This window comes from Streptomyces sp. NPDC001700 (assembly GCF_053596435.1).
This window is the reverse complement of sequence record NZ_JBSFGE010000004.1, coordinates 230,687-286,682: the sequence shown is the minus strand read 5'-3', so window position 1 is coordinate 286,682 and position 55,996 is coordinate 230,687. Positions and strand designations below refer to the sequence as shown.

Below are 55,996 nucleotides of genomic sequence, written 5' to 3'. Positions count from 1 at the left end.
GGCCAACCCCCTGCTGGCCGAAGCCCTGCGCCCCGAGCACATCAAGCCGCGGCTGCTCGGCCACTGGGGCACCTCACCCGGGCTGAACCTCGTCCACACCCACCTCGGCCGGGTCATCAAGGCCCGCGACCTGGACGCGATCTGCGTCTGGGGCCCGGGCCACGGCGGGCCCGCGGTGCTCGCCGGATCCTGGCTGGACGGCAGCTACGCCGACGTCTACCCGGATGTGAGCCGGGACGCGGCGGGCATGGCCCGGCTCTTCCGGCAGTTCTCCTTCCCCGGCGGGGTGCCCAGCCATGTCGCCCCGGAGACCCCCGGCTCCCTCCACGAGGGCGGTGAGCTGGGCTATTCCCTGGCCCAGGCGTACGGCGCGGCGCTCGACAACCCCGGTCTGCTGGCCGTCTGCGTCATCGGCGACGGGGAGGCGGAGACCGGGCCGCTGGCCGCCTCCTGGCACGCCAACAAGTTCCTCGACCCGGTGCACGACGGCGCCGTGCTGCCGATCCTCCACCTCAACGGCTACAAGATCGCCAACCCGGCGGTGCTGGCCCGGCTCCCCGGCCCCGAGCTGGACGATCTGCTGCGCGGATACGGCCACGAGCCGATCCACGTCGCCGCGCGCCCCGGGGACGATCCCCTCCAGACGCACCGGGCGCTGGCCCACGCCATGGACCAGGCGCTCGACCGGATCGCCCTCCTCCAGCGCACCGCCCGCGAGGAGGACGCCGTCGAGCGCCCGCGCTGGCCGGTGATCGTACTCCGTACGCCCAAGGGCTGGACCGGACCGGTCGAGGTCGACGGCGTGCCCGTCGAGGACACCTGGCGCGCCCACCAGGTGCCGCTGCCCGCCGTCCGGGAGAACCCGGAGCATCTGCGGCAGTTGGAGCGGTGGCTGCGCTCGTACCGCCCCGAGGAGCTGTTCGACGGCCAGGGGCGCCCGCTCCCGCACGTCCTGGCCTGCGTGCCCGAGGGCGACCGGCGGCTCGGCGCCAATCCGCACGCCAACGGCGGACTGCTGCTGCGCGATCTGCCCATGCCCGACCTCGCGCGGTACGCGGTGCCCGTCGACAAGCCCGGCGTCACCCTGCACGAGCCGACCCGGGTCCTCGGCGGGCTGCTGGAGCAGATCATGGAGGACACCGCCGACCGCCGCGACTTCCGCCTCGTCGGCCCCGACGAGACGTCCTCCAACCGGCTCGACGCCGTCTACCGGGCCACCGGCAAGGCGTGGCAGGAGGACGTCCTCCCCACCGACGAGCATCTGAACCGGCACGGCCGGGTCATGGAGGTCCTCTCCGAACACCTCTGCCAGGGCTGGCTGGAGGGCTATCTGCTCACCGGACGGCACGGCCTGTTCTCCTGCTACGAGGCGTTCGTGCACATCGTGGACTCCATGGTCAATCAGCACATCAAGTGGCTGAAGGTGGCCCGCGACCTGCCCTGGCGGCGCCCCATCGCCTCCCTCAACTACCTGCTGACCTCCCATGTGTGGCGGCAGGACCACAACGGCTTCTCGCACCAGGACCCCGGCTTCGTGGACCATGTGCTCAACAAGAGCCCCCAGGTCGTACGGGTGTATCTGCCGCCGGACGCGAACACTCTGCTGTGCGTGGCCGACCACGTCCTGCGCAGCCGCGACTACGTGAACGTCGTCGTCGCGGGCAAACAGCCCTGCTTCGACTGGCTCGACCTCGACCAGGCCCGGGTCCACTGCGCCCGTGGCGCCGGAAGCTGGGACTGGGCGGGTACGGAGTCCGGCGCGGGCGAGCCCGATGTGGTGCTGGCCGCCGCGGGCGACGTGCCCACCCAGGAGGTGCTGGCGGCCGCCGGGATCCTCCGCCGCCATCTGCCCGATGTGGCCGTGCGCGTGGTCAACGTGGTCGACATGACCCGGCTGCTGCCACGGGACGCGCATCCGCACGGGATGCCGGACGCCGAGTTCGACGCCCTGTTCACTCGCGACCGGCCGGTCATCTTCGCCTACCACGGCTACCCGTGGCTGGTGCACCGGCTGGCCTACCGGCGCGCCGTCCACCCGCAGCTGCATGTGCGCGGCTACCAGGAGTCAGGCACCACCACCACACCGTTCGACATGGTGGTCCGCAACAACCTGGACCGCTACCGCCTGGTCATGGACGTCATCGACCGCACCCCGGGACTCGCGGTGCGCGCCGTGTCCGTACGCCAGCGAATGCAGGACGCCCGCGCCCGCCACCACCAGTGGATCCGCGACCACGGCACCGATATGCCCGAGGTCGCGGAGTGGTCCTGGACCGGCTAGCGGGCAGTTCACCGGTTACCGGGTGGCGCGCCAAGAGTCCGCCGGGAAGTAGCCGTCCAGGAAGGCGTTGCGGAACTTCCCCGCGGGGTCGTGGTCGGCCAGCAGGCGTCCGAAGTCGGCGGCCCGCTCGTACGAGGCGACGATCCGCTCCGGCGAGGCCGCCGTGAGCTTGCCCCAGTGCGGCCGCGCTCCCAGTGGCAGCAGCAATTCCTCCATCGCGGCCACCACCTCGATGACCGCGGCGTGGTCCGGCACCCAGGTGAAGTGGAGGGCCACACAGTCGCGGCCGTACGCGGGGCTCAGCCACAGCTCGTCCGCCGCCACCGTGCGCACCTCGGAGACCTGGACCAGGGGCGCGATGCGGTCCCCGAGGCCGCGCAGCGCCGCGAAGGCCTCGGTGGCGGCGGTGCGCGGCAGGATCAGCTCCGACTGCAGCTCGTCGCCGTTGCTCGGGGTGAAGTTCGGCCGGAAGTGCGGCAGCCGCTCATGCCACGGCCCGGGCGAGCCCAGCTGCTCGGTGCAGTGCAGCGGTGGCATCGCGGGCACCGGGTGGTGGTGGCGGTCGGCCGGGTGGCCGCCCAGCCACGGCTGGCCCGGCTCCGGCGGGCCCGGCAGATCCGTACGGCACTTCAGCCACACCACGCCCTCGTCCGCGTGCCAGTCGGTGAAGACACTGACGCTGTACGCGGCGGCGAAGATCTCGTCGAAGCTGTCGCCGAGCCGGTCCAGCGGCAGCCCGGTCCACACCCACTGCGCCACCTCGTACGCGGGCTCGATGTCCAGCGTCATCGAGGTGACGACGCCGAGGCCGCCGAGCCCGACCACCGCGCCGGAGAGCCGGTCGGTTCCGGCGTCCCGGCGCAGCTCGGACACATCGCCCTCCGGGCCCACGATCTCCAGGCCCGCCACCGACGCGGCCAGACAGCGCTGTACGTTGCCGGAGCCGTGGGTGGCGGTGGCGCAGGCGCCCGCGACCGTGATGTGCGGCAGCGAGGCGAGGTTCGCCAGGGCGTAGCCCGCCAGGTGCAGTTCCTCGGCCACCTGGGCGTAGCGCATGCCCGCGGCGATGGTGGCGCTCGCGCCGCCGGGGTCGATCTCGACCCGTTGTGGCATCCGTTCCAGGGACACCAGATCGCCGTCGGTGTCGGCGATGCGGTTGAAGGAGTGGCCGGTGCCCAGCACCCGGACCCGGTCGGCCGAGCCGACGATCCGCCGCAGTTCGCCGAGCGAGGCCGGGCGGTGCACCCGGGCCGCGCCGAAGGTGATGTTCCGTGCCCAGTTGGTCGTGGCTCCGGTGGTCAGCATCCGCGCTCCTGCTTCTCGCTGGGGGCCGGGCCCGCTCCGGGCCTGGGGGGACGTGGCAAGGACCTTGGTACAGGCCCGCCCCCTGATCCGTACAGACCGCCGTGCTCACCGCCCGATGTGACCCGTACGGAGCAGCAGGACGGGCCACCGGACCGGGGCCGCGCACACGATGGTGCGAACGCGATCGGTACCGCCGCTCGCACACCGCTGGAGAGGGGCGGCCATGGCGGAGGAGAAGAACGCGGGGGAGAAGAACACCGGCACCCGTGGCGGCATGCTCGGCGAACTCTGCGCCGAGTTCGCCGGAACCATGATTCTGATCCTCTTCGGCTGCGGTGTGGTGGCCCAGGTGGTGGCGGGCGGGGCGCTCACCAAGCCGGTCGGCGCGCTCGGCGACCACGACTCCATCGCCTGGGCCTGGGGGCTCGGTGTCACCCTCGGCGTGTACGTGGCGGCGCGGCTCAGCGGCGCCCACATCAACCCGGCGGTCACGGTCTCCCTGGCGGCGTTCAAGGGCTTCCCGTGGCGCAAGGTGGGCCCGTACGTGGTGGCGCAGACGCTCGGCGCGTTCGTCGCGGCGCTGCTGGTGCGCTGGAACTACACCGAGGTGCTGGGCCACGCCGACCCCGGACACACCTTCAAGACCCAGTTCGTGTTCTCCACCCTCCCCGGCAACGGCTCGCTGCCGGTCAGCGAGTGGGGCGCGCTGCGCGACCAGATCATCGGCACCGCGATCCTGGTACTGCTGATCTTCGCCGTCACCGATCTGCTGAACCAGCCCCCGAAGGCCAACCTGGCGCCGTTCATCATCGGCCTGATCGTGGTCGCGATCGGCATGGCGTGGGGCGCCGACGCGGGATACGCCATCAACCCGGCCCGTGACTTCGGCCCCCGGCTCGCCAGCTTCCTCACCGGCTACCACAGCGCTTGGCGGGACCAGTACGGAAACCTCTACTTCTGGGTGCCCATCGTCGGCCCGCTGATCGGCGGCCTGGTCGGCGCCGCCCTCTACAAGTTCCTGATCAGCCGGTTCCTCCCGGCGGCCGGACCGCAGGAGGTGGGCCGCACCCCGGCCCCCGAGGGCCCCGAGAGCTGAAGGAGTGGGCATGCCGGACTTCGTCGGTGCCGTGGACCAGGGGACCACCAGCAGCCGCTTCATGATCTTCAACCACGACGGCGGCGAGGTGGCGAGGTACCAGCTCGAACACCATCAGCTGCTGCCCCGCGCGGGCTGGGTCGAGCACGATCCGGTGGAGATCTGGGAGCGCACCAACTCCGTCATGCAGAACGCGCTGCGCGCCGGTGGCCTCTCAGCCGCCGACCTGGCCGCGATCGGCATCACCAACCAGCGCGAGACGACCGTCATCTGGGACCCGCGCAACGGGCAGCCGTACTACAACGCCATCGTGTGGCAGGACACCCGCACCGACACCATCGCCTCCGCCCTCGAACGCGACGGCCACGGCGAGACGATCCGCCGCAAGGCGGGGCTGCCGCCCGCCACCTACTTCTCCGGCGGCAAGATCAAGTGGATTCTGGAGAACGTCGACGGGGTCCGGGAGGCCGCCGAAGCGGGCCACGCCCTCTTCGGGAACACCGACGCCTGGGTGCTGTGGAACCTCACCGGCGGGCCCTCCGGCGGCATCCACGCCACCGATGTCACCAACGCCAGCCGCACCATGCTGATGAACCTGGAGACCCTGGACTGGGACGACGAGCTGCTGGACATCTTCGGCATTCCGCGCGCCATGCTCCCCGTCATCAACCCCTCCTCCCACCCCGAGGCGTACGGCCAGGCCCGCACCTCCCGCCCGCTGCGTAACCCCACCCCCATCACCGGTGTCCTCGGCGACCAGCAGGCGGCCACCGTCGGGCAGGTGTGCTTCGCCCCCGGCGAGGCCAAGAACACCTACGGCACCGGAAACTTCCTGCTCCTGAACACCGGCTCCGAGCTGGTCCGCTCCACCAGCGGGCTGCTCACCACCGTGGCGTACCAGTTCGGCGACAGCCCCGCCGTGTACGCCCTGGAGGGCTCGATGGCCGTCACCGGCTCGGCCGTCCAGTGGCTGCGGGACCAGATGAAGGTCATCGACGACGCCCCGGGCAGCGAACGGCTCGCCCGCACCGTCGAGGACAACGGCGGGGTGTACTTCGTCCCCGCCTTCTCCGGCCTCTTCGCCCCGTACTGGCGCTCCGACGCCCGTGGCGCCATCGTCGGGCTCACCCGCTACAACACCAACGGCCATCTGGCGCGCGCCACCCTGGAGGCCATCTGCTACCAGAGCCGGGACGTCGTGGAGGCCATGGAGCGCGACTCCGGTATCCACCTCGACGTCCTCCGCGTGGACGGCGGTGTCACCGACAACGAGCTGTGCATGCAGATCCAGGCCGATGTCCTCGGCGTCCCGGTCAGCCGCCCCGTCATCGCCGAGACCACCGCCCTGGGCGCCGCCTACGCCGCGGGCCTGGCCACCGGCTTCTGGCGGGACACCGATGAGCTGCGCTCGCACTGGAGCGAATCGCGGCGCTGGGAGCCGCAGTGGAGCGAGGACCAGCGCGCGGAGGGCTACGCGGGCTGGAAGAAGGCCGTGGAGCGCACCCTGAACTGGGTCCCGGTCGACTGACGCCGGACTCCGGCCCCGGTGGATTGCCCCGGTGGATTCACCCCACCCCTTCCCGAAACTGGGGGACACCCCCAGCCCCCGGGCCCGCCGCGGGGCGGAGCCGCGTATTCGGACACGAGAACCTCGGCGTCATCGAGGAGGTCGGCCCCGGTGTCGCCACGCTCACCAAGGGTGACCGGGTGAACTGCCGCTGGACCAGGCGCCGCGGGCCTCCCGCATCCCCTGATGGCCGAATGGGTGAAATGCACCATAATTGGAAAATGAGCCCATATGGGCGTATCGCTTCCATGGCGAGAGGAGGAGCGATCATGAAGGGCAGCCAGGCGGCACTCGCCTTCACCGGCGGCTATCTCTTCGGGCGCGGCCACAAGGTGGGCTTGGCGCTCACCCTCGCCGGGATGGCGGCGGGCCGACGCCTCGCGTCCGGACACCTCCCGGGCGGCATGCAGGAGCTGGCGTCCTCCGAGATCGGGCGGCTGCGCGGCCAGCTGGTGTCCGCTGGGCGGTCGGCCGCGCTGTCGGCGGCCAGCCACCGCATGGACGCGCTGAGCGACCGGCTGGAGCAGCGCGCCACGTCACTGCGCCCGAACGGCCACGGTCCTGACGGGCACAAGGCCGACGACGAGCAGAAGCACGACGAGCGGCGCGGGGGCGGCGGCCGGGCACGCGGTGAGTCCTCGCGAGGAGACCGTACGCGCCCCTCGGGCGACCGCCCGGACCGGCCCCGGAAGCGGACCGCGTCCGAGGGAGGCCGCGGCGGCGAGACCAGAAGCAGCAGGGGCGACAAGGGCGACAAGGGTGATCGGTGATGGCTGAGGGACCGGACGACGGGCGCACGGGCGCCCTCGGCACGCTCGCCAAGGAGCTGCCCACCGAGCGGCTGATGAAGGAAGCGCAGAACCTGGTCACCGCACTCGGCGAGAAGGCCCTGACCACGGTGACCCATCTCGGCGACGGAGGCCCAGGGCTCCCGGTGAAGCCGCTGGTCAAGGCCGGACTGCACCAGCTCAAAGAACAGACCGTGGACAAGGCCAAGGAAGCCATCCCGGGCCTCGGCGGGGGCGAGAACGGCGGCAAGGGCGGCGACAAGGACAAGAAGCTCAAGGTCACCAACATCGTCGAGGAGATCGACGTCGGCGCCCCGATCGACCTCACCTACGACCTGTGGACCCAGTTCGAGGACTTCCCCACCTTCATGAAGAAGGTCGAGGACGTCCAGCAGGAGTCCGAGACCGAGATGGAGTGGAAGGCCCAGGTCTTCTGGTCGCACCGCAAGTGGCGCGCCGAGATCGTCGAGCAGGTGCCCGAGAAGCGGATCGTCTGGACGTCGCGTGCCGAGAAGGGGCATGTCAACGGCGCGATCACCTTCCATGAGCTGGCTCCCGAGCTGACCCGGATCATGGTCGTCCTCCAGTACTACCCCCAGGGCTTCTTCGAACGGACCGGGAACATCTGGCGCGCCCAGGGCCGCCGGGTGCGCCTGGAGCTGAAGCACTTCCGCCGCCATCTGATGGCCGAGGTGCTGCTGCACCCCGACGAGATCGAGGGCTGGCGCGGGGAGATCCGCGAAGGCGAGGTCGTGGAAGGCGAAGCGGCCGAAGAGGAAGAGGAAGAGCCCGGAGAAGAGGGACCCGAGGACGAATACAGCGACGAGGACGCCTACGAGGAGGAGTACGAGGAGGACGAGGAGCGGGCGCGGCCTTCGCGGCGCTGACGGGTCCCGTCCCCGGAACAGGTGAGCGTGGTGACCGTAGCAAGCCAGCAGAGCCAGTATCTCGACCGGGCCAGTTCGAGCGCCCTGGTCGACGTGGTCGACCTGATCCTGGACAAGGGACTGGTCATCGACGTGTACGTCCGGGTCTCCCTGGTGGGCATCGAGATCCTGACCATCGACGCCCGCATCGTCGTCGCCAGCGTCGACACCTATCTGCGGTTCGCCGAGGCGACGAACCGGCTCGACCTCGCCCGCAGCGGCACCGAGACCAAGGGGCTGCCCGGCCTCATGGACGAGATCCAGGAGAGCGGCGGGCGGAAGAAGACCAAGGGCGCGCTGGAAGGCGTCAAGGACACCGTCTCCGATCTGCTCCAAGGCGACGACCAGGCCGACCAGGCCGACGAGGCCGACGGGAGCGACGAGTTCGAGGACGAGGCGGCGGAGCGCGAGGAAGCGCCACGGCGGGAATCCGGTGACCGGCCCCGGCACCGGCGGAGTTCGAGCAGGGAGCGCGAGCGGTGATGGCCGAGGACGGACGTGCCTGCTACGTATACGGGGTCGTCCCGGGCGACCGGAGCGACGACGCCGTCAAAGACCTGGGCGCCGTGGGCGATCCGGACGCCGCGGTGACCCTGGTGCGCCACGGCGGCCAGGCCGCCGTGGTCAGCGAGGTGCCCGTGGACAAGCCGCTGGGCACCCCCGAGGATCTGCGCGCCCACGCCCGGGTGCTGGACTCCCTGGCGGCCAGGTCCTCGCCGGTGCTGCCGTTCCGCTTCGGCACGGTGGTGCGCGACACCACCGCGGTCACCGGTGAACTGCTCCCCGAGGGGCACGAGGACTTCGAGCGCGCCCTCGACCGGCTGCGCGGCCGCTCCCAGTTCACCCTGCGCGCCCGCTACGTCCAGGACGCGGTGCTGCGCGAGGTGCTGACCGAGCAGCCCGAGGCCGTACGGCTCCGCGAGGAGCTTCAGGGGCTGCCCGAGGAGGCCGGGTACGACCAGCGCATCCAGCTGGGCCAGCTGGTCATGGACGCCATCGCCGCCAAGCGCGCGGTGGACGTGCTGGAGGTGGACCGCAGGCTGGGCCCGTGCGTGCTCGCCTCGAGAGTTACGGAACCGTCCTCCGCCGAGGGGCTGGTGAACGCGTCCTTCCTGGTCGAGGACGACCGCCGGACGGCCTTCGAACAGGCCGCCGAGGAGCTGGCCAAGCACTGGGACGGCCGGGTCAGGATCCGGCTGCTCGGGCCCCTGGCCCCGTATGACTTCGTGGCCGACGCGATGAGCCCGGCCAAGGAACCGGCCGAGGAAACGGCCGAGGAAGGCGCATAGCCATGGGACTGTTCAGCGGACTGGTCACCTGGCCGCTGGCCCCGGTGCGCGGCGTTGTCTGGATCGCCGAGCAGCTCCACGACGAGGCCCACCGGCAGCTGTACGACCCCGGGGTGATCCAGCAGCGCCTGGAAGAGGTCGCGGAGCAGCGGGACTCCGGGGAGCTGACCGAGGAGGAGGCGGCCCGGCAGGAGGACGAACTCGTCCGGCGGCTGATGGCGGGCGGCCCGCCCGGCGGGGGCCTGGAGGTGTGAGCCGTGGTCCCTGAGGAACGGGACGGACGCGACCACGGCGAGGAGCGGGAGCGGCCCCGCCGCGCCCGCCGCCCAGCGCCCGAATCCCGCCGCCCAGCGCCCGAATCCCGCCGCCCAGCGCCCGAATCCAAGCGCCCCGCGCCCGCGAACCGGCGCGCCCCCGCCGAGACGCGCCGCCCCGCGACCACGGCCAGGACCGCCGCCCGCAGCGCCGCCCGCCAGCTGCGGGACCTGACCGGACACGACCCGGAGAGCGTCACCTCGGTGGAGCGCCAGAGGGACGGCGGCTGGCTCATCGGCGTCGAAGTGCTGGAGACCCACCGCATCCCGGACTCCACCGACATCCTCGCCGAGTACCGGGTCGAGGTGGACGACGAGGGCGAACTCGTCTCGTACCGCCGCGCCCGGCGCTACTACCGCGGCAGGTCGGAGGAGCGGACATGAGCCAGGGCGCCGACTGGAACGTGCCGAGCAGGCGCATGGGCGGCCCGCCGGAACCGGCCCGCCGGGAGTCGTCGAGCCTCGCCGACATCCTGGAGCGGGTGCTCGACAAGGGCATCGTCATCGCCGGGGACATCCAGATCAACCTGCTGGACATCGAGCTGCTGACCATCAAGATCCGGCTGCTGGTCGCCTCCGTCGACCGGGCCAAGGAGATGGGCATCGACTGGTGGGAGCACGACCCCACGCTCTCCTCCGGCGCCCGCGACGTCCTGGACGAGAACGAGCGGCTGCGGCGGCGCGTCGGCGAGCTGGAGTCCGGCCACGACGCGGACCGCCGCGCCGGTGAGCGCGGACAGGAGGACGGACCGTGACCGAGGAGGCCCGTGCGACCTGGCTGTACGCGGTGACCACCGCGACCCGCGACGCGAGCGGCGGCGCCCCGTCCGGGCTCACCGGAGTGGCCGACGAACCGGTGCGCCTGGTCGAGAACGCCGGACTGGCCGCCGTCGTCGGCTCCGTACCGCTGGCCGACTTCGGCGAGGAGCCGCTCCGTGCCCACCTGGAGGATCTGCCGTGGCTGGAGCGGGCGGCCAGGGCCCACCACCGGGTCATCGGCCGGGCGGCCGGATACGGCCAGGTCATTCCGCTGCGCTTCGCCACGATCTACCACGACGACGGCCGGGTCCGCACGATGCTCCGGGAGCGGCGCGACGACCTCACGGACACGCTGGCGCGGGTGGCAGGACGGACCGAGTGGGGCGTCAAGGCGTACGTCGATCCGCGCGCCTTCCTGCCCGACCCGGGCGACGAGGAGGGCTCCGGCGGCGACACCCCCGGCACCGCGTACCTGCTGCGCCGCCGCGCCCAGCGGGACGACAAGGAGACCGCCCATCTGCGGGCCACCGAGCGGGCGGAGGAGATCCACACCGCCCTCACCGCGCTGGCCGCCGCGTCCGCCGCCCATCCGCCGCAGGACGCGCGGCTGGCCGCGTACGAGGGCTGGATGGTGCTGAACAACTCCTATCTGGTGCCGGACGACCGGACGGAGGAGTTCACCGCCGAGGTGACCGAGCTGGGGGAGCGGTACCCGGACGTCGACCTGGAGCTGAGCGGGCCGTGGCCGCCGTACTCCTTCACCGCGCCGCCCGAGCGTGAGGAGGCGTCGTGACCCACGCGATCGAACGGCGCGAAGTGGCCCTGGTCGATCTGCTCGACCGGGTGCTGGCCGGGGGCGTGGTGATCGCCGGGGAGATCACGCTGAGCATCGCCGACATCGATCTGGTGCGCATATCCCTACGCGCGCTGATCGCTTCTGTACGAGTAGACGACATGGAAGACGCAGATGAGCATCGAGCGGCGCCCTGACGACCATCCGCCTGGCCAGCACCGTCGACTCGAAGTGGACGAGGAGTCGGTCCGCAAGAGCCTGGCCGGTCTGGTGCTGACCATCGTGGAGCTGCTGCGCCAGCTCATGGAGCGGCAGGCGCTGCGCCGCGTCGACCAGGGCGGGGTCAGCGACGAGCAGATCGAGAAGCTCGGGCTCACGCTGATGGCGCTGGAGAAGAACATGGAGGAGCTGCGGGAACACTTCGGGCTCACCGAGGACGACCTGAACCTCGACCTCGGCCCGCTCGGCCCCCTCCTTCCCCGCGACTGATCCCCCGGCCCGCGTCCGGCGGTACGCTGCGCGGGTGGGGATCACGCTCAACCTCCGGTCAGCGCGAGCGGCCGACGTCCACGTCGGGCGCTCGCCGCTCGCCGAGCTCATGTCGGTGCTGCACATCCTGGCCGAGCCCGACCACCACCCCGAGGCCCAGCGCTGGACGCGCCGCCTGGGCACGACCTTCGACGTGCCGCTCACCCAGGAGATGAGCGCCCTGTCGCCGCTGTGGGCGCGGCTGCGCTGCCGCCTGCTGTTCCCGCTGGCGCTGCCGCTGGACCAGTCCTTCGAGGACGAGCTGCGGCTGCTGGAGAAGCTGCCGCTGGAGGAGTTCACGGAGCTGTGCGCACAGGGTGTGCTGGGCTTCCGGGAGCGGGTGCCCGACGCGCACAGCCTGCGACACGACCCGGAGGCCGCCTGCCGCTTCATCACCCAGTGCGAGCGGCGTTCGTTCCGGCGCGGTGAGCTGGCGCATGAGCTGATGGCCTCGCCGGAGGGGATGCGGGCCCGGCTGATCGACTTCCTGGAGCGCTGCGGTACCGCGTTCTTCGCGGCCGAGTGGCGTGCGGTGCACGACCGGCTGGAGGCGGCGGTGGTGCGGTTCCGTACCGACATCCGCAGAAGCGGCCTGGCCGAGGTGCTGGCCGGGCTCAGCCCCACCGCGGTCGTCTCCCAGGGCGGTACGCGGGTGCGCTACGACAAGCTGGCCGTCGCCGAGATCGACATCGGCCCGCGCCCGCTCTTCCTGATCCCGTCCGTTCACGTATGGCCGCATCTGACCGTCAAGGACGAGGAGTCCCATCCCGTCGTGCTGCAGTTCGCCGCCCTGGAGGGGCAGGCCGACGGCCAGCTCACCCAGCGGGAGCTGCGGGAGAGGATGTCCGCGCTGGCCTCGCTGGGCCGGATGGAGCTGTGCCGCCATCTGCTCGGCGAGCCGATCACCACCTCCGAACTGGCGCAGCGGCTCGGCCTGGACGATACGCAGGTCTCGCGCACCCTGCGGCAGCTGCGGGACGCCGGGCTGGTGGAGTCAGAGCGTGAGGGCAAGTACGTGTACCACCGGCTGGCCACCGGCACCCTGCTCCGGCTGGGACAGGACGTACTGGCCACCATCATGCGCTGACCAGCGCATGAGCGATCGGTCAGCCGGGCCGCGTCCACAGCAGCACCGCAGACGGGTGCTCGGCGTCCATGTGCACGCGGTTGGTGGCGACCACCTTGCGCCGGGTGACGGCCTCGGACTCACCGGTGCCCGAGTTGACGTCGAAGCGCGGGAAGTTGCTCGACGAGATGTCCACCCGCAGCCGGTGTCCGGCCCCGAAGCGGTTGGCGGTGTCGGGCGCCGGGATCTCGATCTCGTACACCTCGCCCGCCACCAGCGGCTCGGGCCGCTCGAACGACGCGTGGAAGCGGCACCGGAAGATGCCCTCGGTGAGGTTCATGGCGAACCCGTGCGGATAGTCCTCGTTGGGCGGGTGCACATCGACCAGCTTCACCGTGAAGTCGGTGTCCGGCGCGGTCGAGGAGATGAACAGCCGGGCGGTGACCGGGCCCGCCACCTCCAGCGGCTCCGCCAGCGGCGGGGTGACCAGCGAGATCACATCGGGCCGTGAGTTCAGCGGCAGATACGGTTCGCGGGCGCCGTAGAAGCGCTCGTCCGGCACCTGGTCGAAGGCGCCGCCGACCATCACCGGTTCGCCCGAGGTCACCTGACCGCCGAGGGTGGGCACCGGGTCGCCCGGATCGAAGTCGTACTCGACCCACGCGTCCGTGCCCCCGGGTCTCTCCCGGCTCAGCTCCCCCGAGGTGTGGCAGTAGAACGCGGTCTCCCGGGTCCCGGACGGCGGCCACTGGGTGTCGGTGTGCCACCGGCCGCCGTGCCGCATCCGCCCGGCCGCGTCGCGGAGGCCGTCGCCCCCGCCCATCAGGAAGTAGCGCACCCGGGGGAACTCCTCGGGATCACCGCCGCGCAGCACCGCGTCGAACCAGCGCTGCCGGAAGGCCAGATATGAGGTGTCCACGTTGTCGCTGAACGTCGCGGCGGGCCCGAAGTCCACGTCACCGGCGAAGGTGACACAGCGCGCGCCGTGCGTCCACGGCCCCATCACCAGATACGCCGGGGACGTCTTGAGCCGCCCCATGGCCGTGAAGTTCTCGATCGTGGAGCGCACATACGGGTCGTACCAGCTCGCCATGTGCAGCGTCGGCACGTCCGGGAAGCGGTCGTAGTGGCCCCGCCCGTAGATCGCGGGCTGCCGCCAGTACGCGCCGAACGCGTCGTGCCGCCACTGGTCCAGCAGATACCGCTCGTACTGGCCGACCTGCGCGAGCGGGGAGACGCCGGTGCGCCACGGCAGCACGGTGAACCAGTCCCGCAGATCGGTCCCGGCGAACGCCTTGCGCACCAGCGGGTCCCGCTCCGCCTCCGGGCTCTCCTCACCGTGCCGGAACGCCCAGGTGATCTGCTTGAGTTCGAAGGCGCCGCCCATCCGCATGCCCGCCTCGTACGCGCTCGCGAAGCCGCCGGAGTCCATGAACATCGCGGCCAGCGGGGCGGGGGACTCGGCCGCGGCCGCCGTCTGGGCGTGCGCCGAGTAGGACACCCCCATCATCGCGACCCGCCCGTCGCACCAGGGCTGTCCGGCGATCCAGTCGAGGGTGTCCGCGCCGTCCGGCCCCTCGCCCAGGTACTTCACGAAGGTGCCCTCGGAGTCCCCCCGGCCCCGGCAGTCCTGCCGCACCACGTGGTATCCGGCGCGGACGAAGAAGGCGGACGTCTCCTCGGGGGTCGGCACCGGCTCGTCATGGCGGCAGCGGTCCGACTCGCGGATGTCGCGGCGGCCGTACGGGGTGCGCTCCAGGATCACCGGGCGCGGACCGGGCCGCTCCTCGGCCGCGTACAGATCCGCGGCGAGGACCACCCCGTCCCGAAGGGGTACGCGCAGAAGGTGGCGCCACAGTCCTCCGCCGAGGTGTTCCGCGGCCTCGGTCCGCCCGGTGGGTGCCATGGGGGAGCCGCTCATTTGGTCTGGGACTGCTTCGAGCCGTTGAGCAGCATCTCCGACCGGGTGACGGTGGACAGCGGCATCCCCCAGCCGCCGAACAGCTTCGCGTAGGTGCCCGACTCCTGCATCTCCCGCAGCCCCTTGACGATCACGGCGGCGAGGCCGGTGCCCTTCTTGGCCTGGATGCCGTAGATCGCCGTCGCCGCGGGGAGGGTGAGCAAGTCCTTCAGCTCCAGCGTCTCGAACTTGTCGTCCGAGGCCTCGCTGACGGTGGTGTTGGAGGCGCTGGGCGCCACGACCGCGTCGATCCGCTTGCTCTGCAGCGCCAGGCTCGCGGCGGCCAGGTCCCCGTACGCCTGCGGCTGCACGGCCTTCTTGCCCTGCTTGGCGCACCGCTTGCTCAGCCCCGCGAGCACGTTCTCGGTGCCCGCGCCCTTCTCGACGCCGACCTTGTGCCCGCAGATCCCGATGCCGGACTCCGGGCGGAACCCGCTCTCCTTGTTCACCATCACGGTCACCTGGCTCTGCGCGAAGTCGGCGAAGTCGACCTCTTTCTGGCGCTCGACGAAGTCACCGGAGGGCGCGCTGAGGTCGATCCGGCCGGACTTCAGCCCCGGGATCACCGCGTCGAACGGCGTCCGCGTCACCTTGATCTTGATGTCCAGCTGGGAGGCGAGCTGCTTGGTGAGGTCCGGGACCAGGCCGGTGATCTTCCCGTCGGAGCCGATGGTCACATACGGGTCGTACTCGCTGACCCCCATGACCAGGGTCTTCTTCTTGTACTCCGCGGGCACCTGGGCGGCCAGCTCGTCGTCCTTCGGCTCCAGGGCGAGCGTCGGCGTGGGCATGGCCTCCTTGGACTTGCCCTTGTCGTCCGGAGTGTCGTCGACCGAACAGGCGGTGAGGGTGAGCGCGAGGGACACGAGCAGGGCGCACCCGGCGGCGCTGGGACGGTGGCGCATGGGCTGTGCTCCGTTTCGGGAGATCCGGCTGATCCGGACGTGGGGGGGATGTGGGGGGGGTACGGGCCTTGAGGTCAGCGGCCCCAGACGGTCTCGGCGACGCGCCGCACATTGCCCCCGGCGAGCTTGGCCACGTCGTCCTCGGAGTAGCCGTGGTCGAACAGCCAGCGGATCATGTTGCCGACGGCCTCCGCGGGGTTCTCACAGCCGTGGACGTAGTCGACCGGCTCGTGCGGCGGCGGTGCGGAACTCTGGCCGTCGTGCGCGTCGTCCTTGCCGAAGAGCGGGGCGAACGTGCGGTGCCAGGCGGTGTGATCGCCGAAGTTGGTGTCCGGGCCGAAGGCCACGTGGTCGATGCCGACCAGGTCCAGGCAGCGCTCCACGTGTTCCATCACCGACTCCAGGCTGTGCCGGGGGTGCCGGGTGGTGATGGTCGTGTGCGGGGCCGCCTCGACGCCGATGAACCCGCCGGAGCCCGCGCACGCCCGGATCACATCGTCGGGCTTCATCCGCGGCGTCGGCCACAGCGCCCGCGACCCGGCGTGGGTGATCACCACGGGATCGGTCGAGCGGCGCACCGCGTCCAGCGCCGTCGCGTCCCCGGAGTGGGAGACGTCGACGATGATGCCGAGGTCGTTCATGCGCCGCAGGGCGCGGCGGCCGAGCACGGTCAGCCCGGTGTCGCCGGTGTCCGCGAGCCCCGAGCCGAGCTGGTTGCTCTCGCTGTAGACCAGCCCGAGCAGCCGTACGCCCAGCCCGTAGAGCAGATCGAGCCGGTCGACGTCGTTGCCGATGGGGGACGCGGACTCCAGGGTCAGCACCACGCCCACCTGGTTCCCGGCCCGGGCCCGCTCCGCGTCCTCCAGGGTGCGGACCGGGGCCACCAGGCGCTGGTGGGCGAAGTCGGCCTGCCGCATGGCCAGGTCGCTCACCGCGTCGTCCCAGTCCCAGGGGGTGTGCGAGCGGATCATGCTGACGGCGGCCGGGCCGCCGTCGAAGAACAGGTCCACGCCCGAGTGCGCCATGCCCTCGTACGGGATCGCCTCCCGGCCCTGGCGGCGGAACGCGGCGAAGTCCGCCGGATCAGAAGGCCGCAGCGACAGATGGTCGTGCGCGGAGATCACCAGATGGCGTTCCTCGAAGTCCCGCGCCCGGCTCTCGACGTCCTCGCTCCACACCGGCGCAGAGCCGGGCACCCGGCCCACCGCGGGCACCAGCGGGAAGTCCTGGAAGTCCGCCCCCGGCTCCAGGTAGTGGTACGAGCGGTAGCCGTCCCACAGGTCCAGCCGGGCGCGGGTCTTGGCGGGCAGGGAACGTCCGGTGCTCATGCGCTGACCTTCGACAGGAACGTACGGGTGCGCTCATGGGAGGGGGAGCCGAACAGCCGGTCCGGCGGGCCCTCCTCGACGATCCGCCCGTCGTCCATGAACACGACGCGGTCGGCGACCTCGGCGGCGAAGCGCATCTCATGCGTGACGACCACCAGGGTCATCCCCTCCCGGGCCAGGTCCCGGATGACGCTCAGCACCTCCTGGACCATCTCGGGGTCCAGGGCGGAGGTCGGCTCGTCGAACAGCATGACCTTCGGCCGCATCGCCAGCGCCCGGGCGATGGCCACGCGCTGCTGCTGGCCGCCGGACAGCTGCTCGGGGTAGCTGTCGAGCTTGTGGCCGAGCCCCACCCGGCGCATCAGCTCCTCGGCGCGGGCGTCGGCCTTCGCCTTCGACAGACCGAGGACCCGGCGCGGCGCCTCCACGATGTTCTCGCGGGCGGTGAGGTGGGGGAACAGATTGAAGCTCTGGAAGACCATGCCCATGGCCGAGCGCTGCGCGGCCAGTTCGCGGGCGCCCAGCTCATGCAGGGAGGTGCCGCGCAGCCGGTAGCCGATGACGCTGCCGTCGACCACGACCATGCCGTCGTCCGGGACCTCGAGGTGGTTGACGCAGCGCAGCAGCGTGCTCTTGCCCGATCCGGACGGGCCGATGACACAGACCGTCTCACCCCGGTGGATATCCAGGGAAATGCCGTGCAGCACCTCCGTGGAGCGGAACGACTTGACGATCCCGCGCAGGGAGACGATGGGCTGCGCTCCCCTTTCCGATGCCACGGTCATACCGAGTGCTCGATCCTCTTCACTTTGCCGACCTTTTCGGCCGGTATCAGCGTGTGTCGCCCCAGACGTCGCTCCAGGCGCTGCTGCACGAGGGTGATGACGCCGGTGATGATCATGTACCAGATCGCGGCCACAATCAACAGGGGAACGGTCTGGAAGTTCTTGGAATAAATGAGCTGTACCGAGTAGAGCAGATCCGCCAGGGAGATCACACTGACCAGAGATGTCGCCTTGAGGAGAGATATCAGCTCATTTCCCATCGGCGGCACGATCACGCGCAGCGCCTGGGGGAGGGTGATGCGGAAGAAGATCTGAGTCGGCGTCAAACCCAGCGCGGCGGCCGCCTGGCGCTGCCCCTCCGGTACGGAGAGCAGACCGGAACGGATCAGTTCCGCCACGTAAGCCGTCTCATGCAGGGTCAATCCGATGACCGCGGCGGTCAGCGGGCCCAGCAGGGAATTCGCGTCGAAGGTGACGAAACTCGGACCCCAGGGAATTCCGAGGGACAGGGTGGGAAACAGCGCCGCCAGGTTGTACCAGAAAAGCAGCTGCACCAGCATGGGAATCGAGCGGAACACCCAGATAAACGTGCCTGCGGCCGCCGACATCAGCCGCGAGGAACCCATCCGCATGAGCGCTACAACGGTCCCCAGCACCAGGGCGAATGTCATGGTCACGGCGGTCATTCCCAGGCTGACCCCGATACCCTTCATGATGCGGATCTCGAAGAAGTATTTCGCGACCGTGTCCCACTCGAAGCGCGGGTTGGTGAATATCGTGGTCACCGCCATCGCGGCGAACACCAGCACCACGGCATTGGCCACCCAGAGCCCTGGCCGCCGTCTCTTCACGCGTTTGAGCTTGGATGGCTCGGGTAGAGCGTCAAGATTCAGGACTTTGCTCATCAAGGGCCCTCGGGCGGTTCGTCGGCACGGCAGGGGAATACCGCATCTTAAAACCCCTTTCCAGGGCCCTCTCGAACAGTTGACACAGAACCGTCAACCGTCGGCGCCGAGGTGTCCGTAGGTGTCGCGCAGCTCCCGTTTGAGGATCTTGCCGCTGGGGTTCTTCGGCAGGGCCGCGGCCACCACCACGTACTTGGGCACCTTGAACCCGGCCAGCCGCTCCCCGCAGTGCGCCGTGATCTCCTCGGCCGACACCCGCTCCCCGGGCCTGGCCACCACGACCGCCGTCACCGCCTCGATCCAGTACGGATGCGGCACACCGAACACCGCGGCCTCCGCCACCGCGGGGTGGGCATGCAGAATCTCCTCCACCTCGCGCCCGGACACGTTCTCCCCACCGCTGTTGACCATGTCCTTCTTGCGGTCGACGACGGTCAGATACCCCTCCTCGTCCATCACCCCGAGATCGCCGCTGTGGAACCAGCCGCCCCGGAACGCCTCCGCGGTGCGCTCGGGATCCCGCCAGTAGCCGAGCATGGTGTGCGGGCCGCGGTGCACGATCTCCCCGACCGTGCCCGGCGGTACGGGCCGGTCCTCCTCGTCCACCACCAGCGTCTCGACGTTGAGTGCGGCCCGCCCCGCCGACCCGGCCTTGCGCTCCTGGTCGGCCGGGCCCAGGACGGTCGCGATCGGCGACATCTCGGTCTGCCCGTAGAGGTTGTAGAACGCGATCCCCGGCAGCCGCCGCCGCAGCTCGGCCAGCACGGCGACCGGCATGGCCGCGGCGCCGTAGTACCCCTTCCGCAGCGACGACAGATCGCGCCGCCCGAACTCCGGATGCCGCAGCAGCGCGATCCACACGGTGGGCGGCGCGAACAGCTTGGTCACCCGCTCCTCCTCGATCGTCGCCAGCAGCGCCGCCGGGTCCGGGCCGGGCAGGATGATCGAGGTGGCGCCCAGGTGGACGTCCGGGGTGAGGAAGGCGTGCAACTGGCCGCAGTGGTACAGCGGCAGCGCGTGGACCTCGACGTCGTCGGCCGTCATCCCGCCGTCCACGATCGTCGTCAGATACTGCGAGATGAGACAGCGGCTCGTCATGATCGCGCCCTTGGGCCGCGACTCCGTCCCCGAGGTGTACATCAGCTGGACCGGATCGTCGTCCTCCAGCGCCGGGTCGGGCACCGGATGGCCGTACTCCGCGCCCAGCGCCGCGAAGTCCTCCCAGCCCTCCCGCTCCTCCCGCTCCTGCGGCTCCTCCGCGCCGATGGCCGCGCGCAGCACGAGACGCTCCGGCGCCGCCTCGGCCAGCGCCGCGTCGGCCGCCTCCAGCAGACCGTCCCCCGCGATGACACCGACCGCGCCCGAGTGGGCGAGGAGATACGCGACCTCCGGCGGCCGCAGCATGAAGTTGACCGGCACCGACACCGCGCCCAGCCGGGCCAGCGCGAAGTACGCCACCACATAGCCGTGCGAGTTGCGCGCGAACAGCACCACCCGGTCGCCCTTGGCGACACCGCGCGCCGCCAGCGCGCCCGCCGTGCGGCTCACCAGGGCGTCCAGCTCCGCGTACGTCTGCCGCAGCGCGCCGGACACCACGGCCGTCTTGCCGGGCAGCCGGGCGGCGCTGCGCGCCAGCAGATCGGCGATGCCGTGGCGCCGGGCGCGCGCGATGTCCACGGGCAGGGAGGGGGATGCGGTCACCAGAGTCTCCCGAATGGTCGGACGGGCCGGATGGTTCGTCACGCTGACACGGCGCGGGGCGGCGTTCAAGACCGCGCAGGGCACGGGCGCGGCCCGGGCGATGCATCTGACCGGGTGGCACATCGGTCCGCTTGTGCGGGCCGCCTTGCCCCAAAGTGATCATTTACATGGAATGACCGGTCAGGGCTCCGGGAGGTCCGGGGCATCCCGCGAGCCTGGAGGCTCCATGATCAGTCCAGCCGTCCGTGGCGTCGTCACCACTACCGCTCTGACCACCGTCTGTGTGCTGCTCCCCACCTCCGCCGCAGGGGCGGACGCGGGCGACAAGGACATCGAGAAGGTCACGGTGACCGGTGTGACGGTGGCGGACAACAGGCCCGACGGCGTCCGGGCCGGTGACTCCTGGACGATGTATCTGAAGCTCTACACCCCCAAGCGGAAGCGCGCCGGTGACGGCACCTCCCAGTGCACCGCCGTCGAGGTCACCGCTCGCAAGCGGCTCGTCCAGTGCACCCGCGTGCTGCGCCTCAAGAAGGGCTCGCTGGTCCTCGCCGACCTGATCACCCATCAGGGCCGCGCGGCGGTCACCGCCAGGACCGCCATCCTCGGCGGCACCGGCCACTACAACGACGCCGAGGGCCAGGGCACCGTCACCGTGCGGCGGGACCGGATCCGCTTCTCGCTCGCCGTCGACGACTGACCTCACGTCCGCTACGCCGCCCGCCGGTCACACCCCACCCCTGAGCCTGGAGGTTCCATGATTCCGTCAGCTGTCCGTGGCACCGTCACCACCGCCGCCCTGGCCACCGCCCTGACCCTGTTCCCGCCGTCCGTCGCGGGGGCCGCCGCGGGCGGGGACATCGAGAAGGTCGATCTGCTCGGCGTCACCGTGGTCAGCACCAAGCCCCACCGGGTCGAGCCCGGCGACAGCTGGAAGACCCGGCTCAAGCTGTACACCGAGAAGGGCAAGAAGTACGCCGGTAACGGCACCTCGCGGTGCGACACCGTCAGAGTCACCGCCAGCAAACTCGTCGTCCAGTGCACCCGGGTGCTGCGGCTGAAGAAGGGCTCGCTGGTGCTCAGCGACCAGGTCACCCACAAGGGCCGTGCGACGGTCACCGCCAAGACGGCGATCGTCGGCGGCACCGGCAGCTACCACTCCGCCTACGGCCACGGCACCCTCACCCTCGCGGGCCCGCTCCTCCACTTCAAGCTCAGGGTCGACGAGTAGACCCGGTAGGACGCCCCGCCCGGGATCCACCGGGCGGGGCGCCACCGCTTCTCGCGGTCTAGCCGGTGCACTCCATCGACGCCGGGTCCTCCGCCGCGCGGATCAGGGACCGGTGCGCCGCGCGCAGCCGCTCCACATCGGGTTTGACCTTCTCGCGGTCATAGGTGATGAGCCCGTTCAGCTCACCCTCCACATCCGTGATCTGGGTGTAGACCGCGCCGCTGTTCCCATGGCACGCCACCTGCTGCCGCACCTTGTCGAGCAGCTTCAGATATTCGGCCGTGTACTGCTCCTGGTCCACGCCCACATAGGTGTGCTGCACCGGCCAGGCGTGCCCCGGTACGGCCAGGCCAAGACCGCCGTACTCGCCGATGACGCCCGCCCGCTTCGCGTCGGGCCGGGGTTCGCCGGGGCCGGGGTAGGCGTGGATGTCGGCGAGGTCGCCGTTGCCGGTGTCGTTCCAGCCGCTGGCGCCGTCGATGAGCCGGGTGGGGTCCCAGCCCTTGGCGAGCGCGGGCACCTTGGGTCCGCCGTACTGGCCCCAGCTCTCGTTGAAGGTGACCCAGATGCCGATCGACGGGCTGCTGACGTGCTGGTCGATCATGGCCTTCAACTCACGCTCGTACTGGCCCTGCGCCTTCTCCGAGGGCGCGATGGTGTTCATGGACGGCATGTCCTGCCACACCAGCAGTCCGAGCCGGTCCGCCCAGTAGTACCAGCGGTCGGGTTCGACCTTGATGTGCTTGCGCACGGAGTTGAACCCCATCCGCTTGTGCGCCTTCAGGTCGTACGCCAGGGCCTCGTCCGTCGGCGCGGTGTGCAGGCCGTCCGGCCAGAAGCCCTGGTCGAGGGTGGCCATCGAGAAGAACGGCTTCCCGTTGAGCACGATGCGCTTCTTGCCGTCGACCTCCTCGACCGCGATGTCGCGCATGCCGAAGTAGCTCTCGGTCCGGTCGGCCTTCGCGCCCCGCCCGACGGTCACCTTCAGCCGGTACAGCTGCGGATCGTCGGGCGACCACAGCCGGGGCGAGGGCACCGGGACGGTCAGGGCCGAGCCGGTGCGCCCGCTCGCCTTGCCGACCGCGCGCTTCCCGTCGTACGCGGTCGCGGTGACCGGCACCCCGTCCCGTACGCCGCGGACCTCCGCGGTGACCGCCTTGCCCGGCACATCCGGGGTCAGCTTGAGGCTGTCGGCGTGGTCGGCGGCCACCGGCTCCATCCAGACCGTCTGCCAGATGCCGGAGGAGGGGGTGTAGAAGATGCCGCTGGGGTCCAGCCGCTGCTTGCCCATCGGCGGGTTCTCGCCGTCCTTGGCGTCGGTCGGGTCGTACACCCCGACCAGCAGCTCCTGGGTGCGGCCGGGGCGCAGGGCGTCGGTGACGTCGGCGCTGAACCGGTCGTAGCCGCCGCGGTGTTCGACGACCCGGGTGCCGTTGACGTAGACCTCGGCCTGCCAGTCCACGGCGTCGAAGTTCAGCTTCAGCCGCTGTCCGTCGCCGACGTTCCAGTTCTCGGGGACGGTGAAGGTGCGCCGGTACCACATGCGGTCCTCGTGGCGCTCCAGCCCGGACAGCTTGGACTCCACCGGGTACGGCACCAGGACGCGTTCCCGCAGCCGCTGCCCGAACGGGGGCGCCTGGCCCTGTGTCGCGGCGGCGAACTGCCAGGTGCCGTTGAGGTTCTTCCACCGCTCGCGGGTCAGCTGTGGGCGCGGGTACTCGGGGTGGGCGTTGTCCGGGCCGACGTCCTTGGCCCAGGGGGTGCTGAGCTGATAGGTCGACTTGTTGCCGCCGAAGGCGAGGAACTGATCGACGGTGCCCCGGTCGTTCTCCAGGCCGCCCTCGCCGTCGTAGCGCACGATCGCCTCGCCGCCGCGGCCCACCACCGGCTCCTTGAGCGCGAGCAGCAGCCGCGAGGGGTCGGCCGGGTCCAGCCGGGCGCGGCCCAGCGGCCAGGCCGCGCCGCCGATGACCGCGGTGAGGTGGCCGGTCAGCCCGGCCGGGGGAGCGGCGAGCGGGCGGGTGAAGTCCATCAGCAGCGTCCGGCCGTCCGGCTGCACGGCACTGCTCACCGGGCCCTCGTAGCCGAAGTCCGGGGGCAGCCGGAACGCCGACGCCGGTACCGGCTCCTTGGCCTGGCCGGGCGGGGTCCAGGCGAGGTGGAAGTTGGAGCCGCCGTAGTGCTCGAAGTACTCGACCTTGATGTCGTACGCGCGGCCCTCGGTCAGCTCGACCGGCCCGGACACCTGTTCCTTGTCCCAGTCGTCGACCCAGTGGTCGATGACGGGCTTGCCGTCGATCCACAGCCGGAAGCCGTTGTCGCCGGTGATGGAGAACGTGTGCGCCCCGGAGCGCTCGGGGACGAGGCTCCCGGTCCACCGCACGCTGACGTCGTCGGACCGCCCGGTGGCGGTCTGCAGCCGCGGCTCCAGATTGTCGAAGTCGAGGGACGGATCGAGAGTGGTCGCCTTGAGCTCATGGAAGTCGAAGGCGCCCGGGGCGGACTGGAGGTAGTAGTCGCCGCGCAGGCCGTTGATGACGGGATCGGGCTCGCGGTCGTCCGATGCGGCGGCCGCGGCGGGGCCGGGGCCGGTCAGCAGACCGAGTACGCCGAGCGCCAGGACGAGGGCCGCGACAACGGGTCTGGTGAGAGCCGAACGTAAACGCACATGTCCTCCTTGCCGGAACAGCTGTTGGAACAAGGTGGGGCGCCGATCATTCGGCCATTCGCGACAGAACCTGTCAATACTGAACGCAAGCCAACACCCTTGACGGGAAAGCGCTTTCTGCTTAGCGTCGATTCACACATATGATCGAGATTCAACGATTTGCACGATGGAGGCCGTAATGGGGCGACGGATCGTGGTGTCGGGCGGCGGTACGGGCATCGGTCTGGCGACCGCGGAGTCCTTCGCGGCGGACGGCGACCGGGTCGTCATCGTGGGACGCCGCACCGAGGTGCTGCGCGCGGCGGCCGAGAAGCTGAACGCGGCCCATGGCGACGGTCTGGTCACCTGGACCGGCGCCGACCTCAGCGACCCCGGGCAGACCCGGCGCGCCGCCGACGAAATCGCCGCCGACGGCCCCGTCGACGTGATCGTCACCAACGCGGGCGGCAATGTCGCACCCGGCAACGACGGCACCCTGGAAGGCATCGCCGACCAGTACCAGCGCAACTTCGAGGCCAACGTCCTCACCGCCGTGCTGTTGACCGAAGCCCTCATTCCGCATATCGCCCGCCCCGGTGGCCGGATCGTGCACCTTTCCTCGGTGGCGGCGCTGCGCGGCCCCGGTTCGTACGGCGGCACCAAGGCCGCTCTGCACACCTACACCTTCGACCTGGCCAAGCGGCTGGGCGCGGAGGGCGTCACCGCCAACGCGGTGGCCCCGGGCTATGTCGAGGACACGGAGTTCTTCGGGGAGCGCGGCACTCCCGAGTTCATCGCCCAGCAGATCGGGCAGACGCTCACCGGACAGCCGGGCGTGCCCGCCGAGATAGCCGCCGCCATCCGCTATCTGGCCTCCCCGGAGGCCGCGTACGTCACCGGGCAGGTGCTGCACATCAACGGCGGGGCGCAGTACGGACGCTGACGCGCCCCCGCACCAACACTCACCCCGCGCAAGGGCCGGACGGGCCCCTGATCAGGGGCCGCGCAGCCCTGCCGCCACGGAGCCCCGCGGTCCACTCTGGTTGCCCACACAGGTGGGGGAAGACGGACGGACGGCCGCACCGAGGGAGTCACCTCGTGACTCCCAAACCATCTCGGGCGCGGCCGTCCGTCCGTCTGTGTGCGCACCACCGCGACGCTAGGGGAGAGACGTCATGTTCCGTACGACCGCCAGGGTCAGTGCCGCCATCGCGGCGGGCTGTGCCATCGCGCTGCTGTATCCCGCGACGCCCGCCGGGGCCGCGGGCTCCGTGCATCTGCACAAGATCTACTACGACTCTCCCGGTTCGGACACCCGGAGCACCAAGAGCCTCAACGCCGAGTATGTGCAGATCAAGAACTCCACCTCGCGCGGAGTGAGCCTCAAGGGGTGGGTGGTCGTGGACGCGAGCCGCCACGCGTACACCTTCCCCTCGTACACCCTCGGCGCGGGCAAGACCGTGACGGTGCGGACCGGCACCGGCTCGGACACCTCCGCCACCAAGTACCAGGACCGCCGCGCCTACGTCTGGAACAACACCAGCGACAAGGCCACGCTCCGCAAGAGCGGCGGCGGCACGGTCGACACCTGCTCGTACAACAGCAGCCGGGCCGACTACAAGATGTGCTGAGCCCGGGGGTCCCGGGCCGGGGCAGACTCTGTTCAGCCGAGGCCCGGGACCACCATCGTCAGCCAGACGGCGGCGGGGACGACGACCACCATGATGCCCCCGTAGATCATCAGTTGGCGGAAGAACCGGTCCCGGTCGACATCCGGCGCCGCCGCCAGCACCAGAGCGCCGTTCGTCGAGAACGGGCTGACGTCGACGACCGTGGCCGAGACCGTGAGCGCCGCGATCATGCCCACCGCGCCGATGTCCCCCTGGGCGAGAAAGGGGACGGCGAGCGGGATGAGCGCGCCCATGATGCCCACGGAGGAGGCGAAGGCGGAGATGATCGCCCCGATGTAGCACAGCAGCAGCGCCGCGAGCAGCGGGACGCCGATGTCGGTGACCGCGTTCCCCGCGTAGGTGATGGTGCCCATCTCGTCCAGCACCCCGACATAGGTGAGCACACCGCAGATCAGCAGCACGGTCGGCCAGGTGACCTCGTTGACCGCCCGCTTGCCGTGGTCCGGCCAGACGACGCTGAGCGCGACCGCGAGGGTGATCGCGGTGAGCCCGGCGTCCTGGTCGAAGACGAGGACCGCGACCACCAGCGCGACCAGCGCGACCAGGGTCGCGACCCGGGCCGGGGTGAGCCGGGTGTCCGCGTCCGGCGCCGCGTCCTCCTTCGGACCGGCCGCGGTGTCCGTGCGGGGCAGCTTCAGCCCGCCGCAGACGACGAACACGACGGCCGCGATGAGCAGGTTGACGACGAGGCTGGCCAGGAACAGGGTCACCTCGTTACCCGGCAGCTTCTCCCGCTCCACGATCCCGTTGACGATCGAGCCGTAGATGCTGATGGGGGAGAAGCCGCCGCCCTGGGCGCCGTGCACCACCATGGCGCCCATCAGCAGCGGGCTGATCGCGTAGCGCGCCGCGAAGCTGAGCGCGAGGGGCGCCACGATCGCGACCGCCGCCGGGCTCACCGCACCGATCGCGGTCAGTACGCCGCTGATCGCGAACATCACCCAGGGGATCAGCGCGACCCGCCCGCCCACCAGCCGGATCGCCGCGTGCACCAGCCAGTCGGTGGTCCCGTTGGCCCGCGCGAGCGCGAACAGATACGTCACGCCCACCAGCACCACGAACAGATCGCCCGGGAAACCGGCGAAGATCTGGTCCGCGTCGAAGCCCGCGACCAGCTCCCCCACGCCGAAGGCGGCGGCGAAGGAGAGCGCGCCCATGTTGATCGATCTGGTGGTGGCGATCACGAAGACCACCACCAGCACGAGTATCGAGATCAGTTCGTCGGACATCGAGCGCGCTCCCGTCGCAAGTGGCCCAGCCGCGACTCACGTTGCGCGCGCGGTGGTGCGACAGTCAATACATGCGTGACACATTGGCTCAGCCACTCGACCACTCCTCCAGTGGCCCGGTGCTACGCTGCGGATCGGAGCCGTCACCAACCGCAGCGGCCGGCTGCAGCAGGGGGAAGCTCGGATGGCCGATGACGCACTGCGCCCGATGAACCGTCAGCGCCTGTACGAGCAGGTGCTGGAGCGGCTGCGGGTCTACGTCGAGGAGGGCGGGCTGCGCGCGGGCGACAAGCTGCCCACCGAGCGGGAACTCGCCGAGCGGCTGGGCATCAGCCGCGCCTCCGTCAAGCAGGCCATCGTCGTCCTGGAGGTGCAGGGCCTGGTCGAGGTGCGCCAGGGCGGCGGGATGCGACTGCTGCGCGACAGCCTCGACACCGAGCCCGTGGAGCGGCTGATGGAGCGCCGTCGGCGGCTGCCCGATGTGCTGGACGCCCGTGAGGCGCTGGAGACCAAGCTCGCCGAACTCGCCGCCGAGCGCCGCACCGACGACGATCTCGCCGCCCTGGAGCAGGCGCTCAACTGGATGGAGGACGAGATCGCGACCGGCCGTCCCGGCGTCGAGGGTGACCGCCGCTTCCACGCCGCGGTCACCGCGGCCGCCCACAGCCCGCTGCTGGCCGAGTTCATGCGCTCCATCGCCGAGCAGATCGGCGAGAGCCGAGAGGAGTCGCTGCGTCAGCCGGGCCGCCCCAAGCGGTCGTTCGCCCAGCACCGGAAGATCCTGGACGCCATCGCCGAGGGCCGCTCCCGGGCCGCGGCCGCGGCCATGCGCCGCCACGTCCGTACGGTCGCCCAGGTGCGGTTGCTCAACTGGGACCTGGACGGCCCCTCCTGAGCGCGGGCGCCGGGGGCGGCCGTCTTCACATGGCGCCCGCAGCGCCTCCCCGACCGGAATCGGTCGCTCAGCCGTGCTTTCCGGCCTATGGCGCATCACGCGGCGCGCTCGGCACAACAGTCGCCCATAGCATCAACCCGGCTCTCGGGAGCCCCCGAGGGCATGAGGCAGGGAGACGTTTCTATGCGCGTCAAGAGAGCCATTGGTGTCGTCGCCCCCGCACTACTGGGCATGATCCTCGCCTTCCCCGCAAGCGCGTCCGCCGCCGACTCCGGCGTGCGCGCCAACTTCAGCGGGTTCGTCCTGCAGACCGGCACCCCCCTCCATGAAACCGACGACACGTTCACGAGCCTGGTCGCCGACTGGGACCGCGACGGCCGTCCGGACCTCATCGAGGTCAAGAAGAGCGCCACGGGTACGAACTCGACCGAGGTCCACATCCTTTCGGGCGCCAGCAACTTCCAGCGGTTCATCGTGCAGACGGGTACGGCGCTGCATGAGACCGATGGGTCGTTTGACTTCGCGGTGACGGACTGGGACCGGGATAGCCGTCCGGATCTGGTCGCGATCAAGAAGAGCGCCACCGGTACCAACTCGACCGAGGTGCACATCCTGTCCGGTGCGAGCAATTTCCAGCGGTTCATCGTGCAGACGGGTACGGCGCTGCATGAGACCGATGGGTCGTTTGACTTCGCGGTGACGGACTGGGACCGGGACGGCCGTCCGGATCTGGCCGCCATCAAGAAGAGCAACACGGGCACCAACTCCACCGAGGTCCACATCCTCTCGGGCGCCAGCAACTTCCAGCGCTTCGTGCTCCAGACCGGCACCGCGCTGCACGAGACCGGCGCCACCTTCGACTTCGGAGTGGCGGACTGGGACAAGGACGGCCGTCAGGACCTGGTGGCCCTCAAGAAGAGCGCCACGGGCACGAACTCCACCGAGGTGCACGTGCTGTCGGCCGCGAGCACCTTCCAGCGGTTCGTGCTCCAGACCGGTACGGCGCTCCACGAGACCGGCGCCACCTTCGACTTCGGCCTCGCGGACTGGAACCGCGACGGCACCTCCGACCTGTTCGCGGTGAAGAAGAGCGCCACCGGCACCAACTCCACCGAAGTGCACGTCCTCGGCGGCTGACGCACCGGCGCGCGAGCTACGACCCGTGCCCCGCCGACCGGTGGTGCGGGTCGTAGCCCGGGATGGTGCCGTCCTCCTTGGCGACCAGGAAGAGTCCCGCCATCCCCATGTCGGAGTGGCTCTGGACATGGCAGTGGTACATCCACGCGCCCGCGCCGGTGTTCTCCCCGGCGATGATCTGGAAGCCGAACGAGTCCGCCGGGCCGGTGATCTTGTTGTCGATGACCCGGCTCGGGTCGTCAGGACCCTCCAGGAGGCCCGTGCGGTTGTCCGCCCAGCGATGACCGTGCATATGGAACGTGTGGTAGTACTCGCCGTGCGTGATCATGATGATCTCGACGCGCTCGCCCACCGTCGCCCGGAACTCGGGCGCGTCATGGCCCGACGTGTTGTTGATGGTCATGTCGTTGAAGACGATGGTGAACTGCTTCTGCGGCAGGATGTCCCCCGCGCGGCGCACCACCACCGGGCCGTACAGCCCGTTGCGGAGGCCGATGGTGCCGTGCGGGGTGCCGACCGCGTGGTCGTGGTAGTGCCAGTAGCCCGCGCTGCCCGGCCGCCAGGTGCCGTCCGCGCGGGGGCCAGGGGCGTGGGTGCGCCAGGTGTACGTACGCGTCCCGCCCGGTTCCACGGCGCTCCGGTTGAGCTGGGTGCCGTCGCTGGCGGTGTCGTAGTCCAGGCCGTGCACATGGAGGCTCGCGGTGACGTCCATGGTGTTCTCGAACTCGATGTGCAGGGTGTCGCCCTCGGTCAGCTCGATCAGCGGGCCGGGGATGGACGCCTTGCCCTTCTCCAGGCCGTAGCCCATCTGTCCGTCCGGCAGCTTCTCCGCGTACAGCTTCATGCGGCGGACCGCGCCACCGGCCGCCGCCGTGGCCACGCGGCGCTTCGGGGCCCGCGCGGAGGCGGTGGAGGAGGCGAGGGGCAGCGGGCCGCCGATCGCGGCGGCGGCCGCGCCACCGGCGAGAATCCGGCGGCCGAAGCCGCGTCTGGGAATGGTGCCGGGTGCGTCGCTCATCGCTCTCCCAACTCGGTGCGGCCGTCCCGTCGTTGCCATGCACGCGTCCCGGGGGATGGCAACACGGTAGCCGGACAAACCGCGTTCATCCACACTCAGGACAAAGCTCGTCGAGCGGCGGTCATAGCTATTGGCGGAGTGCGAAAAGGCGTCTAGCTTCCTTCGCGGTGTATCCGGTACCGGAGAGGGATGGGTTACTCATGCGGGATGAACCGTACCAAAAGCCCTCGGAAAGGCGTCGGCTGACGAAGCGTCGGCCGCGAAGGAGACGCGCGGCGTTGGCGGCCCTGCTGTTCGGGGCCGTCACCGCGACCATGCTCGGCGGCACCCCGGCCGCCGCCCGCCCCGATGAGCGCCCCCGGCTGGCGCTGCCGTCCCCGCCGGGCGGCGACGACGTCAAGGTGCTGGTGTTCCACGGCTCGGCCGGGGACGAGGCGCCGACCGTGGACGCCGGTATCGAGGCCATCGAACGCATCGGCGGCCAGGGCCCGGCGGCGACCCGCTTCACGGTCGACGCCACCGCCGACCCCTCCGTCTTCACGGCGCCGAAGCTTGGCACGTACAACGCGGTCGTCTTCCTGACCGGCGCGGGCGATGTGCTCGACCCGGAGCAGGAAGCCGGTCTGGAGACGTACATGGAGGCGGGCGGCGGCTTCCTCGGCATCCACGACGCGGCCCGCAACGAGCCGTTCTCGGACTGGTTCACCGGCCTGATCGGCGCCCGCCCCGCCGACACCGGCCCGGCCACCGTGCAGCGGGCCGTCGTCGAGGTCGGCGACCGCGCCCACCCGGCCACCAAGGACCTGCCGCTGGAGTGGAAGCGCCCCGACACCTGGCTCAACTGGAAGACGAACCCCTCCGGCCAGGTGCACACCGTCGCCCGGGTCCGGGAAAGCAGCTACCAGCCGGGCACCGGCGCGGGCGGCTGGGACCACCCCGTCTCCTGGTGCCGCGACTACGACGGCGGCCGGTCCTTCTACACCGGCATGGGCGGCACCGCCGCCGGTTTCCGGGAGACGGACTTCCGCAGCCATCTGCGCGGCGCGCTGCTGTGGACCACCCGCCTCGTACGCGCCGACTGCCAGGCCACCATCACCGCCAACTACCAGGCCGAGCGGGTCACCAAGCCCAACCAGCCCGGCCAGTCGGACCAGATCGGCGAGCCGCACGGCCTGGTCACCGCCCCCGACGGCCGGGTGCTGTACATCGGCCGAGGCGGCGGCGACAACAGCGCGCCCGTCGTCACCGACTGGAACGACCCCGACATCGGCAAGGGTCAGGGCCAGATCCACATCTACGACCCCAAGACCGGCAAGGTGACCCTCTCCGGCGCGCTCACCGTCTTCGGCAACAAGGGCGGCGGCGGTGAGCTGATCAAGAACGAGGAGGGGCTGCTCGGCATCGAGCTGGACCCCGACTTCCTCACCAACGGCTGGGTGTATCTGCACTACACCCCGCACTCCCGGATCAACCGCGACACCCGCATGGCCGAGCGCCGGGTCTCCCGCTTCACCCTGAACCTCAAGACCGACAAGCTCGACCTCGGCTCCGAGAAGGTGCTGCTGTCCTGGCCGGTGCAGATCCACAGCTGCTGCCACGCGGGCGGCGGCCTGGCCTGGGACTCGAAGCGCAACCTCTACATCGCCACCGGCGACAACAACTCCTCCCAGTTCAGCGACGGTTACTCGGGCAACAACCCGCAGCCGAACTACCAGGGCGTGTCCTTCGCCGACGCCCGCCGCACCGCCGGGAACACCAACAACCTCAACGGGAAGATCCTGCGCATCCACCCCGAGGCCGACGGCACCTACACCCTCCCCGAGGGCAACCTCTTCACCGGCGAGGAGCCCGACGAGGGCGGGGCTAAGACCCGTGGCGAGATCTATGTGATGGGCGTGCGCAACCCGGCCCGGATCTTCGTCGACAAGAAGACCGACACCCTCTACGCGGGCTGGGTCGGCCCCGACGCGGGCCAGCCCAGCACCACCTGGGGCCCCGCCAAGTACGACACCTTCGCCGCCATCACCAAGGCGGGCAACCACGGCTGGCCGTACTGCATGGGCAACAAGCAGCCGTACCGCGACCGCAACCTCCCCGATCCCAGCAAGCCGCTGGGCTGGTACGACTGCGACGCCCCCAAGAACGAGTCGCCCAACAACAACGGCCTGGTGAACCTGCCGCCGGTCACCGGGAACACCATCTGGTACTCGCCCCAGGGCGGCGCCCCCGACTATCCGCGCGACGCCGACGGCATCCCCAGCTACCAGGCCTCGGAGGCCAAGCTCCTGCTGCCCTGGCTCAAGGGCGGTAGCCAGGCCACCATGAACGGCCCGGTCTACCGGTACGACGACACCAGCAACAGCACCACCAAATGGCCCGCGTACTGGGACGGCAAGTGGTTCGTCGGCGACTTCTACGACGCCGACCAGCCGCGCCACGCGGTGGTGACCGACCCGAAGACCGTCGGCAAGGGCGGGCTGCCCGTGCACGCCGAATCCCTCAAGAAGATCATTCCGGTGGGCGCCGACGGCATCCGCAACCTCATGGACTGGAAGTTCGCCCGGGACGGCTCGCTCTACGTCCTCGAGTACGGGCGCGGCTTCTTCACCTCCGACGCCAAGTCGGCGCTGTGGCACATCACCTACAAGGGCGGCGAGCCCACCCCGCTCGCCAAGGACGTGGCCAGGAAGGCGGAGCAGCGGTGAGACGACGGCGACCCAAACCCTCCGGGGCTCCGAGACCTTGGACGGCGCTGCTCGCCGCGCTGCTCATGGTCCTCGGACTGACCACGGGACTGTCCACGGCCACGGCGGCGGCACCCGGCGGGGACACCGGCGAGCAGGCGGTCCAGCAGACCCTGACCTGGACCGCCGGTGACGACATCACCAAGTACGTCTCGGCGCCCGCCACGGCGGTGGCCGGGAAGACCACCATCGTCTTCGAGAACAGCACCGCCACCGGCAACACCATGGGCATGCCGCACACCCTCACGTTCGACGTGTCGGATCCCGACTACAACAACGACGTCCCGCTGAACATCCTCGCCAACCCCTCGGACGACAGCGGCGGCAAGCACACCGCCGAGGTCACCCTGACCCCGGGCCGCTACCGCTACTACTGCACCATCCCCGGCCACGGCCAGATGCAGGGCGTCCTCGTGGTCACCGGGGACGGCGGGGGCGAGGACACCACCCCGCCCGAGACCTCCGCCACCGTCACCGGAAAACAGGGCCCGAACGGTGACTACTACGACACGGCCACCGTCACCATCACGGCCTCCGACACCGGATCGGGCGTCAACGCCATCGAATACGCCCTGGACGAAGGCGAGTTCACGAAGTACACCGCCCCGGTGGCGGTGAACACCCACGGTGCCCATACGGTGCGCTACCGCGCCACCGACCGGGCGGGGAACACCTCCGAGGCGAAATCGGTGGCCTTCTCCGTGGTCGCGCCACCGAACGACGACACCACCCCGCCCGAGACCACCGCGAAGGCGGAGGGCACCAAGAACTCGGACGGCAACTACCTCGGCAGCGTCAAGGTGACCATCACCGCCACCGACGCCGGGTCCGGGGTGGCGAAGACCGAGTACTCCCTCGACGGCGGCCCGTACCTCGCGTACACCACCCCCCTCGTCGTCGACCGGGTCGGCCGCCACACCGTCGCCCACCGCGCCACCGACAAGGCCGGAAACACCTCGGCGCCCCGGCGGCTCGCGTTCACCGTGGACCCGGGCGGCGGTGTGCCCGCTCCCGCGTGCCCCGAGTGGGACGAGCGGCTCACCGTGATCGTCGGTACGGTCGACACCGGCGTCCCCAACCGCATCACCCGCGGCCGCTGCACCATCAACGAGCTGATCGAGGACGAGAAGGACTGGTCCTCGCACGCCCTCTTCCTGAAGCACGTCACCTCGGTGACCGGCAAGCTGCTCTCGGACGGCGTCATCGACCAGCGCGAGCACGAGGCCATCAACGCGGCCGCCGACGAGTCCGGGATCGGCAAGCCCGGCCAGAGCGAGGGCTACCGCGACCTCTTCGACGGTACGAAGGCGTCGTTCGACAAGTGGCAGCACGTGGGCGGCGGCGCCTTCAGGCTGAACGCCGATGCCACCATGACCAGCAGCTCCACGGTCGACGGCATGGGCATGCTGTGGTTCCCGCGCCGTACCTATGACGACTTCTCGCTGAAGCTGCGGTTCCGTGACGACGCCCCGGGGACCGGCAACGCCAACAGCGGCGTCTTCGTCCGCTTCCCCGATGTCGACGGCCACCCCGAGGAGTCCCGTCCGGAGTGGGTCGCCATCAAGTACGGGCACGAGGTGCAGATCAACGACCGCCCCGACGGCGACATGTACAAGACAGGCTCGGTCTACGGCTTCGACCGGGTCGGACTGGGCGGCGCGGGCGTGACGCCCAAGGGCAGCTGGAACGACTACGAGGTCCGGGTGGTCGGCCAGCACTACTCGATCTACCGCAACGGTGTGCTGATCAATGAGTTCGAGAACGCCGGGGGCCAGGACTTCACCCCGCCGCGCTCGGACGACCCGGGCACCGACGGCCGCCGGTTCGCCTCCGGATACATCGGTCTGCAGACCCACAGCACCGGCGATGTGGTCTCGTTCCGCGACATCCGGATCCAGGAGCTGTAGCCGGGCCCCGGACAGGTCCGGAGGGAGGGAGGTAAGCGGCCGCCGGAGTACCCCAGCCCCCGGCGGCCACTGCCACCCCCCAAGTTACCCGAGGTAATACTCAGCGGTAACCCTTGTACTCACGACATGCCAAAGCCCTGCCCCGACCAGCGGGGCAGGGCTTCGGCATGTGGCGTCAGGACGCGAGGCTGTCCAGGATCTGCTGCCCGTACTTGAGCAGCTTGTTCTCGCCGACCCCGTTCACCGCGCCCAGCTCGTCCAGCGTCGAGGGAACGACGGTCGCGATCTCGCGCAGCGTCGCGTCGTGGAAGATCACGTACGCGGGCACACCCTGCTCCTTGGCGCTCGCCGCCCGCCAGGCGCGCAGCCGCTCGAAGACCGGCACCGCCTCCTCCGGCAGATCCACCGCGGCCTTGCGCGGCTTCGAGGACCCGGACGACCCCGCCTTCGCCGACTTCCCGGCGCGCGTCTTCTCGGGCTCGCGCCGCAGCCGTACCTCGCGCTGCTGCCCCAGCACCTCGGCGCTCGCGTCGGTGAGCACCAGCGTGCCGTAGTCGCCCTCGACGCCGATCAGCCCCTGGGCCAGCAACTGCCGTACCACACCGCGCCATTCGGCCTCGCGCAGCTCGGTGCCGATGCCGAACACCGACAGCGCGTCATGGTCGAACTGGATCACCTTGGCCGTCTTCTTGCCGAGCAGGATGTCGATCACCTGTCCGGCGCCGAACTTCTGGTTCCGCTCCCGCTTGAGCCGGACCACCGTCGACAGCAGCTTCTGCGCGGGGATCGTGCCGTCCCAGGACTCCGGGGGCGTCAGACACGTATCGCAGTTGCCGCACGCGGTGCTCTGCTGGCCGAAGTAGGCGAGCAGCTGGACCCGGCGGCATTCGACCGTCTCGCACAGGGCGAGCATCGCCTCCAGGTGCTGGCCCAGCCGCCGCCGGTGGGCGTCGTCGCCCTCGGAAGTGTCGATCATCTTCCGCTGCTGGATGACGTCCTGCAGCCCGTACGCCAGCCAGGCGGTGGACGGCAGCCCGTCGCGCCCGGCGCGGCCCGTCTCCTGGTAGTAGCCCTCGACGGACTTGGGCAGATCCAGATGGGCGACGAACCTCACGTCCGGCTTGTCGATGCCCATGCCGAACGCGATCGTCGCCACCACGACCAGACCGTCCTCCCGCAGGAAGCGCGACTGGTGCTCGGCGCGGGTCGCGGCGTCCAGACCCGCGTGGTACGGGACCGCCTCGATCCCGTTGCTCACCAGGAACTCGGCCGTCTTGTCCACCGAGGCGCGGGAGAGGCAGTAGACGATTCCGGCGTCGCCCGGGTGCTCGGCGCGAAGAAGCTCCAGCAGCTGCTTCTTCGGCTCGTTCTTCGGGGCGATCCGGTACTGGATGTTGGGGCGGTCGAAGCTCGCCACGAAGTGGTGGGCGTCCTGGAGCTTCAGCCGGGACGCGATCTCGCCGTGGGTGGCCTCGGTGGCGGTCGCGGTCAGCGCGATCCGGGGCACGGTGGGCCAGCGCTCGTGCAGCTCGGACAGGGCCAGATAGTCGGGCCGGAAGTCGTGCCCCCACTGGGCCACACAGTGCGCCTCGTCGATGGCGAACAGCGAGACCGAGCCCCGGTCCAGCAGCCGCAGCGTGGACTCCACGCGCAGCCGCTCGGGCGCGAGGTAGAGCAGGTCCAGCTCGCCCGCGAGGAACTCGGCCTCGACCAGCCGCCGCTCGTCCAGGTCCTGGGTGGAGTTGAGGAACCCGGCCCGCACACCCAGGTTCCGCAGGGCGTCGACCTGGTCCTGCATCAGCGCGATCAGCGGCGAGATGACGACCCCGACGCCCTTACGGACGAGCGCGGGGATCTGGTAGCACAGCGACTTGCCGCCACCGGTCGGCATCAGCACCAGTGCGTCACCACCGGCTATCACATGCTCGATGATCTCCTGCTGGCCTCCCCGGAACGCGTCATAGCCGAAGACGCGGTGCAGCGCGCGCAGGGCTTCGCTGCCATCGGGGCCGTTAACGACATCGGGTCCGTTTTCGGGAAGAGCCATCCGCCGATTCTAGAGGTCCCACGGGGTGCCCTGGTCAACGGCGGGTGAACCGGGCGGTGACGGTCAGCGCGGCGGGGCCCGGCATCATCCCCAGCTTGTTCAGGCCCATACCGAATTCGCCGCGGTTGATCTCTAGGTCGGCGGTGAGCGTGGCCGCGTCGGCGGTGGCCTCGGTGAGCCGCGCCGGGAAGGACAGCGGGCGGGTGTTGCCGAGGATGGTCATCTCACCGTCGATCCGGACGGCGGCGCCCTCGCCGGGCAGCGCGCCCGAGACCACGAAGACGATCTCGGAGTGGCGGTCCGTGTCGAAGAAGTCCGCGCTGCGCAGATGGGTGTCCCGCTTGGCGTTCTGGGTGTCCAGCGACGCGGCGTCGATGGTCAGGGTGCCCCGCGCGGAGCCGTCCGCCAGTACCTCGCCCTCCCCGGTGACACCCGTGAAGACGCCCTTCACGGTGCTCAGCCCCCAGAACGTCTTGTGCGCGAAGCGGACCGTGGTTCCGGCCGGGTCCAGGACCCAGCGGCCCGCGCCGACGGCGGAGGGGGAGGCAGGGGTACGGGCGCTATTGGCGGCGTCCGCCATGACGATCACGTCCTTGAAGATTGTGGGACACGTTGCCCAGCAGCTTAGGGAGAACACAGGGTGCGGCGGGAGAGCCCGGACGGCCAGATCTGCGAACTGCCCCTGTGCCCCAATGGACTGATGCCGTGCCCCGATGGGCCGGACCCCCGGTGTGACGTGGCGACGGGGGAGCGGGTTGGATGGAGGCGGGCGTGGGCACAGTGGCGATTGAGACATGACGGTTCGTCATGCCCACGTCCAGATGGATCCTTTCCCCACGAGGAGGCCCATGTGACATCCAGAAGGCTCGTCCGCGCTCTGCCCGCCGCCGTCGCGGCGGTGTTCGCCCTGGCAGGCGGCCAGGCGGTGGCCGCTCCGGCGTCCGCCGCCACCGCGCCCACCACCGCCGCCGCGCGCGTGGTCACCTATGACGCGGGCGGAGCCGCCGAGTTCAAGGACGCCGTGACCAAGGGCGCGGCAGTCTGGAACCAGAGCGTGAAGAACGTTCAGCTCAAGCCGGTCGCCTCCGGCCAGCGGGCCAACCTGCGCATCGTCGCCGACAACGGCTGGCCCCGCGCTTCGGTCACCGCCCTGGGCAGCGGCACGATCTACTTCGGACGGCAGGCCGTGAACGAGGGCCACAACACCGTGCGGATCGCCTCGCACGAGATGGGCCACATCCTGGGCCTGCCCGATGTGAAGCCGGGGCCCTGCTCCAGCCTGATGTCCGGCGCCAGCGCCGGTACGTCGTGCACCAACGCCAACCCCAACGCGGCCGAGAAGGCCGAGGTCGAGGACGCCTTCGCGCTCCTCGAGGCGTCCGGCGCGACGGCTGCTACGTACAAGGACTGACCGGGAACGGGTGGGCCGGGATTCCCGGCCCACCCGCTGCCGTCTCCTCCTCCCCTCACACGGTGATGACCTCCGTGTCGGGGAGGGCGCGGAACGGGGCGAGCTGGTCATCGGTGGCGCCGCTGTCGGTGACCAGCGTCCAGGGTCGGTCCAGCGGGGCCCACGCGGAGAACGGCGACTCGCCGAGCTTGCTGCTGTCGGCGAGTACGTACACCTCCCGGCCCCGGTCGGCCATCATCTCCTTCAGCGAGGTCTGCTGCAGACTGGCCTCGCAGATCCCGCGCCGCGCGTCGAGCCCGTCGGCGCCCAGGAAGACCTTGTCCGCGGTGAGCCGGGACAGGGTGAGTTCGGCGAGCGGGCCGACGAAGCCCTGGCTGACATGGCGCAGCGTCCCGGCGAGCGTGATCAGCTCGATGCCGTCGACCTCGGCCAGTGCGCGCAGCGCGGTCAACCCGCTGGTGATCACGGTGAGTTCGGTACGGGCGCGCAGATGGTGGGCGAGCCGTCCGGTGGTGGTGCCCGCGTCCAGGATGACGGTGTCGCCCTGCGCGATCCGTGCGGCCGCCCACCGTCCGATGCGGTCCTTCTCGGCGACCGCGAGCCCGCTGCGCTGCCCGAGCGTCGGCTCGGGGGTGTGCCCGGCGCTCATCGCGCCGCCGTAGGTGCGGGCGATGGTGCCCTGCTCGGTGAGCAGGGCGAGGTCCCGCCGGATGGTGGAGGGGGTCACCTCCAGTGAGCGCGCCAGTTCCTCGACGACGACCGTGCCATCGGTCCGGATCGTGCGGGCGATCAGTTCCCGGCGGTCAGTGGCGCGCAGCCGCCGCTGACCTTCCCCGTTGGACGTCATTTTCGCCTGCCATCCTCTCCGCGACTTCCCGCGACTCTGCGTGACTGGTGAAGCACCCTATCAGTCTGCGCATTCCGCGCTGTTTCATCGCGGACATTGGCCAGACTCTTGCGCGTTACGTGCATGCGTGCGAGCGTTCCGCTCACAACACGCACGTAACGGGAGGGTCCATGAAGGCCGAGAGTGTGCCGGTCGACGCCGGAGCGGACAGCGAACCCGCGTCCGACGATCCGTACGCACTGCGGGCGGGCGACGTCCTGGAGCCGCCGAGCGACCTCAAGGGCACCGCCAAGCGCCTCGGTCCCGGCATGATCCTCTCCGCGGCGGTGGTCGGCTCCGGTGAGCTGATCACCACCACCTCGCTCGGCGCCAAGGCCGGATTCGTGCTGCTGTGGCTGGTGATCGCGAGCGCGCTGGTCAAGGTGTGGGTGCAGATGGAACTGGCCCGCTGGACCATCCTCACCGGCAAGACCGCGCTGGCCGGGTACAGCCAGGTCGGCCCCAAGGTCGGCCGGGTCGGCTGGATCAATGTGCTGTGGATCCTGATGGACTTCGCCAAGATGCTCCAGCGGGGCGGCATGATCGGCGGCGCCGCGGCGGCGTTCAGTATCCTCGCCCCGATCGGCGGCGATCCGCTCGGCCACACCTCGCTCACGGCGTGGACCGTGATCGTGGTCGTCTCCGTCGTCGCGCTGATGTACACCAACCGCTACGGGATGGTGGAGAAGGCCGGGTTCATCACCGTCGTCATCTTCACCCTCTCCACGGTCGCCCTCGCCGTCGGCCTGCCCTGGACCGAATTCCCGTACAGCGGCGGAGACTTGGGGTCCGGTCTGACGCTCTCCATCCCGGCGGGCACGCTCGGCTTCGCCGTCGCCATGTTCGGCATCACCGGCGTCGGTGCCGACGAGATGACCACGTACACGTACTGGTGTCTGGAGAAGGGCTACGCCCGCTGGACCGGCCCGGACGACGGCACCGAGGCGCGGGCCAAGCGCGCCGAGGGCTGGATCCGGGTCATGCGGGCCGACGCCCTCGTCTCCTGGCTGATCTGCACCCTGTGCACGCTGTCCTTCTACGTCATCGGCGCGGCCATCCTGCATCGGCAGGGCCTGGTGCCCGAGGGCAACGAGATGATCAGCACGCTGTCCCGGATGTACACCGACACCCTCGGGCCCTGGGGCAAGTACCTCTTCCTGGCCGGTGCCATCGCCGTCCTCTACTCGACGATCATCGCGTCCACCGCGAGCGTGCCCCGGCTGTGGACCAACACCCTCGGGCTGCTCGGGCTGCTCGACTGGAAGAACGTCACGACGCGGCAGCGCACCATCCGGGTGCTCACCGTCGTGCTGCCGCCGCTGTGGGCGGCCTGCTACCTCTTCGTCCAGGAACCGGTGCTGATGGTGCAGGCCGGTGGCATCGCGGGCGGCATCTTCCTGGTCGCGGTCGTCATCGCCGTATGGCATCTGCGCAGCACCGAGGTGGCCCCGCGCTTCCGCCGCAACGCCGCGCTGAACTGCGCGCTCGTGCTGAGCAGCGCGGCCATCGGCGCACTCGGAATCTATTCGGTCCTCGATGTCTTCGGGCTCGGGGTGGGGAGTTGAGCCAGACCATGGGACATGACGTCCTGGTGACCACGCCGAGCTTCGGCCAGCACGCCCGCGCGCCCTGGGAGGTGTTCGAGCAGGCCGGAGTCCCGGTGCGCACCGCGCGCGCCGCGCATCCGCTGCGGGAGGCGCAGCTGATCGACGAGGCGGCGGGCGCGGACGCCCTCGTCGTCGGACTCGACCCCGTGACGGCGGCCGTCCTGGACGCGGCCCCCGGGCTGAAGGTCATCGCCAAGCACGGGGTCGGCACCGACAACATCGACCTCACCGCGGCCGCCGCGCGCGGTGTCCGCGTGGTCAACGCGCCCGGCACCAACACCACCGCCGTCGCCGACATGGCCATGGCGCTGCTGCTGGCCGCCGTACGCCGGATCGTGCCCGCCCACGCCTCCGTCACCGGCGGCGGCTGGGACCGCTTCTTCGGCCCCGAGCTGGCCGGGCGCACGCTCGGCATCGTCGGCTTCGGCCGGATCGGGCAGGCCGTCGCCCGGCGCGCCCGGGGCTTCGACATGGAGATCGTCGCGTACGACCCACATCTGCCGGAGGCCGTCTTCGCCGAGCAGGGCGTGCCGTCCGTGACCTTTGACGAACTCCTCGCCCGGGCCGACGCCATCACCCTCCACCTGCCGATGCCCACCGGCGGGCCGCTGCTCGGCCGCGCGCAGCTGGAAGCCATGAAGCCCGGCTGCTGCGTGATCAATACGGCGCGGGGCGGGCTCGTCGACGAGGCCGCCCTCGCCGAGCTGCTGCACAGCGGGCACATCGCGGCGGCCGGTATCGACGTGTTCGCCACCGAGCCCCCGGCCGGGAACCCGCTGCTCACCGCACCGAACACGGTGCTCACCCCGCACTGCTCCGCCTTCACCCACCAGGCCAACGAGGCGATGGGCAGTGCCGTGGCCGCGGACGTGGTGCGGGTGCTGCGTGGCGAGGCCCCGGTGAACGCCGTGGTGTAGGCCCTTCGCGTACGCCCTCTGGCACGCCCTTCCCGTACGCCCCATCGACCCCACGAGAGAAAACGAGAGAAGCTTAAGAACATGAACACTTCCCCCGCCGACTTCGCGTCCCGTCTCCGCGCACGCCAGCGGATCCTCGGCTACTGGGTCGTCCTCGACAACCCCGTCGGCACCGAGCGACTGGCCGGGCTGGGGTACGACTACGTCTGCGTCGACGCCCAGCACGGGCTGCTCGACTACAAGGGCACCCTCGGCGCGATGACCGCCATCGACGCGCGCGGCACCGCCGCCGGAATGGTGCGCGTCCCCGCCAACGACGGCTTCTGGATCGGCCAGGCCCTGGACGCGGGCGCCCGTGGCGTCATCGTCCCGCTGGTCAACACCGCCGAGCAGGCCGCCGCCGCGGTGAGCGCCTGCCGCTACCCCCCGCTCGGCGTCCGCAGCTACGGTCCGATGCGCTCGGGCCTGCGCGTCGGCCCCACCCCGGCCGAGGCGAACGAGCAGGTCGCCTGCATCGTGATGATCGAAACGGCGGAGGCGCTGGGCAACACGGCGGAGATCTGCGCGACGGAGGGGCTGGACGGCGTCTACATCGGCCCGTCCGACCTCACGATCGCCCTCGGCGGGCGGACGTCCACGGACCCCTCGGTGGCGGAACGGTTCGACGCGGCCCTGGCCAAGGTCGCGCAGGCCGCGGAGGCGGCGGGGATCGCGGCCGGGATCCACTGCCCGGACGGCGCCACGGCCGCCAAGCGGCTGGCCCAGGGCTTTACGTTCGCCACGGTCAGCAGTGACCTGGTCCACCTGGAGCAGGCCGCCGCGGCCCACTTCCGCGACGCCAACGCTGGCTAGGCGCGGGGCTGTTTCCCCCACCCCGCCCCTCCCCGAAACCGGGGCCCGCCCCGGACCCCGGCCCTGTCGGCAGGGGCCGGGGCGCCACCGCACGCGGGGCGACGCGGGGGACAGCAGGCATGACGACGCCGAGCGCGCCCGCGCGGTCGAGCGACGGGGTCGCCGAACCGGCGTGGCGTCGGGACGTCGACGATGGCCCGGCGCCCCGCGCGCTCAGGGGACGGGCGCGCTGAACCCGCGTGGCCTCGGGCCGACGGCGACTGGCCCCGCCCGTTCGGGGCGCAGCCGCTCGGTCAGGCGGCGGGGTCGCCGGACCGGCGTGGCGTGGGGACGGCGGCGACGGGCTGGTGCCCCGTCTTGGGGCGCCAGCCGCGTGGTCAGGCGACCGGGCTCGCCTGACCAGTGTGGTGCGAGGTCCTGGTGCCCCGCCCTTGGGCGCAGCCGCGTGGTGCGGTGACGGGCGCGCCGAATCGGTGTGGCGCCGGGGTGGCGGCGACGATCGGGCCGCGCCAGTTTCGGGGTGCGGTCGCGTGTCAGGCGGCGGGGCTGGCGGACCAGCGTGGTGTGGGGACGGGCGGTGGCGGACAGGCACCCCGCCCGGTCGGGACGTCAGCCGCGCGGTTGGCCGACCGGGGCGCTCAACCACCGGGGGCGGGACGGCGCGGCGGAACGGGCCCCCGGCCGGGGCGCCCGGGGGCCCGGCCGGGGCGCCCGGGCCGACTTCGGGGGCCGGACCAGCCGGCCGGGGCGCCGAACCAGCGGGGGCGGGACGGCGCGACGAACGGGCACCGTCCGGGACGCGGGGGCGGGGTCAGTCGGTGGGGTTCCCGAACCAGCGGGGCAGGTGGCTGAGCAGGTCCGTCTGGTCCTCGCCTGCCCAGGCCACGTGGCCGTCCGGGCGGAGTAGTACGGCCGGGGCGGTCAGTTCCTCGCTGATGTCGGCGACGTGGTCGATCCGGTCCGCCCAGCCTGTCACCGACAGGCGGCCGGTCTGGTCGAGGAGCAGGCCGCGGCCGCGGCGCATCAGTTCGTACAGGCGTCCCCGTTTCAGCGCCACGTCGCGCAGCCGCCTGCCGAGCAGTTCGTGGCCCTCGCCGAGGTCGTAGCGGACCGAGAGCGCGCTGATCTTCTCGATCAGGTAGCGGTTGACGTCCTCGAAGTCCATCAGCTCCGCCACCAGGCGGCGCACCGCCTGGGCGCCCGGCTCGATGGACAGCAGTTCGGTCTGCGCGCGGGTGTTGTCCAGCACGGCGGCGGCCACCGGGTGCCGTTCGGTGTGGTAGCTGTCGAGCAGCCCGTCCGGCGCCCACCCGGCGACCTCGGCGGCCAGCTTCCAGCCGAGGTTGAAAGCGTCCTGGATGCCGAGGTTGAGGCCCATTCCGCCGGTCGGCGGGTGGATGTGGGCCGCGTCGCCCGCCAGCAGCACCCGGCCGGTCCGGTAGCGCTCGGCCTGCCGGGTGGCGTCGCCGAAGCGGGAGAGCCAGCGCGGTGAGTGGGCGCCGAAGTCGGTGCCCGCGAGCGCGCGCACCCGTTGCTTCAGTTCGTCGAGGGTCAGCGGGGCCGTGCGGTCCTCGGCCAGCCCATCGGCGGGCACGATGAGGCGGTACACCCCGTCGCCCATGGGCATGGTGCCGAACCGCTTCTGGGTCGTGCGGACTTCGGCCACCACGGCGGCCAGTTCCTCCGGCGGCACGGCCACTTCCACCTCGCCGAGCAGCGTCTCGGTCCTGCTGGGCTCGCCGGGGAAGCCGACGCCGAGCAGCTTGCGCACCGTGCTGCGGCCGCCGTCGCAGCCGACGAGGTAGCGCGAGCGCAGCCGGGTGCCGTCGGCCAGCTCGGCGGTCACCCCGTGCTCGTCCTGGCTCAGCCCGACCAGTTCGCAGCCGCGCCGGATCTCGGCGCCGAGTCCGGTGGCGTGCTCGGCCAGCAGCCGTTCGGTGGTGCTCTGCGGGATGCCGAGGACGTAGGAATGCGCGGTGTCCAGCCGCTCGGGCCACGGCTTGTCGATGCCCGCGAAGAAGCCGCCAGCCGCATGCCGCGTCCCGAGCGCGAGGAACCGGTCCAGCAGACCGCGCTGGTCCATCATCTCGACGCTGCGCGCGTGGATGCCGAGCGCGCGGGACTGGCCGGTCGGCTCCGGCAACTTCTCCAGTACGAGCACCCGCACACCGTGCAGCCGCAACTCGCCCGCCAGCATCAAACCGGCCGGTCCGCCACCGGCCACGATCACGTCAATCATGAAACCCCCCACGTAGACACGTCGAACGGTTGGCAATTCTGCGGGGGGACGGGGGCCTTGCCGCAAGGCCCCCTGTGCGCTATAAGTTAAGAGTGGCGGGGAGTGGCTACGCCCCCCGCGCTCGCGACCAACGGTGATGGCCCAGGCCCCGTGGTGCGGGCCTGGGCCATCCGTCGCGTCTGCGGTTACGGCTCGACCACGATCTTGCGGCCCTGGCCGGACCGGAACTGCTCCAGCGCCTCGGGGTACTCGGCGAGCGGCATCCGGTGGCTGATGAAGATCTTCGGGTCGAGGACACCGGAGGCGAAGAGCCCGGCGGCGCGTTCGTAGCTGTGCAGCACCGCCATGGAGCCGGTGATGGTGATCTCCTGGTTGTAGATCTTGTACGGCTCGATGGTGGCCCGGGTCGCGTAGTCGGAGACCCCGAACTGCAGGAACGTGCCCGCCTTGGCGACGCGGCCAAGACCGTCCTGGATGGCGGCCTGGTTGCCGGTGGCGTCGATGACCACGTCCCAGCCGCGCGGCTGGTCGAGTTCATCGGCCGAAGCCCCGGCCCGGGAGCAGCCGAGGGTCTTCGCGGTGGACAGCCGCTCGGGGTTGACGTCGAGGACGTCGACGCTGGTGGCGCCGGTCCGCTTGGCCAGCTCCAGCATCATCAGCCCCATCGTGCCGGAGCCGTAGATGAGTACTTCGGCGCCCAGGTTGCCACTGAGGACGTCATAGCCGCGCACCGCGCAGGACAGCGGCTCGATGAGGGCCGCATCGCCAACCTCCACGTGGTCGGGAAGCTTGACGCAGTTGGCCACCGGCGCGACGGCGAACTCGGCGGCGCCACCGGGAACGCTGACCCCGATGGCGTTCCAGTTGTCGCACAGGTTGCCCCGGCCGATGCGGCAGTAGCGGCATTCGTGGCAGTGCAGGGAGGGGTCGACCGCGACCCGGTCGCCGACCGCTACTTCGGTGACGTCCTTGCCGATCCCCACGACCTCTCCGGCGAACTCATGGCCGGGCACGATCGGCAGGGTCGGCGCGAACTCCCCCTGGAGGATGTGCAGATCGGTTCCGCACAGCCCGCAGGCCGCCACGTCGACGACGACCTCGCGGGGCCCCGGGGCCGGATCCGCGACGGTGGCGACGGTGACTTTGCCGGGGGCTTCGATGACGGCGGCCCTCATTTGACTGCTCCTAGCGACAAGCCCTGGACCAGTTTGTCCTGGGCGGCGAACCCCGCGGCGAGCACCGGCAGGGAGATGACGATCGACGCGGCGCACACCTGGGCCAGGAACAGCCCCTGGCTGGTGACGAAGCCGGTCAGGAAGGCCGGTGCGGTCTGGGCGACCACGCCCGTGAGCACCTGGGCGAACAGCATTTCGTTCCAGCTGAAGATGAAGCAGATCAGCGAGGTGGCGGCGATGCCGGGACCGGCGATGGGGGCGACGACCCGCCACAGGATGGTCGTCAGCCGCGCCCCGTCCATCTGGGCGGCCTCGATGATGGACACGGGGATGTCGGCGAGGAAGGACTGCATCATCCACACCGCGATCGGCAGGTTCATCGACGTGTAGAGGATGACGAGCAGCCACACGTTGTCCAGGAAGCCGGTGTCCTTCGCGAACAGGTACACCGGCAGCAGCCCGGCCACCACCGGCAGCATCTTGGTGGACAGGAAGAAGAACATGACATCGGTCCACTTGCGCACCGGACGGATCGACAGCGCGAACGCGGCCGGAAGCGCCAGCACCAGCACGAAGAGGGTGGAGAAGATGCTCGTGCCCATCGAGTTGAGCAGCGCGGGCCAGGGGCTGGCCCCGCCGTCCACGCCGAAGAACGCCTTGTAGCCGTCGAGGGTCAACGGGGCCGCCAGCGAGGGCGGGTTGGTGGCGGCGTCGGCCTCGGAGTGGAACGAGGTGAGCAGCATCCACAGCACCGGCAGCACGAACAGGATGCCGATGAACCAGGCCAGCAGGCCGAGCGCGGCACCGCGCCGCTTGGCCCGGCGGGCGCCCGGGGGAACCGCGGTGACGGTGGCGGGGGCGGTGGCAGGGGCGGTCAGGGTGGTCATGCGCGGGACGCCTCCTCACGGAAGAGGGACGACACCACGCGCAGCGCGAAGGTGGCGATGATGATCGTGCCGATCACGACCAGGACACCCGCCGCCGATGCCAGCCCGTACTCGTGGGCGTTGTAGAAGGTTTCGTAGATGGTGTAGGGGAGGTTGGCGGTGTCGAGCCCGCCACGGGTGAGGGTGAACACCGCGTCGAAGTTCTGCACGATGTAGATCGACCCCAACAGGGTGCCCAGCTCAAGATAGCGCCGCAGATGGGGCAGGGTCAGGAAGCGGAATATCTGCCAGGCGCCCGCGCCGTCCAGCCGGGCCGCCTCGATCATGTCCAGCGGACGGCTCTGCAGCCCGGCCAGCAGGATGAGCATCATGAACGGGGTCCACTGCCAGATCAGCGACAGCTCCACGGCCATCAGCGGCATATCGCTGAGCCATTCCGGCTGGGGCCCGCCCAGCCAGTTGAGGACGCCGTTGAACAGCCCGTACTCGGGGTTGTACAGCGCATGCTTCCACAGCAGCGCCGAGGCCACCGGCACCAGCAGGAACGGCGCGATGAGCATCGTACGGACGAGCCCCCGGCCGCGGAACTTGCGGTCCAGCAGCAGCGCCAGCGCCAGCCCCAGCACCACGCTGAGGATGACCACCGTGGCGGTCAGCAGCACCGTGGTGAGGATCGACTCGCGCAGCGCCGGGTCGCTCGCCACCGTCTGGTAGTTCTCAAGACCCGCGAACTCACGGTTGTCGGGGCGGAAGGAGTTCCAGTCGAAGAGGGAGATCACCAGCGTCGCCACGAACGGCAGCTGGGTGACCACGATCAGGAAGATCAGCGCGGGCATCAGCGGTGCCCGGGTGGCCCACTCCCGGGCCCGGTTCCTCGGCTGCCGTGCGGTGTTACGGGGCGAGGCGGCCACGGTCGGCGGGCGCTCGCCACGGACGGGGACCGCCGTTGTCGGATTACTCATCTCGGTACTCCTCGCCCACCTTCTCGGCCAGCTTCTGCGACTTCTTCAATGCTTCGTCGACGGACTGTTTCCCGGCGATGGCGGCGCTGATCTCCTGGGCCACCTTGGTGCCGAGATCGGCGAATTCGGGGATGTCGACGAACTGGATGCCGATGGTCGGCCGCTCCTGCACCCCGGGATCGCGCGGCTTGGCGCTGGTGATGGCCTTCCGGGTGACCTCGGAGAAGGCGCCCGCGGAGTCGCGGTAGTCCTGATTGGCGTAGGTGGAGGCCCGTTTGCCCGCGGGCACGTTGGACCAGCCGAAGGTCTTGCCGACCAGCTTCTCGTACTCCTTGCTGGAGGCCCAGGAAATGAACTTCCACGCCTTGTCGGAGTTGCGCGAGGCCTTCTGGACGCCCCAGGCCCAGGTGTAGAGCCAGCCCGAGCTGTCGGTCTTGTTCACCGGCGCCTGGACGTACCCGATCTTGCCCTTGACGGGGGACTTGGCGCCCTCCAGCGACCCGGCGGCCGAGGTGGCGTCGTACCACATGGCGCTCTTGCCCTGGGTGAGGTTGTTGAGGCATTCGGCGAAGCCGGACTGGGAGGCACCGGCCTCGCCGTGCTCGCGCACCAAGTCGACATAGAACTTGGTCGCCTTGACGAACTCGGGCGAGGTCAGCTGGGCTTTCCAGTCCTTGGTGAACCAGGTGCCGCCGAAGGTGTTGACGACGGTGGTGAGCGGGGCCATCAGCTCGCCCCAGCCGGGCAGCCCGCGCAGGCAGATGCCGTTCATGCCCTTGCGGGCGCCGTCGGCCTTGGCCGCGAGATCCGCCACCTGGTTCCAGGTGGGCCGCGCGGGCATCTTCAGGTTCTTCTCGGCGAAAATATCCTTGCGGTACATCAGGAACGACGACTCGCCGTAGAAGGGCTCCGCGTACAACTGGCCGTCACCGGCGGTCAGGGACTCCCGCATCGGCGGAAGAATGTCCTTCTGGTCGAATGCCTTGTCCTTGGCGACATGGTCGTCCAGCGGCATCAGCCAGCTGTTCTCGGCGTAGAACGGCACCTCGAAATTGCTGATGGTGGCGACGTCGTACTGCCCGGCCTGATTGGAGAAGTCCTGACTGATCTTGTCGCGGACATCGTTCTCCGGCAGCACCGTGAACTTGACCTTGATGCCCGTTTCCTTGGTGAAATGCTTGGCGGTCAGCTTCTGAAGGTCCATCATCTGCGGGTTGTTCACCATCAGTACGTTGATGGTGTTGCCGCCGGAGTTGCCGCCGCCCATACCGGCGCACCCCGCGAGGAGCGCGCCCGCGGTCAGGGCCACGACCGGTATCCGGGCAGCACGAAGGGTCAGGACTGGCATAACGGGTCCAATCGGAGGGACGTGGGGAGAGGGGAAAAGAGGGGGACTTCGGGGTCAGACCCGGAGTATCTGCGGGCCCAGCAGCGAATACCGGTGGGCTTCGGTCACGGGCAGCCCGGTGTCGGTCACGATCGTCTCGAAGTCGGACACGTCCGCGAACCGGCAGAAGCTGACGGCACCGAACTTGGTGTGCACCCCGGAGAACACCTTCCGCCGGGACACCCGGACCACCTGCGCCTTGACCTCGCTGACCGCCGGGTCGGGGGTGGTGAGCCCGTACTGCCGGGAGATGCCATTGGCGCCGATGAACGCCAGGTCGATGACGAAGCCGGAGAGCATGTGTGTCGCCCAGTGGTCGACGGTGGCCATCGTGCCGCCGCGGACCCGGCCGCCGAGCAGCAGCACGGTGGTGTTCTCGCGCCCGGCGAGCCCGCTCGCGGTGGCGAGCGACGCGGTGATCACGGTGAGCGGCCGGTCCCGGGGCAGGGCCTCGGCGATCAGCTGTGGGGTGAAGCCCTCGTCGATGTAGACCGTCTCGGCGTCGCCCAGCAGCTCGGCGGCCGCGGTCGCGATCCGCGACTTCTCCGGGACGTGCATGGTGGTGCGGAAGGCGAGGGTGGTCTCGAAACCGGCGCTCTCCACGGGGTACGCGCCGCCATGGGTGCGCCGGACCAGCCCGTGCTGCTCCAGCACCCGCAGATCGCGGCGCACCGTCTCCTTGGACACCCCGAGGTCCGCGGCGAGCTTGCCGACGTCGACGACCCCGGCACGCCGCGCCATGTCGAGGATCCCCCGACGGCGTTCCTCCGCGTCCACACCGCATCACCTGCTTCTTCTTCGGGCTTGGCGAGAAGTTTTACAAGCACGCAACGGGAGTGGCCAGGCTTGACACGAGACGGATCATGACCGGATGTGCCCGTTTCACGAACGTTATCTCAGCAGGTCAGCCCTGGTAAGCACAGAAGCGGTGAGGATCGCGGACGCCTGCATCGGCGCAGGTCGGGCCCGTTTCCTGCCCGCTTCCGAAAACGTGGCCGAAACGGAGCCCGTTCGGGCGTGATCAAGGTCTAGGGAAAGCCCGTTCGGACAGGTGCTACGAGGTCGCGGGCAGGCCCGAGGCGTCGAGGATGCGGCTGGCCACGTTGACCGAGTCGACCAGCGGATGCAGCGCGAGGGCGCGCAGCGCCGCGCCCCGGGCGGCGGCGGGCCCGGCCTCCGTGATCGCCTCCGCCGCCTCGATCGCCGAGCGCTCGACCGCCTTCAGCGACAGCATCAGCCCGAGCTGGTCCGGGGCCACCGCACCCGTGGCCATGGGGCGCGCGCCGCCCGCGTCCACCAGACAGGGCACCTCCACCACCGCGTCCGCGTCCAGCCCGGGGACGGCCGTACGGTTGCCGACGTTGAGGATCAGCGTGGTGCGCTCGTCGCGGGCGATGGCCCGCATGATGGCCAGCGCGATCCGGTCGTACCCGCCGCCGTCCAGATCGCACGAGTCGCGCTCCCAGCCGCCGCTGGCCTCCCGGCTCGCCGCCAGGTACGTGGTCTCGCGCTCCAGCCGGGTCCGCTCCCAGGCCGCGAGCGCCCCGCCGTCGGCGGTGCGGGCGCTCTCGTAGAAGCGGGCCTGCTGCTCGCGCAGGAACTCGCCCCGGGTGGTCGTGGCCTGCTGGATGGAGGCCACCGCCTCCCGGTTGAAGTAGTAGTAGTGCAGATATTCGTTGGGCAGCGCGCCCAGGGTCCGCAGCCAGTCCGCGCCGAACAGCTTGCCCTCCTCGAAGGACTCCAGCGCCCCGGCGTCGGCCAGCAGTTCGGGCATCCGGTCCCGGCCGTCCACCACCACGCCCCGCAGCCAGCCGAGGTGGTTGAGGCCCACGTAGTCGTAGACCGCCCGGTCCGGGTCCGTGCCCAGCGCCCGCGCCGCCCGGCGGCACAGCCCGACGGGCGAGTCGCAGATGCCGATCACCCGGTCGCCCAGCACCCGCCGCATCGCCTCGGTGACCATGCCCGCCGGGTTGGTGAAGTTGATGACCCAGGCGTCCGGGGCCACGGCCGCGACCCGCTCGGCGATCCGCGTCGCCACCGGCAGCGTGCGCAGCCCGTACAGCACCCCGCCCGCGCCGACCGTCTCCTGCCCGAGGACGCCCTCGGCCAGCGGAATCCGCTCATCGCGGGCGCGGCCCTCCAGACCGCCGACCCGGATCGCCGAGAACACGAAGTCGGCGCCGCGCAGCGCGTCGTCGAGGTCGGTGGTGGACCGCACCGCGACGGCGACGGGGTGCTGCTTCGCCTGCTCGGCCAGGACCGCGCCGATCGCGTCCAGCCGGTGCCGGTCGGTGTCGTACAGCACCAGCTCGGTGCAGCGCCCGGCGTCGTCCCCGGTGTCCTCCAGCAGGGCCCGGTACACCAGCGGCATCCGGAAACCGCCGCCGCCCAGCACAGTCAGCCTCATACGGTCACTACCTCCACATCGGCCTCGCGGAAAGCGTCGAGCGTCGCCGGGTCGGCGGTCTTGTTGGTGATCAGGGTGTCGATCTCCCGTGGGCCGCAGATCCGGGCCAGCCCGGTGTCGCCCGGGAACTTGCCCGCGGTGACCAGCAGCACCACCTCCCGGGCGGAGGCGAGCATGGCCCGCTTGACGGGCACCTCCACATGCGTGCTGTCCAGCACGCTGCCGTCGGACAGCACCCCGCTCGCGCCGAGGAAGAGCCGCCCCACCCGCAGCTGGCGCAGATTGGACTCGGTGAGGAAGCCGACCACGGAACGGTAGTTGGCGCGCACCTGCCCGCCGAGCAGGATCAGCGTCACCTCGGGGTCGTCGCGCAGCTCGTCGTAGACCGCCAGATTGCTGGTCACGATGGTGACCGGACGGCCGCGCAGCAGCCTGGCGAGGTGGAGGGTGGTGGTGCCGATGTCCAGCAGCAGCACATCGCCGTCCGCGACCAGCTCCGCCGCACGCCCGGCCACCGCCGCCTTCTCCGCCGGTTCGTCGACCGCCACCTCGCCGAACGGGCGCTCCTCGTCCGGGGTGGGGGCGGCCACCGCGCCGCCGTAGACCCGGGTCAGGCGGCCGGCCCGGCCCAGTTCGGTGAGGTCCCGGCGGGCCGTCGCCTCGCTGATCTCCAGACGCTTGGCGATCTCCCCGATCGGCAGCACGCCCTGCTCGCCGAGGATGCTCAGCAGCTTCTCGTGGCGGGTCTCTCGCAGCATGGGGGCAACGTACTCCACCTGAGCGACTCTGCGCGAGTATGACCGACCTCTTGCATAAAGCCCCTCTGAGGTGCATGGTGTCGCTCATCCGACGTCACGACGAACAAGGAAAGGCGCGCCGGTGAGCCCCACGTCCGCAGCCCCCGGTCCGATACAGCCGATCGACCCGCTCGCCGCGCTGCGCACCGCCGCCGACCCCGAACACGACGTCTACCTCACCGGCACCGTCTTCCTGGACATCATCTTCACCGGCCTCGACCACGCCCCGGTGCGCGGCACCGAGACCTGGGCGCGCGGCATGGGCTCCAGCCCCGGCGGCATCGCGAACATGGCCACCGCGCTCGCCCGGCTCGGCCTGCACACCACCCTCGCCGCGGCCTTCGGCGCCGATGTCTACGGGGACTACTGCTGGGAGAGCCTGGAGCACGCCGAGGGCGTCGACCTCACCCACTCCCGGCGCGTCCCCGCCTGGCACTCACCGGTCACCGTGTCCATGGCGTACGAGGGCGAACGCACCATGGTGACCCACGAGCACCCCGCCCCGCCGCCCGCCACCAGGTCCGCGCCGCCCCGCTCCCGGGCCTGTGTGACCGCCTACGAACCGGGCCGCCACGAGGACTGGGTGCGCCAGGCACACGACCAGGGCGCCAAGATCTTCGCCGATGTCGGCTGGGACGAGTCCGGCCGCTGGGACCTCGCCACCCTGCCCGACCTGCCGTACACCCACGCCTTCCTGCCCAACGCCACCGAGGCCCAGCGCTACACCCGCACGGACACGCCCGAGCGGGCCGTGCGCGCCCTGGCCGAGCGGGTGCCGATCGCGGTGGTCACCCGGGGCGCGGAGGGCGCCATCGGCGTCGACTCGCTCACCGGGGAGAGCGCCGAGGTGCCGGGCCTGGCCGTGGAAGCGCTCGACCCGACCGGGGCGGGCGATGTGTTCGTCGCCGGTTTCATGACCGGAACGCTCGCGGGCTGGCCGCTCGCCGACCGGCTCGCCTTCGCGAACCTCACCGCCGCCCTCTCCGTCCAGCACTTCGGCGGCTCACTCGCCGCGCCCGGCTGGGCCGAGGTCGCCGCGTGGTGGGACCGTACGAACCGCTCGGCGGACCGCGAACTGGTGGCGCGTTACCGCTTCCTGGACGGCCTGATCCCGCCCGGGGTGCGCGACTGGCCACGGCTGCGGGCGCTGCCCACCATCGGCTTCCGGGCGGCCGACGCCCGCGGGGCCTGACGGCCGCACGCCGCCCGTACGACAGTCGCCCACACGTCGCCCGTACGACAAGGGAGAACCGCATGGGACGTCCCCGCCGGGCCTTACCGGCCGCCCTCGCCCTCGGCGCCACCCTGCTCGCCGCGGGCTGTGTGCCCGGCACCGACGGCTCGGGGGCCGCCGGACCCGGGACCGGCGGCGCCACCGCCGTACCCGATCCGGCCAGGGCCGGGAAGACCACGCTGACCGTGTGGGACCAGGAGATCCGCGGCGGTACGAACGGCGAAATCACCCAGCTGAACCGGGAGTTCGAGGAGAAGTACCCCAACGTAACGATCAAGCGGGTGGCGCGGAGCTTCACCGATCTGAAGACCACCCTCAAGCTCGCCGTCTCCGGCAACAACCCGCCCGACGTCATCCAGGCCAACCAGGGCTACCCGGACATGGTCTCCTTCGTCCGCGCCGGGCTGCTCACCCCGCTGGACAACTACGCCGGGATCTACGACTGGAACACCCGCTACCCGAACACTCTCCTGAACCTCAACCGGGTCTCCGCCGACGGCACCGACTTCGGCCGCGGACGGCTCTACGGCATCTCCCAGACCGGTGAGTTCGTCGGCCTCTACTACAACAAGGACGTGCTGCGGAAGGCGGGCCTGAAACCGCCCGGGACCTGGGGCGAGTTCACCGCCGGGCTCGCCCGCCTCAAGGAGCGGGGCGAACTGCCCGTCCAGTTCGGCAACCTCGACAAGTACCCCGCGATCCACACCTTCGGGGTGCTCCAGGACCAGTACGCCGCCACCGAGGCCCGCGACACCGTCCTCGGCCGAGGGCCCGGCTTCGACACCTCGGCCACCAGGAAGGCCGCCGCGACCCTGCGCGACTGGATGAAGCGCGGCTATCTGCCGAAAGGCGCGGGCGGCCTCGGATACGACGACGCGGCCAAGAAGTTCGCCTCCGGCGACGGCGCGTATCTGATGACCGGAAACTGGCTGCTGGCCGACCTCAAGAAGGCCATGGGCGACAAGCTCGGCCTCATGCCGCCACCGCCCGCGAAACCCGGCGGCGCCCCCGTCACCACCGGCGGCCAGGGCCTCGCCTGGTCCATCACCGCCCGCTCCCGCCACCCCGAAGTGGCCGCCGCCTACCTCGACTTCCTCACCAGCGCGCACGCCTCCGACGTCATGACCCGCCACGGAGTGCTGCCCGCCGTCCCCGGCCCGGCCGCGGCCAAGGTCGGCCCGGACACCGTGGACGGCCAGATGATCGACGGCTGGCAGCGGCTCAGCGCCGCCGACGGCCTCGTTCCGTACCTCGACTACGCCACCCCCACCTTCTACGACACCCTCTCGGCCGCCCTCCAGGGCGTCGTCAGCGGCAAGACCTCACCGGACCAGCTGGCCGACACCCTGCAACGGGACTACGGCGCCTTCATGGACAAGCAGCGCCAACGCCACCCCGACGCACGGCCCGCACCGGCGGAGTCGCGATGAAACCCACCGCCCTGACCAGGGCATACCGCCGCCGGGCGCCCGGTGAGCCACGTGCTGTCGGTTATCTCTACATCCTGCCCGCGCTGCTCGTGTACGGGGTGTTCCTGCTCTACCCCTTCGGGCAGTCGGTGTGGCTGTCGTCTCTCCACTGGGACGGGCTGACCGCCGCCACCCCGGCCGGATTCGACAACTACCGCGACCTGTTCGGCGATCCCGCGCTGCGCGCCCCGTTCGCCCACGCCCTGCTGCTGCTCGTGTTCTACTCGGCCCTGCCGGTGGCCATCGGGCTGCTGCTGGCGGCCGCGATGTCCCGGATCCGGATCCACGGCATGACCTTCTTCCGCACCGTCCTGTTCCTGCCGCAGGTGCTGGCGCTCATCGTGGTCGCCGTGGCCTGGCGGTCCATCCTCGCCCCCGACGGACTCCTCAACGACACCCTGCGCGCGGTCGGCCTCGGCTCCCTCGCCCGCCCCTGGCTCGGCGACTACACCTGGGCGCTGCCCGCCGTCGGAATCGTCGGCACCTGGGTGGGCACCGGGCTGTGCGTGGTCCTCTTCCTCGCCGGGGTCCAGCGCGTCCCGCGCGAGCTGTACGAGGCGGCGCGGATGGACGGCGCCGGTCCGGTCCGGGAGTTCTTCGCCGTCACCCTCCCGGGGCTTCGGCCGCACATCGCGGTGGCGCTGACCCTGACCATCGTCGCGGGCCTGCGCAACTTCGACCTCATCTATGTCACCACCAGCGGCGGCCCCGGGAACGCCACCTCCGTACCCGCCTACGAGGTCTACCACCGGGCCTTCGAGACCAACCAGGTCGGCTCGGCCGCCGCCGTCGGGGTGGCCCTCACGGTCCTGACCTTCGCCCTGACCGTCACGGTCTCCCGGCTCGTGGAAGGGCGGCGGGCATGACCACACGCCGGGAACGCGCCGTCACCTACGCCCTCCTCACCCTCTTCGCCGTCCTCTC

Annotated in this window: 51 protein-coding genes and 1 pseudogene (2 of these 52 cut by a window edge); 31 read left to right on the top strand and 21 right to left on the bottom strand. The window is 70.7% G+C overall.

Features of this window, described 5'->3' with window-relative positions; translation table 11 throughout:
• On the top strand, nucleotides 1-2,281 hold the 3' portion of the coding sequence (locus ACWC5C_RS09725; RefSeq protein ID WP_450874916.1) for a phosphoketolase family protein. 104 nt of this gene lie to the left of the window's left edge; 2,281 of the gene's 2,385 nt are visible here — the last part of the coding sequence; the start codon falls outside the window, past its left edge; it ends in the stop codon at nucleotides 2,279-2,281.
• A 15-nt stretch (nucleotides 2,282-2,296) separates the two neighbouring features.
• On the opposite strand, the gene ACWC5C_RS09720 is transcribed toward ACWC5C_RS09725, so the two are convergent.
• Nucleotides 2,297-3,586, bottom strand: a complete 1,290-nt coding sequence (locus ACWC5C_RS09720) for an FAD-binding protein (protein WP_450874915.1) — start codon at nucleotides 3,584-3,586, stop codon at nucleotides 2,297-2,299.
• A 223-nt stretch (nucleotides 3,587-3,809) separates the two neighbouring features.
• Here ACWC5C_RS09720 and ACWC5C_RS09715 point away from each other — a divergent pair, with 223 nt between their 5' ends.
• The 14 genes and pseudogenes from ACWC5C_RS09715 (at nucleotide 3,810) to ACWC5C_RS09650 (ending at nucleotide 12,733) form a co-directional block, all read left to right on the top strand.
• Complete coding sequence (locus tag ACWC5C_RS09715; RefSeq protein ID WP_385439853.1) at nucleotides 3,810-4,682, top strand: MIP/aquaporin family protein; 873 nt, start codon at nucleotides 3,810-3,812, stop codon at nucleotides 4,680-4,682.
• 10 nt (nucleotides 4,683-4,692) lie between these two features.
• Nucleotides 4,693-6,210 (top strand): glycerol kinase GlpK, encoded by a 1,518-nt coding sequence (gene glpK, locus ACWC5C_RS09710; RefSeq protein WP_450874914.1) that lies wholly within the window; start codon nucleotides 4,693-4,695, stop codon nucleotides 6,208-6,210.
• Nucleotides 6,126-6,404: pseudogene (locus ACWC5C_RS09705) on the top strand (alcohol dehydrogenase catalytic domain-containing protein); the annotation flags it as partial. The gene glpK and the pseudogene ACWC5C_RS09705, both read left to right, overlap by 85 nt.
• A 114-nt stretch (nucleotides 6,405-6,518) precedes the next feature.
• Nucleotides 6,519-7,019, top strand: a complete 501-nt coding sequence (locus tag ACWC5C_RS09700) for a hypothetical protein (RefSeq protein ID WP_450875153.1) — start codon at nucleotides 6,519-6,521, stop codon at nucleotides 7,017-7,019.
• Nucleotides 7,019-7,924, top strand: a complete 906-nt coding sequence (locus ACWC5C_RS09695; RefSeq protein WP_450874913.1) for an SRPBCC family protein — start codon at nucleotides 7,019-7,021, stop codon at nucleotides 7,922-7,924. The genes ACWC5C_RS09700 and ACWC5C_RS09695 overlap by 1 nt, the downstream gene beginning before the upstream one ends.
• A 27-nt stretch (nucleotides 7,925-7,951) precedes the next feature.
• Nucleotides 7,952-8,446 (top strand): gas vesicle protein GvpJ, encoded by a 495-nt coding sequence (gvpJ, locus tag ACWC5C_RS09690; RefSeq protein WP_450874912.1) that lies wholly within the window; start codon nucleotides 7,952-7,954, stop codon nucleotides 8,444-8,446.
• Complete coding sequence (locus tag ACWC5C_RS09685; protein WP_450874911.1) at nucleotides 8,446-9,252, top strand: GvpL/GvpF family gas vesicle protein; 807 nt, start codon at nucleotides 8,446-8,448, stop codon at nucleotides 9,250-9,252. The genes gvpJ and ACWC5C_RS09685 overlap by 1 nt, the downstream gene beginning before the upstream one ends.
• A gap of 2 nt (nucleotides 9,253-9,254) precedes the next feature.
• A complete protein-coding gene (locus ACWC5C_RS09680) occupies nucleotides 9,255-9,506 on the top strand; it encodes a gas vesicle protein GvpG (protein ID WP_450874910.1) in 252 nt (83 codons plus the stop codon).
• A 3-nt stretch (nucleotides 9,507-9,509) separates the two neighbouring features.
• Nucleotides 9,510-9,950, top strand: a complete 441-nt coding sequence (gene gvpO, locus ACWC5C_RS09675) for a gas vesicle protein GvpO (RefSeq protein ID WP_450874909.1) — start codon at nucleotides 9,510-9,512, stop codon at nucleotides 9,948-9,950.
• A complete protein-coding gene (locus ACWC5C_RS09670; protein ID WP_450874908.1) occupies nucleotides 9,947-10,321 on the top strand; it encodes a gas vesicle protein in 375 nt (124 codons plus the stop codon). Before gvpO ends, ACWC5C_RS09670 begins: the two co-directional genes overlap by 4 nt.
• Nucleotides 10,318-11,118 (top strand): GvpL/GvpF family gas vesicle protein, encoded by an 801-nt coding sequence (locus ACWC5C_RS09665; RefSeq protein ID WP_450874907.1) that lies wholly within the window; start codon nucleotides 10,318-10,320, stop codon nucleotides 11,116-11,118. Before ACWC5C_RS09670 ends, ACWC5C_RS09665 begins: the two co-directional genes overlap by 4 nt.
• Nucleotides 11,115-11,315 (top strand): gas vesicle protein, encoded by a 201-nt coding sequence (locus tag ACWC5C_RS09660; RefSeq protein WP_450874906.1) that lies wholly within the window; start codon nucleotides 11,115-11,117, stop codon nucleotides 11,313-11,315. The genes ACWC5C_RS09665 and ACWC5C_RS09660 overlap by 4 nt, the downstream gene beginning before the upstream one ends.
• Nucleotides 11,293-11,607: a gas vesicle protein K gene (locus ACWC5C_RS09655; RefSeq protein WP_450874905.1), complete on the top strand. Its 315-nt coding sequence runs from the start codon at nucleotides 11,293-11,295 to the stop codon at nucleotides 11,605-11,607. Before ACWC5C_RS09660 ends, ACWC5C_RS09655 begins: the two co-directional genes overlap by 23 nt.
• A 34-nt stretch (nucleotides 11,608-11,641) precedes the next feature.
• Nucleotides 11,642-12,733 (top strand): DUF5937 family protein, encoded by a 1,092-nt coding sequence (locus tag ACWC5C_RS09650; RefSeq protein WP_450874904.1) that lies wholly within the window; start codon nucleotides 11,642-11,644, stop codon nucleotides 12,731-12,733.
• Between the two features lie 19 nt (nucleotides 12,734-12,752).
• On the opposite strand, the gene ACWC5C_RS09645 is transcribed toward ACWC5C_RS09650, so the two are convergent.
• From ACWC5C_RS09645 to ACWC5C_RS09620, 6 genes are all read right to left on the bottom strand, one after another.
• Nucleotides 12,753-14,618 (bottom strand): CocE/NonD family hydrolase, encoded by a 1,866-nt coding sequence (locus ACWC5C_RS09645; RefSeq protein WP_450874903.1) that lies wholly within the window; start codon nucleotides 14,616-14,618, stop codon nucleotides 12,753-12,755.
• 11 nt (nucleotides 14,619-14,629) lie between these two features.
• On the bottom strand, nucleotides 14,630-15,577 hold the full coding sequence (locus ACWC5C_RS09640; RefSeq protein ID WP_450874902.1) for a transporter substrate-binding domain-containing protein: 948 nt from the start codon (nucleotides 15,575-15,577) through the stop codon (nucleotides 14,630-14,632).
• Between the two features lie 74 nt (nucleotides 15,578-15,651).
• A complete protein-coding gene (locus ACWC5C_RS09635; RefSeq protein WP_450874901.1) occupies nucleotides 15,652-16,905 on the bottom strand; it encodes a dipeptidase in 1,254 nt (417 codons plus the stop codon).
• The gene (locus ACWC5C_RS09630) at nucleotides 16,902-17,690 is read right to left on the bottom strand and encodes an amino acid ABC transporter ATP-binding protein (protein ID WP_385439826.1); all 789 of its coding nucleotides are present in this window, start codon (nucleotides 17,688-17,690) and stop codon (nucleotides 16,902-16,904) included. The genes ACWC5C_RS09635 and ACWC5C_RS09630 overlap by 4 nt, the downstream gene beginning before the upstream one ends.
• The gene (locus tag ACWC5C_RS09625) at nucleotides 17,687-18,595 is read right to left on the bottom strand and encodes an amino acid ABC transporter permease (RefSeq protein ID WP_450874900.1); all 909 of its coding nucleotides are present in this window, start codon (nucleotides 18,593-18,595) and stop codon (nucleotides 17,687-17,689) included. Before ACWC5C_RS09625 ends, ACWC5C_RS09630 begins: the two co-directional genes overlap by 4 nt.
• A 93-nt stretch (nucleotides 18,596-18,688) precedes the next feature.
• Entirely contained in the window at nucleotides 18,689-20,296 is a 1,608-nt protein-coding gene (locus ACWC5C_RS09620; RefSeq protein WP_450874899.1) for a fatty acyl-CoA synthetase, read from the bottom strand.
• A gap of 226 nt (nucleotides 20,297-20,522) precedes the next feature.
• On the opposite strand from ACWC5C_RS09620, the gene ACWC5C_RS09615 reads away from it, so the two are divergent.
• Both ACWC5C_RS09615 and ACWC5C_RS09610 read left to right on the top strand, forming a co-directional pair.
• Nucleotides 20,523-20,996, top strand: coding sequence for a hypothetical protein (locus ACWC5C_RS09615; RefSeq protein WP_450874898.1), 474 nt, complete (start codon nucleotides 20,523-20,525; stop codon nucleotides 20,994-20,996).
• 57 nt (nucleotides 20,997-21,053) lie between these two features.
• A complete protein-coding gene (locus tag ACWC5C_RS09610) occupies nucleotides 21,054-21,527 on the top strand; it encodes a hypothetical protein (protein WP_450874897.1) in 474 nt (157 codons plus the stop codon).
• 58 nt (nucleotides 21,528-21,585) lie between these two features.
• Here ACWC5C_RS09610 and ACWC5C_RS09605 read toward each other — a convergent pair whose 3' ends face one another.
• Nucleotides 21,586-24,195 (bottom strand): PA14 domain-containing protein, encoded by a 2,610-nt coding sequence (locus ACWC5C_RS09605; RefSeq protein ID WP_450874896.1) that lies wholly within the window; start codon nucleotides 24,193-24,195, stop codon nucleotides 21,586-21,588.
• A 166-nt stretch (nucleotides 24,196-24,361) separates the two neighbouring features.
• On the opposite strand from ACWC5C_RS09605, the gene ACWC5C_RS09600 reads away from it, so the two are divergent.
• Nucleotides 24,362-25,117, top strand: coding sequence for an SDR family NAD(P)-dependent oxidoreductase (locus ACWC5C_RS09600; protein WP_450874895.1), 756 nt, complete (start codon nucleotides 24,362-24,364; stop codon nucleotides 25,115-25,117).
• Between the two features lie 232 nt (nucleotides 25,118-25,349).
• Nucleotides 25,350-25,805: a lamin tail domain-containing protein gene (locus ACWC5C_RS09595; protein ID WP_450874894.1), complete on the top strand. Its 456-nt coding sequence runs from the start codon at nucleotides 25,350-25,352 to the stop codon at nucleotides 25,803-25,805.
• 32 nt (nucleotides 25,806-25,837) lie between these two features.
• On the opposite strand, the gene ACWC5C_RS09590 is transcribed toward ACWC5C_RS09595, so the two are convergent.
• Complete coding sequence (locus ACWC5C_RS09590) at nucleotides 25,838-27,094, bottom strand: SLC13 family permease (RefSeq protein WP_450874893.1); 1,257 nt, start codon at nucleotides 27,092-27,094, stop codon at nucleotides 25,838-25,840.
• Nucleotides 27,095-27,278: 184 nt separating this feature from the next.
• On the opposite strand from ACWC5C_RS09590, the gene ACWC5C_RS09585 reads away from it, so the two are divergent.
• The gene (locus tag ACWC5C_RS09585) at nucleotides 27,279-27,989 is read left to right on the top strand and encodes a FadR/GntR family transcriptional regulator (RefSeq protein ID WP_450874892.1); all 711 of its coding nucleotides are present in this window, start codon (nucleotides 27,279-27,281) and stop codon (nucleotides 27,987-27,989) included.
• Between the two features lie 183 nt (nucleotides 27,990-28,172).
• Nucleotides 28,173-29,126: an FG-GAP repeat domain-containing protein gene (locus tag ACWC5C_RS09580; RefSeq protein WP_450874891.1), complete on the top strand. Its 954-nt coding sequence runs from the start codon at nucleotides 28,173-28,175 to the stop codon at nucleotides 29,124-29,126.
• A 16-nt stretch (nucleotides 29,127-29,142) separates the two neighbouring features.
• Here the strand turns inward: ACWC5C_RS09580 and ACWC5C_RS09575 are convergent, their stop codons facing one another.
• The gene (locus tag ACWC5C_RS09575; protein ID WP_450874890.1) at nucleotides 29,143-30,144 is read right to left on the bottom strand and encodes a multicopper oxidase domain-containing protein; all 1,002 of its coding nucleotides are present in this window, start codon (nucleotides 30,142-30,144) and stop codon (nucleotides 29,143-29,145) included.
• Nucleotides 30,145-30,344: 200 nt separating this feature from the next.
• On the opposite strand from ACWC5C_RS09575, the gene ACWC5C_RS09570 reads away from it, so the two are divergent.
• Both ACWC5C_RS09570 and ACWC5C_RS09565 read left to right on the top strand, forming a co-directional pair.
• Nucleotides 30,345-32,849, top strand: a complete 2,505-nt coding sequence (locus tag ACWC5C_RS09570; protein ID WP_450874889.1) for a ThuA domain-containing protein — start codon at nucleotides 30,345-30,347, stop codon at nucleotides 32,847-32,849.
• 65 nt (nucleotides 32,850-32,914) lie between these two features.
• Entirely contained in the window at nucleotides 32,915-34,795 is a 1,881-nt protein-coding gene (locus tag ACWC5C_RS09565) for an OmpL47-type beta-barrel domain-containing protein (protein ID WP_450875140.1), read from the top strand.
• Nucleotides 34,796-34,970: 175 nt separating this feature from the next.
• Here the strand turns inward: ACWC5C_RS09565 and recQ are convergent, their stop codons facing one another.
• Together recQ and ACWC5C_RS09555 are read right to left on the bottom strand one after the other, a co-directional pair.
• Nucleotides 34,971-36,842 carry a DNA helicase RecQ gene (gene recQ / locus ACWC5C_RS09560; protein WP_450874888.1) on the bottom strand — a complete coding sequence of 624 codons (1,872 nt, stop codon included), beginning with the start codon at nucleotides 36,840-36,842 and terminating at the stop codon, nucleotides 34,971-34,973.
• Nucleotides 36,843-36,876: 34 nt separating this feature from the next.
• A complete protein-coding gene (locus tag ACWC5C_RS09555) occupies nucleotides 36,877-37,422 on the bottom strand; it encodes a YceI family protein (RefSeq protein WP_450875139.1) in 546 nt (181 codons plus the stop codon).
• A 270-nt stretch (nucleotides 37,423-37,692) separates the two neighbouring features.
• On the opposite strand from ACWC5C_RS09555, the gene ACWC5C_RS09550 reads away from it, so the two are divergent.
• Nucleotides 37,693-38,253, top strand: coding sequence for a snapalysin family zinc-dependent metalloprotease (locus ACWC5C_RS09550; protein WP_450874887.1), 561 nt, complete (start codon nucleotides 37,693-37,695; stop codon nucleotides 38,251-38,253).
• Nucleotides 38,254-38,308: 55 nt separating this feature from the next.
• Here ACWC5C_RS09550 and ACWC5C_RS09545 read toward each other — a convergent pair whose 3' ends face one another.
• The gene (locus tag ACWC5C_RS09545; RefSeq protein ID WP_450874886.1) at nucleotides 38,309-39,100 is read right to left on the bottom strand and encodes a DeoR/GlpR family DNA-binding transcription regulator; all 792 of its coding nucleotides are present in this window, start codon (nucleotides 39,098-39,100) and stop codon (nucleotides 38,309-38,311) included.
• Between the two features lie 170 nt (nucleotides 39,101-39,270).
• Between ACWC5C_RS09545 and ACWC5C_RS09540 the strand changes: the two genes are divergently transcribed.
• The 3 genes from ACWC5C_RS09540 (at nucleotide 39,271) to ACWC5C_RS09530 (ending at nucleotide 42,515) form a co-directional block, all read left to right on the top strand.
• On the top strand, nucleotides 39,271-40,704 hold the full coding sequence (locus tag ACWC5C_RS09540; RefSeq protein ID WP_450874885.1) for an Nramp family divalent metal transporter: 1,434 nt from the start codon (nucleotides 39,271-39,273) through the stop codon (nucleotides 40,702-40,704).
• A gap of 8 nt (nucleotides 40,705-40,712) precedes the next feature.
• On the top strand, nucleotides 40,713-41,663 hold the full coding sequence (locus tag ACWC5C_RS09535; protein ID WP_450874884.1) for a phosphoglycerate dehydrogenase: 951 nt from the start codon (nucleotides 40,713-40,715) through the stop codon (nucleotides 41,661-41,663).
• Between the two features lie 81 nt (nucleotides 41,664-41,744).
• Nucleotides 41,745-42,515 carry an HpcH/HpaI aldolase family protein gene (locus ACWC5C_RS09530; protein ID WP_450874883.1) on the top strand — a complete coding sequence of 257 codons (771 nt, stop codon included), beginning with the start codon at nucleotides 41,745-41,747 and terminating at the stop codon, nucleotides 42,513-42,515.
• 811 nt (nucleotides 42,516-43,326) lie between these two features.
• Here ACWC5C_RS09530 and rox read toward each other — a convergent pair.
• The 8 genes from rox to ACWC5C_RS09490 all read right to left on the bottom strand — a co-directional run bounded on the left by rox (nucleotide 43,327) and on the right by ACWC5C_RS09490 (nucleotide 52,330).
• Nucleotides 43,327-44,754 (bottom strand): rifampin monooxygenase, encoded by a 1,428-nt coding sequence (gene rox, locus ACWC5C_RS09525; protein ID WP_450874882.1) that lies wholly within the window; start codon nucleotides 44,752-44,754, stop codon nucleotides 43,327-43,329.
• A 185-nt stretch (nucleotides 44,755-44,939) separates the two neighbouring features.
• Nucleotides 44,940-45,929 carry a zinc-dependent alcohol dehydrogenase family protein gene (locus tag ACWC5C_RS09520; RefSeq protein WP_450874881.1) on the bottom strand — a complete coding sequence of 330 codons (990 nt, stop codon included), beginning with the start codon at nucleotides 45,927-45,929 and terminating at the stop codon, nucleotides 44,940-44,942.
• Nucleotides 45,926-46,816, bottom strand: a complete 891-nt coding sequence (locus ACWC5C_RS09515) for a carbohydrate ABC transporter permease (protein ID WP_450874880.1) — start codon at nucleotides 46,814-46,816, stop codon at nucleotides 45,926-45,928. Before ACWC5C_RS09515 ends, ACWC5C_RS09520 begins: the two co-directional genes overlap by 4 nt.
• On the bottom strand, nucleotides 46,813-47,778 hold the full coding sequence (locus ACWC5C_RS09510; RefSeq protein ID WP_450874879.1) for a carbohydrate ABC transporter permease: 966 nt from the start codon (nucleotides 47,776-47,778) through the stop codon (nucleotides 46,813-46,815). The genes ACWC5C_RS09515 and ACWC5C_RS09510 overlap by 4 nt, the downstream gene beginning before the upstream one ends.
• Nucleotides 47,771-49,126 (bottom strand): ABC transporter substrate-binding protein, encoded by a 1,356-nt coding sequence (locus ACWC5C_RS09505; RefSeq protein ID WP_450874878.1) that lies wholly within the window; start codon nucleotides 49,124-49,126, stop codon nucleotides 47,771-47,773. Before ACWC5C_RS09505 ends, ACWC5C_RS09510 begins: the two co-directional genes overlap by 8 nt.
• Nucleotides 49,127-49,180: 54 nt before the next feature.
• Entirely contained in the window at nucleotides 49,181-49,942 is a 762-nt protein-coding gene (locus ACWC5C_RS09500; RefSeq protein WP_385439779.1) for a DeoR/GlpR family DNA-binding transcription regulator, read from the bottom strand.
• A gap of 277 nt (nucleotides 49,943-50,219) precedes the next feature.
• Entirely contained in the window at nucleotides 50,220-51,572 is a 1,353-nt protein-coding gene (locus tag ACWC5C_RS09495) for a 6-phospho-beta-glucosidase (RefSeq protein ID WP_450874877.1), read from the bottom strand.
• Complete coding sequence (locus ACWC5C_RS09490) at nucleotides 51,569-52,330, bottom strand: DeoR/GlpR family DNA-binding transcription regulator (RefSeq protein ID WP_450874876.1); 762 nt, start codon at nucleotides 52,328-52,330, stop codon at nucleotides 51,569-51,571. Before ACWC5C_RS09490 ends, ACWC5C_RS09495 begins: the two co-directional genes overlap by 4 nt.
• A 121-nt stretch (nucleotides 52,331-52,451) precedes the next feature.
• Here ACWC5C_RS09490 and ACWC5C_RS09485 point away from each other — a divergent pair, with 121 nt between their 5' ends.
• From ACWC5C_RS09485 to ACWC5C_RS09470, 4 genes are all read left to right on the top strand, one after another.
• The gene (locus ACWC5C_RS09485) at nucleotides 52,452-53,561 is read left to right on the top strand and encodes a carbohydrate kinase family protein (protein WP_450874875.1); all 1,110 of its coding nucleotides are present in this window, start codon (nucleotides 52,452-52,454) and stop codon (nucleotides 53,559-53,561) included.
• Nucleotides 53,562-53,623: 62 nt separating this feature from the next.
• On the top strand, nucleotides 53,624-55,033 hold the full coding sequence (locus tag ACWC5C_RS09480) for an extracellular solute-binding protein (protein ID WP_450874874.1): 1,410 nt from the start codon (nucleotides 53,624-53,626) through the stop codon (nucleotides 55,031-55,033).
• The gene (locus tag ACWC5C_RS09475) at nucleotides 55,030-55,938 is read left to right on the top strand and encodes a carbohydrate ABC transporter permease (RefSeq protein WP_450874873.1); all 909 of its coding nucleotides are present in this window, start codon (nucleotides 55,030-55,032) and stop codon (nucleotides 55,936-55,938) included. Before ACWC5C_RS09480 ends, ACWC5C_RS09475 begins: the two co-directional genes overlap by 4 nt.
• A protein-coding gene (locus ACWC5C_RS09470) for a carbohydrate ABC transporter permease (protein WP_450874872.1) crosses the window boundary here: on the top strand, nucleotides 55,935-55,996 show its beginning. Its footprint extends 763 nt past the window's final position; the window shows 62 of its 825 coding nt (coding positions 1-62); the start codon lies at nucleotides 55,935-55,937; its stop codon lies beyond the right edge, outside the window. Before ACWC5C_RS09475 ends, ACWC5C_RS09470 begins: the two co-directional genes overlap by 4 nt.

Excerpts from the sequence above, each read along its gene's own strand:
- ACWC5C_RS09680 (WP_450874910.1), top strand. The coding sequence starts at position 9,255 with ATGGGACTGTTCAGCGGACTGGTCACCTGGCCGCTGGCCCCGGTGCGC.
- ACWC5C_RS09625 (WP_450874900.1), bottom strand. The coding sequence starts at position 18,595 with ATGAGCAAAGTCCTGAATCTTGACGCTCTACCCGAGCCATCCAAGCTC.
- glpK (WP_450874914.1), top strand. The coding sequence starts at position 4,693 with ATGCCGGACTTCGTCGGTGCCGTGGACCAGGGGACCACCAGCAGCCGC.
- ACWC5C_RS09640 (WP_450874902.1), bottom strand. The coding sequence starts at position 15,577 with ATGCGCCACCGTCCCAGCGCCGCCGGGTGCGCCCTGCTCGTGTCCCTC.
- ACWC5C_RS09490 (WP_450874876.1), bottom strand. The coding sequence starts at position 52,330 with ATGCTGCGAGAGACCCGCCACGAGAAGCTGCTGAGCATCCTCGGCGAG.
- ACWC5C_RS09505 (WP_450874878.1), bottom strand. The coding sequence starts at position 49,126 with ATGCCAGTCCTGACCCTTCGTGCTGCCCGGATACCGGTCGTGGCCCTG.
- ACWC5C_RS09580 (WP_450874891.1), top strand. The coding sequence starts at position 28,173 with ATGCGCGTCAAGAGAGCCATTGGTGTCGTCGCCCCCGCACTACTGGGC.
- ACWC5C_RS09670 (WP_450874908.1), top strand. The coding sequence starts at position 9,947 with ATGAGCCAGGGCGCCGACTGGAACGTGCCGAGCAGGCGCATGGGCGGC.
- ACWC5C_RS09630 (WP_385439826.1), bottom strand. The coding sequence starts at position 17,690 with ATGACCGTGGCATCGGAAAGGGGAGCGCAGCCCATCGTCTCCCTGCGC.
- ACWC5C_RS09495 (WP_450874877.1), bottom strand. The coding sequence starts at position 51,572 with ATGAGGCTGACTGTGCTGGGCGGCGGCGGTTTCCGGATGCCGCTGGTG.
- ACWC5C_RS09610 (WP_450874897.1), top strand. The coding sequence starts at position 21,054 with ATGATTCCGTCAGCTGTCCGTGGCACCGTCACCACCGCCGCCCTGGCC.
- ACWC5C_RS09520 (WP_450874881.1), bottom strand. The coding sequence starts at position 45,929 with ATGAGGGCCGCCGTCATCGAAGCCCCCGGCAAAGTCACCGTCGCCACC.
- ACWC5C_RS09555 (WP_450875139.1), bottom strand. The coding sequence starts at position 37,422 with ATGGCGGACGCCGCCAATAGCGCCCGTACCCCTGCCTCCCCCTCCGCC.
- ACWC5C_RS09565 (WP_450875140.1), top strand. The coding sequence starts at position 32,915 with ATGGTCCTCGGACTGACCACGGGACTGTCCACGGCCACGGCGGCGGCA.
- ACWC5C_RS09515 (WP_450874880.1), bottom strand. The coding sequence starts at position 46,816 with ATGACCACCCTGACCGCCCCTGCCACCGCCCCCGCCACCGTCACCGCG.
- rox (WP_450874882.1), bottom strand. The coding sequence starts at position 44,754 with ATGATTGACGTGATCGTGGCCGGTGGCGGACCGGCCGGTTTGATGCTG.
- ACWC5C_RS09540 (WP_450874885.1), top strand. The coding sequence starts at position 39,271 with ATGAAGGCCGAGAGTGTGCCGGTCGACGCCGGAGCGGACAGCGAACCC.
- ACWC5C_RS09695 (WP_450874913.1), top strand. The coding sequence starts at position 7,019 with ATGGCTGAGGGACCGGACGACGGGCGCACGGGCGCCCTCGGCACGCTC.
- ACWC5C_RS09720 (WP_450874915.1), bottom strand. The coding sequence starts at position 3,586 with ATGCTGACCACCGGAGCCACGACCAACTGGGCACGGAACATCACCTTC.
- ACWC5C_RS09715 (WP_385439853.1), top strand. The coding sequence starts at position 3,810 with ATGGCGGAGGAGAAGAACGCGGGGGAGAAGAACACCGGCACCCGTGGC.
- ACWC5C_RS09600 (WP_450874895.1), top strand. The coding sequence starts at position 24,362 with ATGGAGGCCGTAATGGGGCGACGGATCGTGGTGTCGGGCGGCGGTACG.
- ACWC5C_RS09590 (WP_450874893.1), bottom strand. The coding sequence starts at position 27,094 with ATGTCCGACGAACTGATCTCGATACTCGTGCTGGTGGTGGTCTTCGTG.
- ACWC5C_RS09530 (WP_450874883.1), top strand. The coding sequence starts at position 41,745 with ATGAACACTTCCCCCGCCGACTTCGCGTCCCGTCTCCGCGCACGCCAG.
- ACWC5C_RS09655 (WP_450874905.1), top strand. The coding sequence starts at position 11,293 with ATGAGCATCGAGCGGCGCCCTGACGACCATCCGCCTGGCCAGCACCGT.
- ACWC5C_RS09545 (WP_450874886.1), bottom strand. The coding sequence starts at position 39,100 with ATGACGTCCAACGGGGAAGGTCAGCGGCGGCTGCGCGCCACTGACCGC.
- ACWC5C_RS09685 (WP_450874911.1), top strand. The coding sequence starts at position 8,446 with ATGGCCGAGGACGGACGTGCCTGCTACGTATACGGGGTCGTCCCGGGC.
- ACWC5C_RS09475 (WP_450874873.1), top strand. The coding sequence starts at position 55,030 with ATGAAACCCACCGCCCTGACCAGGGCATACCGCCGCCGGGCGCCCGGT.
- ACWC5C_RS09535 (WP_450874884.1), top strand. The coding sequence starts at position 40,713 with ATGGGACATGACGTCCTGGTGACCACGCCGAGCTTCGGCCAGCACGCC.
- ACWC5C_RS09575 (WP_450874890.1), bottom strand. The coding sequence starts at position 30,144 with ATGAGCGACGCACCCGGCACCATTCCCAGACGCGGCTTCGGCCGCCGG.
- ACWC5C_RS09700 (WP_450875153.1), top strand. The coding sequence starts at position 6,519 with ATGAAGGGCAGCCAGGCGGCACTCGCCTTCACCGGCGGCTATCTCTTC.
- ACWC5C_RS09615 (WP_450874898.1), top strand. The coding sequence starts at position 20,523 with ATGATCAGTCCAGCCGTCCGTGGCGTCGTCACCACTACCGCTCTGACC.
- ACWC5C_RS09570 (WP_450874889.1), top strand. The coding sequence starts at position 30,345 with ATGCGGGATGAACCGTACCAAAAGCCCTCGGAAAGGCGTCGGCTGACG.
- ACWC5C_RS09645 (WP_450874903.1), bottom strand. The coding sequence starts at position 14,618 with ATGGCACCCACCGGGCGGACCGAGGCCGCGGAACACCTCGGCGGAGGA.
- ACWC5C_RS09595 (WP_450874894.1), top strand. The coding sequence starts at position 25,350 with ATGTTCCGTACGACCGCCAGGGTCAGTGCCGCCATCGCGGCGGGCTGT.
- ACWC5C_RS09510 (WP_450874879.1), bottom strand. The coding sequence starts at position 47,778 with ATGAGTAATCCGACAACGGCGGTCCCCGTCCGTGGCGAGCGCCCGCCG.
- recQ (WP_450874888.1), bottom strand. The coding sequence starts at position 36,842 with ATGGCTCTTCCCGAAAACGGACCCGATGTCGTTAACGGCCCCGATGGC.
- ACWC5C_RS09585 (WP_450874892.1), top strand. The coding sequence starts at position 27,279 with ATGGCCGATGACGCACTGCGCCCGATGAACCGTCAGCGCCTGTACGAG.
- ACWC5C_RS09635 (WP_450874901.1), bottom strand. The coding sequence starts at position 16,905 with ATGAGCACCGGACGTTCCCTGCCCGCCAAGACCCGCGCCCGGCTGGAC.
- ACWC5C_RS09480 (WP_450874874.1), top strand. The coding sequence starts at position 53,624 with ATGGGACGTCCCCGCCGGGCCTTACCGGCCGCCCTCGCCCTCGGCGCC.